At 64.9% G+C, this 40,822-nt stretch carries 44 protein-coding genes and 1 tRNA gene; 24 read left to right on the top strand and 21 right to left on the bottom strand.

Annotation, left to right across the window (positions count from 1 at the left end):
- Nucleotides 1-95: 95 nt before the first annotated feature.
- The 4 genes from MTR72_RS39025 to mnmA all read right to left on the bottom strand — a co-directional run bounded on the left by MTR72_RS39025 (nt 96) and on the right by mnmA (nt 2,689).
- A tRNA-Met gene (locus tag MTR72_RS39025) sits at nt 96-172 on the bottom strand.
- Nucleotides 173-442: 270 nt separating this feature from the next.
- Nucleotides 443-802 (bottom strand): hypothetical protein, encoded by a 360-nt coding sequence (locus MTR72_RS39020; RefSeq protein WP_280971124.1) that lies wholly within the window; start codon nt 800-802, stop codon nt 443-445.
- Between the two features lie 46 nt (nt 803-848).
- Complete coding sequence (locus MTR72_RS39015) at nt 849-1,487, bottom strand: class I SAM-dependent methyltransferase (RefSeq protein WP_280966588.1); 639 nt, start codon at nt 1,485-1,487, stop codon at nt 849-851.
- A 20-nt stretch (nt 1,488-1,507) separates the two neighbouring features.
- Entirely contained in the window at nt 1,508-2,689 is a 1,182-nt protein-coding gene (mnmA, locus tag MTR72_RS39010; protein WP_280966589.1) for a tRNA 2-thiouridine(34) synthase MnmA, read from the bottom strand.
- Nucleotides 2,690-3,046: 357 nt separating this feature from the next.
- Between mnmA and MTR72_RS39005 the strand changes: the two genes are divergently transcribed.
- The 9 genes from MTR72_RS39005 (at nt 3,047) to MTR72_RS38965 (ending at nt 12,809) form a co-directional block, all read left to right on the top strand.
- The gene (locus tag MTR72_RS39005; RefSeq protein WP_280966590.1) at nt 3,047-4,654 is read left to right on the top strand and encodes a flagellar hook-length control protein FliK; all 1,608 of its coding nucleotides are present in this window, start codon (nt 3,047-3,049) and stop codon (nt 4,652-4,654) included.
- Between the two features lie 12 nt (nt 4,655-4,666).
- Entirely contained in the window at nt 4,667-5,374 is a 708-nt protein-coding gene (locus MTR72_RS39000) for a flagellar hook assembly protein FlgD (protein WP_280966591.1), read from the top strand.
- A 387-nt stretch (nt 5,375-5,761) separates the two neighbouring features.
- The gene (sciP, locus tag MTR72_RS38995; RefSeq protein ID WP_002714638.1) at nt 5,762-6,037 is read left to right on the top strand and encodes a CtrA inhibitor SciP; all 276 of its coding nucleotides are present in this window, start codon (nt 5,762-5,764) and stop codon (nt 6,035-6,037) included.
- Nucleotides 6,038-6,218: 181 nt separating this feature from the next.
- The gene (gene fliF / locus MTR72_RS38990; protein ID WP_280966594.1) at nt 6,219-7,838 is read left to right on the top strand and encodes a flagellar basal-body MS-ring/collar protein FliF; all 1,620 of its coding nucleotides are present in this window, start codon (nt 6,219-6,221) and stop codon (nt 7,836-7,838) included.
- A gap of 15 nt (nt 7,839-7,853) precedes the next feature.
- Complete coding sequence (gene fliG, locus MTR72_RS38985) at nt 7,854-8,948, top strand: flagellar motor switch protein FliG (protein ID WP_280966595.1); 1,095 nt, start codon at nt 7,854-7,856, stop codon at nt 8,946-8,948.
- Nucleotides 8,948-9,568: a FliH/SctL family protein gene (locus MTR72_RS38980; protein WP_280966596.1), complete on the top strand. Its 621-nt coding sequence runs from the start codon at nt 8,948-8,950 to the stop codon at nt 9,566-9,568. Before fliG ends, MTR72_RS38980 begins: the two co-directional genes overlap by 1 nt.
- Nucleotides 9,569-9,571: 3 nt before the next feature.
- Nucleotides 9,572-9,922: a flagellar motor switch protein FliN gene (fliN, locus tag MTR72_RS38975; RefSeq protein ID WP_280966597.1), complete on the top strand. Its 351-nt coding sequence runs from the start codon at nt 9,572-9,574 to the stop codon at nt 9,920-9,922.
- A gap of 114 nt (nt 9,923-10,036) precedes the next feature.
- Entirely contained in the window at nt 10,037-11,422 is a 1,386-nt protein-coding gene (flbD, locus tag MTR72_RS38970) for a sigma-54-dependent transcriptional regulator FlbD (RefSeq protein ID WP_280966598.1), read from the top strand.
- Between the two features lie 238 nt (nt 11,423-11,660).
- Complete coding sequence (locus MTR72_RS38965; protein ID WP_280966599.1) at nt 11,661-12,809, top strand: M20 family metallopeptidase; 1,149 nt, start codon at nt 11,661-11,663, stop codon at nt 12,807-12,809.
- A gap of 119 nt (nt 12,810-12,928) precedes the next feature.
- On the opposite strand, the gene MTR72_RS38960 is transcribed toward MTR72_RS38965, so the two are convergent.
- From MTR72_RS38960 to MTR72_RS38905, 12 genes are all read right to left on the bottom strand, one after another.
- A complete protein-coding gene (locus MTR72_RS38960) occupies nt 12,929-13,084 on the bottom strand; it encodes a hypothetical protein (RefSeq protein ID WP_280966600.1) in 156 nt (51 codons plus the stop codon).
- A gap of 87 nt (nt 13,085-13,171) precedes the next feature.
- Nucleotides 13,172-13,753 carry a flavin reductase family protein gene (locus MTR72_RS38955; protein ID WP_280966601.1) on the bottom strand — a complete coding sequence of 194 codons (582 nt, stop codon included), beginning with the start codon at nt 13,751-13,753 and terminating at the stop codon, nt 13,172-13,174.
- 32 nt (nt 13,754-13,785) lie between these two features.
- Nucleotides 13,786-14,622, bottom strand: coding sequence for an ATP-binding cassette domain-containing protein (locus tag MTR72_RS38950; RefSeq protein WP_280966602.1), 837 nt, complete (start codon nt 14,620-14,622; stop codon nt 13,786-13,788).
- Nucleotides 14,623-14,629: 7 nt separating this feature from the next.
- Nucleotides 14,630-15,436, bottom strand: coding sequence for an aliphatic sulfonate ABC transporter permease SsuC (ssuC, locus tag MTR72_RS38945; RefSeq protein ID WP_280966603.1), 807 nt, complete (start codon nt 15,434-15,436; stop codon nt 14,630-14,632).
- A complete protein-coding gene (ssuD, locus tag MTR72_RS38940; RefSeq protein WP_280966604.1) occupies nt 15,433-16,599 on the bottom strand; it encodes an FMNH2-dependent alkanesulfonate monooxygenase in 1,167 nt (388 codons plus the stop codon). The genes ssuC and ssuD overlap by 4 nt, the downstream gene beginning before the upstream one ends.
- Before the next feature lie 8 nt (nt 16,600-16,607).
- Nucleotides 16,608-17,561 carry a sulfonate ABC transporter substrate-binding protein gene (locus MTR72_RS38935; protein ID WP_341512243.1) on the bottom strand — a complete coding sequence of 318 codons (954 nt, stop codon included), beginning with the start codon at nt 17,559-17,561 and terminating at the stop codon, nt 16,608-16,610.
- A 38-nt stretch (nt 17,562-17,599) separates the two neighbouring features.
- A complete protein-coding gene (locus MTR72_RS38930) occupies nt 17,600-18,550 on the bottom strand; it encodes a sulfonate ABC transporter substrate-binding protein (RefSeq protein WP_280966606.1) in 951 nt (316 codons plus the stop codon).
- Between the two features lie 640 nt (nt 18,551-19,190).
- Complete coding sequence (locus MTR72_RS38925) at nt 19,191-20,360, bottom strand: cytochrome P450 (protein WP_280966607.1); 1,170 nt, start codon at nt 20,358-20,360, stop codon at nt 19,191-19,193.
- Between the two features lie 129 nt (nt 20,361-20,489).
- Nucleotides 20,490-21,350 (bottom strand): L,D-transpeptidase, encoded by an 861-nt coding sequence (locus MTR72_RS38920; RefSeq protein ID WP_280966608.1) that lies wholly within the window; start codon nt 21,348-21,350, stop codon nt 20,490-20,492.
- A 395-nt stretch (nt 21,351-21,745) separates the two neighbouring features.
- Nucleotides 21,746-22,366: an NADPH-dependent F420 reductase gene (locus tag MTR72_RS38915; protein WP_280966609.1), complete on the bottom strand. Its 621-nt coding sequence runs from the start codon at nt 22,364-22,366 to the stop codon at nt 21,746-21,748.
- 148 nt (nt 22,367-22,514) lie between these two features.
- Nucleotides 22,515-23,303 (bottom strand): helix-turn-helix transcriptional regulator, encoded by a 789-nt coding sequence (locus tag MTR72_RS38910; protein WP_280966610.1) that lies wholly within the window; start codon nt 23,301-23,303, stop codon nt 22,515-22,517.
- Nucleotides 23,304-23,436: 133 nt separating this feature from the next.
- Complete coding sequence (locus MTR72_RS38905; RefSeq protein WP_280966611.1) at nt 23,437-24,642, bottom strand: LLM class flavin-dependent oxidoreductase; 1,206 nt, start codon at nt 24,640-24,642, stop codon at nt 23,437-23,439.
- 295 nt (nt 24,643-24,937) lie between these two features.
- Here MTR72_RS38905 and napE point away from each other — a divergent pair, with 295 nt between their 5' ends.
- From napE to MTR72_RS38855, 10 genes are all read left to right on the top strand, one after another.
- Nucleotides 24,938-25,123, top strand: coding sequence for a periplasmic nitrate reductase, NapE protein (gene napE / locus MTR72_RS38900; RefSeq protein ID WP_027553314.1), 186 nt, complete (start codon nt 24,938-24,940; stop codon nt 25,121-25,123).
- 25 nt (nt 25,124-25,148) lie between these two features.
- Nucleotides 25,149-25,463 (top strand): chaperone NapD, encoded by a 315-nt coding sequence (locus MTR72_RS38895; RefSeq protein WP_280966612.1) that lies wholly within the window; start codon nt 25,149-25,151, stop codon nt 25,461-25,463.
- 16 nt (nt 25,464-25,479) lie between these two features.
- Nucleotides 25,480-27,984, top strand: a complete 2,505-nt coding sequence (gene napA, locus MTR72_RS38890) for a nitrate reductase catalytic subunit NapA (protein WP_280966613.1) — start codon at nt 25,480-25,482, stop codon at nt 27,982-27,984.
- Nucleotides 27,985-27,986: 2 nt separating this feature from the next.
- Nucleotides 27,987-28,457, top strand: a complete 471-nt coding sequence (locus tag MTR72_RS38885; protein WP_280966614.1) for a nitrate reductase cytochrome c-type subunit — start codon at nt 27,987-27,989, stop codon at nt 28,455-28,457.
- Nucleotides 28,454-29,107 (top strand): NapC/NirT family cytochrome c, encoded by a 654-nt coding sequence (locus MTR72_RS38880; protein WP_280966615.1) that lies wholly within the window; start codon nt 28,454-28,456, stop codon nt 29,105-29,107. Before MTR72_RS38885 ends, MTR72_RS38880 begins: the two co-directional genes overlap by 4 nt.
- 102 nt (nt 29,108-29,209) lie before the next feature.
- A complete protein-coding gene (locus tag MTR72_RS38875; protein ID WP_280966616.1) occupies nt 29,210-30,325 on the top strand; it encodes an ATP-dependent DNA helicase in 1,116 nt (371 codons plus the stop codon).
- A gap of 416 nt (nt 30,326-30,741) precedes the next feature.
- Complete coding sequence (msrA, locus tag MTR72_RS38870; protein WP_280966617.1) at nt 30,742-31,446, top strand: peptide-methionine (S)-S-oxide reductase MsrA; 705 nt, start codon at nt 30,742-30,744, stop codon at nt 31,444-31,446.
- Between the two features lie 30 nt (nt 31,447-31,476).
- Nucleotides 31,477-31,896, top strand: coding sequence for a peptide-methionine (R)-S-oxide reductase MsrB (gene msrB / locus MTR72_RS38865; protein ID WP_280966618.1), 420 nt, complete (start codon nt 31,477-31,479; stop codon nt 31,894-31,896).
- 112 nt (nt 31,897-32,008) lie between these two features.
- A complete protein-coding gene (locus MTR72_RS38860; RefSeq protein ID WP_280966619.1) occupies nt 32,009-32,173 on the top strand; it encodes a DUF3309 family protein in 165 nt (54 codons plus the stop codon).
- A 214-nt stretch (nt 32,174-32,387) separates the two neighbouring features.
- Nucleotides 32,388-32,675 carry a hypothetical protein gene (locus MTR72_RS38855; RefSeq protein ID WP_280966620.1) on the top strand — a complete coding sequence of 96 codons (288 nt, stop codon included), beginning with the start codon at nt 32,388-32,390 and terminating at the stop codon, nt 32,673-32,675.
- Between the two features lie 75 nt (nt 32,676-32,750).
- Here the strand turns inward: MTR72_RS38855 and MTR72_RS38850 are convergent, their stop codons facing one another.
- Nucleotides 32,751-33,293 (bottom strand): DUF4112 domain-containing protein, encoded by a 543-nt coding sequence (locus tag MTR72_RS38850; RefSeq protein WP_280966621.1) that lies wholly within the window; start codon nt 33,291-33,293, stop codon nt 32,751-32,753.
- A gap of 61 nt (nt 33,294-33,354) precedes the next feature.
- Nucleotides 33,355-33,780 carry a DUF5413 family protein gene (locus MTR72_RS38845; RefSeq protein ID WP_280966622.1) on the bottom strand — a complete coding sequence of 142 codons (426 nt, stop codon included), beginning with the start codon at nt 33,778-33,780 and terminating at the stop codon, nt 33,355-33,357.
- Nucleotides 33,781-33,958: 178 nt separating this feature from the next.
- Here MTR72_RS38845 and MTR72_RS38840 point away from each other — a divergent pair, with 178 nt between their 5' ends.
- From MTR72_RS38840 to MTR72_RS38830, 3 genes are all read left to right on the top strand, one after another.
- Nucleotides 33,959-34,201, top strand: coding sequence for a hypothetical protein (locus tag MTR72_RS38840; protein ID WP_280966623.1), 243 nt, complete (start codon nt 33,959-33,961; stop codon nt 34,199-34,201).
- Nucleotides 34,202-34,238: 37 nt separating this feature from the next.
- Nucleotides 34,239-34,469 carry a hypothetical protein gene (locus MTR72_RS38835; protein ID WP_280966624.1) on the top strand — a complete coding sequence of 77 codons (231 nt, stop codon included), beginning with the start codon at nt 34,239-34,241 and terminating at the stop codon, nt 34,467-34,469.
- Between the two features lie 260 nt (nt 34,470-34,729).
- Complete coding sequence (locus MTR72_RS38830) at nt 34,730-35,005, top strand: hypothetical protein (RefSeq protein ID WP_341512242.1); 276 nt, start codon at nt 34,730-34,732, stop codon at nt 35,003-35,005.
- A 274-nt stretch (nt 35,006-35,279) separates the two neighbouring features.
- Here MTR72_RS38830 and MTR72_RS38825 read toward each other — a convergent pair whose 3' ends face one another.
- On the bottom strand, nt 35,280-36,878 hold the full coding sequence (locus MTR72_RS38825) for a hypothetical protein (protein ID WP_280966625.1): 1,599 nt from the start codon (nt 36,876-36,878) through the stop codon (nt 35,280-35,282).
- 37 nt (nt 36,879-36,915) lie between these two features.
- Nucleotides 36,916-38,208: an adenylosuccinate synthase gene (locus MTR72_RS38820; RefSeq protein ID WP_280966626.1), complete on the bottom strand. Its 1,293-nt coding sequence runs from the start codon at nt 38,206-38,208 to the stop codon at nt 36,916-36,918.
- A gap of 373 nt (nt 38,209-38,581) precedes the next feature.
- On the opposite strand from MTR72_RS38820, the gene MTR72_RS38815 reads away from it, so the two are divergent.
- The gene (locus tag MTR72_RS38815) at nt 38,582-39,514 is read left to right on the top strand and encodes a DMT family transporter (RefSeq protein WP_280966627.1); all 933 of its coding nucleotides are present in this window, start codon (nt 38,582-38,584) and stop codon (nt 39,512-39,514) included.
- Between the two features lie 8 nt (nt 39,515-39,522).
- Here the strand turns inward: MTR72_RS38815 and MTR72_RS38810 are convergent, their stop codons facing one another.
- Nucleotides 39,523-39,927 (bottom strand): hypothetical protein, encoded by a 405-nt coding sequence (locus MTR72_RS38810; RefSeq protein WP_280966628.1) that lies wholly within the window; start codon nt 39,925-39,927, stop codon nt 39,523-39,525.
- Between the two features lie 73 nt (nt 39,928-40,000).
- Between MTR72_RS38810 and MTR72_RS38805 the strand changes: the two genes are divergently transcribed.
- Complete coding sequence (locus MTR72_RS38805; protein WP_280966629.1) at nt 40,001-40,639, top strand: TetR/AcrR family transcriptional regulator; 639 nt, start codon at nt 40,001-40,003, stop codon at nt 40,637-40,639.
- Nucleotides 40,640-40,822 lie beyond the last annotated feature (183 nt).

The following is a 40,822-nucleotide window of genomic DNA, read 5'->3' as shown; positions in this document are numbered from 1 at the left end:
GGCCCGGGAGCCGCTACCAATTTGCTACAACCATCACGCATCCGACGCTAACGTCCGCGCTGTCTCTCATATGCGATTGTTTTTGAAAGGCTTTCTGGTAGCGGGGGAGGGACTCGAACCCCCGACCCCAGGATTATGATTCCCGTGCTCTAACCAGCTGAGCTACCCCGCCACAGGGCTCGCGCGGCCGAAACGGCCGATCTCGCGAACGCGCGGCATATAAGGAAGGGGATTGCGGGCTGTCAAGCAATCCGCCTGCGCCAGGGCTTCCGCCTTGGCTAAAGCTTCGGCGGACAAGTCGGGCGGGCCAATTCGGCCTTTTGGGCACTGAATCCGTCATGCCCGGGCTTGTCCCGGCCATCCAGGCCTTCATCCAAGGCCAGAGAACGTCATGCCCGGGACAAGCCCGGGCATGACGAGATTTTCGGATGGGGAACGGGCCCTATTTCGGCCTCACGTTCGGGTCGCCGCCGGGGCTGCCGGGGGGCGGGATCACCGGAGTGTTGCCGCCGTCAGGCGCAGGGGCGTGCATTTCGGGGTCGACGCCGGAGGGCGGGCAGATCACGCCCTCGGATTTGGCCAGCTTGTCGCCGAGCGGTTCCCTGGCCTGACCGGTGGTGGTGCCGTCGGGCTTGGCCGGGCTTTGCAGCCGGTCCTGGGGCGTGCAGTCGGTGACGTGCTGCGGTGACGGCGGCGCGGTCTGCTGCGGCGGCGTCGCCGGTGCTGGCGGTGCCTGCGCGATCGCGGCGCCGGAGGCGGCGATCGCAAGGCTTGCCAGGATGAATGTCGATGTCGTGCGCATAGAATGGAAACGCGCCAAGCTTGGCGCGCGTTCCTCCCTGGCACGATCACGATTTGCGGTAGCGGATCAGCGAAAAGTGCCCCATCGGCGGCATCGGCCGCCGCTCGGCGAGCGTGATGCCGCCGTGCCGTGCGGCCCAGTTGACGAGGCGGGCCCACGGGAATTCCGGACGCCAGCCGAGCCGGCGTGCGACCGGCGCAAAGGCAAGTTCGAACAGTTTTCGCGGCCCCGTCTCGGCGCCGATGTGGTTGACGAGGATCAGCTCGCCGCCGTGCCTGAGAACGCGCACGAACTCGTCAAGCGTGCCTTCGGGATCGGGCACGGCGGTGATGACGTATTGCGCGACCACCGCGTCGAAAAAGCCGTCGGGGAACGCGAGGTTCTTCGCGTCCATCACCGAGAGCACCTCGACATTGGAGAGCCCGAGCGCGCGCACGCGTGCCTGCGCTTTGCGCAGCATCGGCTCGGAGATGTCGACGCCGCAGATTCTCGTCGTGCGCGAGTAATCCGACAGCGACAGGCCGGTGCCGACGCCGACGTCGAGGATGCGGCCGCCGATCCGGTCGGCCTCCGCGATGGTCGACTGCCGCCCGGCGTCGAACACCTTGCCGAACACGAGATCGTAGACGGGCGCCCAGCGGCCATAGGCCTTCTCGACCCCGGCCCGCGAGATATCTGCTGCCATGCCCCCTGCCCTAAGAATATTTAGCCGCGTACCGCTTCCACCAGCGGCCTCACCGCGCTTGTCGCGACCTTCGCGGCGGCGCTTTGAATAAAGCCACCGCCGAGCACGCGCGCCTGCCCCGAAGGCGCGTCATAGAATACGCAGGCCTGGCCCGGCGAAACGCCCTCTTCGCCGGCGACCAGCTCGACCTCGTAATAGCCGTTGCCGCCGCGCAGCCAGGCCGGCTGCGGCGCACGGGTCGAGCGCACGCGCACGAACATCTCGAGGCCGCCGCCGATGGCGCGGTCGATATCGCCGTCGCCGATCCAGTTGACGTCGCGCAGCACGATGCGGTGCATCTTCAAGGCATCGCGCGGGCCGACCACGACGCGCCGGTTGGCCGCATCCAGCCGCACCACGAACAGCGGCGCGCCGGAGGCGATGCCGAGGCCGCGGCGCTGGCCGACGGTGAAGTTGGCGATGCCGTGATGCTGGCCGAGCACGCGGCCGTCGAGATCGACGATGTCGCCGGGATCCATCGCATTCGGCCGCAAGCGGGTGATGATGTCGGTATAGCGGCCCGTCGGCACGAAGCAGATGTCCTGGCTGTCGTGCTTGTCGGCAACCGCCAGCCCAAAGCGGCGCGCAAGCTCGCGCGTCTCGGTCTTGGCCATATTGCCGAGCGGGAAGCGTAAGTAATCGAGCTGCTCGCGTGTGGTCGCGAACAGGAAGTAGCTCTGGTCGCGCTCGGGATCCGCCGCGCAGGTCAGCGCGCGGGAGCCGTCCGCGAGGCGATGCGAGGCGACATAATGGCCTGTGGCGAGCGCGGTCGCCCCTAACTCGCGCGCAGTCCTGAGGAGGTCGCGGAACTTGACCGAACGGTTGCACTCGATGCACGGCACCGGCGTCTCGCCGAGCGCGTAGCTATCGGCGAAATTGTCGATGACGGACTCGCGAAAACGGTCCTCGTAGTCGAGCACGTAATGGGGAATCCCGAGCTTGGCGGCGACGTCGCGGGCGTCGTGGATGTCCTGGCCGGCGCAGCAGGCGCCCTTGCGATGGGTCGCCGCGCCATGGTCGTAGAGCTGCAGCGTGATGCCGACGACGTCGTAGCCTTCCGCCTTCAACAGCGCAGCCGTCGTCGAGGAATCGACGCCGCCCGACATGGCGACGACAACCCTGGTATCCTGCGGACGGCCTTCGAGATCCAGACTGTTGAGCATGGCTTAACGGCTGTTGAATGCGAGTGCGGCGGCTGGTGTTTCCGCGAGATTCTATTGGCTTTGGTCGGGACACCCGCGATCCCGGGGAACTCTGGTTCCCCTGGGAACGGCTTGCCCGGTCGAAAGCGGCTGAGAGCTACCCTTTAATATAGGCCGCATTCCGGTGAAGCAATCGCGCGCGGGAGCTGCTTTAAGGCAATTCTTGCCGGGGAGGCAGAAATGGCGGGGTTATTGGGGACCTGATGGAGCGACCAGAACTCCGACAATATATTGATATTATTGTATAAATCACTATTGCGCCGGACTGGCCCGCTCCTTGCTCACCCCTCATCCGAAGATGTTTGCAAGGGGTCGCCTGTGGTTGGTGTGACGTCAGATGTAGTTGCCAGCGTGCCTGTGCCGAGCGCGCCACAAAGGCCTGCCCGCTCGCAGAGCTCGCAAGACGCGTCCGCGAACGACTCCTTCGGCGCGCTGGTGGACAGCAACACACAGGCGATCAGCAACAACGCGTCGTCGCAGGCGCAGGACGCCGCGCCGCGCCGCTCCGAACAGGCGTCGTCATCCTCCGACAAGGGCTCGCGCGACACCTCCGCGACCGACCAGTCCACGCAGAGCAAGGCGAGCGACAATGCGGATTCATCGCCGCCGACGCACGACGATACCTCCGCCGCCAAGGCCAGCGACAAGCCCAAGGACAAGGCGGATACAACCAAAGCCTCCGGAAAGTCCGAGGCGAGCAAGGGCGACAAGAGCGACGATACCGACACCCTCGCCGCCGCCGTCGATGCCGCAACCGCCACGCAGCCGGACGCGACGCAGGCAGCCACGCCGGATCCGAACGCGATCGTCATTGCCGCGCCCATGGTCCCGACCGACCCGAACGCGGCGGCGAGCCAAGCCGGCAACGCTTCCGATTCGCCGCTGACGATCGCCGCTGCCGGCCTCGCCGCCAGCGCCTCGACCGCGGCGCAGATCGCAGGCCCCAAGACCGATACGGCCACGGCGAGCGACAAGAGCGCCAAGACCGCGGGTGCAACCGTGAGCGCGGACACCTCGGCGACGCTCGCGGATGCTGCCACCGGTGCGACCGACGCGACGGCGAGCGATGCCAAGACGAGCGGTGTACAGTTCGTGGCAATCGAACAGGGCACGCCAAAAACCTCATTCAAGGCCGCTGCGACCGCGCAGGCACAGACCGACGTCTCGAATATCGGTCAGGACGCGGGCAAGACGGGCGCCACCAGCGCACAAAATCCCGCGACGGCGACGAATCCCAACGCGGCCGCGCATCCGCAGGCCGCCAAGCCGCAGGCCGACGCCGGCGTGACCGATGCGAAGGCCGGCGCGTCCGACCGCACCGCCGACGCAACGCCGGGCGTGCCCACCACACACGCCCACGCCAGCGCACAGGCCAACGTCACTCCGACCGACACCAGCGCGCAGGCCGCATCGACCGTGCAGGCGCCGCTGACCACGACGACCTCGTCCGCGACCGCCTCCACCGCAACGCTCACCGCGACTGCAGCAACTGCGACCGCCGTGCCGATCAGCGGCCTGCCGATCGAGATCGCCGCCGCCGCGCGCGCCGGCAAGACGCGCTTTGACATCAGCCTCGATCCGGCCGAGCTCGGCCGCATCGACGTGCGCATCAATGTCGACCGCAACGGTCAGGTCACCTCGCATCTCACCGTCGAGAAGCCGGAGACGCTGTCGATGCTGCGGCAGGACGCGCCGCAATTGCAGCGCGCGCTCGACGATGCGGGCCTGAAGACCGGCAGCAACGGCCTGTCGTTCAGCCTGCGCGACCAGAATGCATCCAGCCAGAACTCCGGCAACAACAACGACAATGGCGGCAATGCCCGCCGGCTGATCATCAGCGACGAGGACGCAGCTCCTGCCGCGCCCGTGGGACGCAGCTATGGCCGCATGCTCGGTTCGAGCAGCGGCGTCGACATCAGAGTGTGAGGAGTATTCGACATGACCACCACGAATGCCGCCACCGCCCCTTCGGTCGTTTCCGGTACGACCCAGACGTCATCGTCGTCGTCCTCGTCGAACTCCCTGAGCTCGACGACGGGATCGACGCTGGCCGGCAACTTCCAGACCTTCCTGACGCTGCTGACCACGCAGCTCCAGAACCAGAACCCACTCGATCCGCTCGACACCAACCAGTTCACCCAGCAGCTCGTGCAGTTCGCCGGCGTCGAGCAGCAGCTCAAGACCAACGACTCGCTCGCCACCCTCGTCAGCCTGCAGCAGACCACGCAGGCAACCCAGGCACTCGGCTTCGTCGGCAAGACCGCGGTGGTCGACGGCACGACCGCGACGATGAAGAGCTCGTCCGCGACATGGCACCTCAACGTGCCGACCAGCGCGACAGTCGACATCTCGATCGCCAATTCCAGCGGCCAGACCGTCTTCACCGGCAAATACACCGCCGGCGCCGGCAGCGACATTCCGTTCACCTGGAACGGCCAGGGCAATGACGGCACGCAGTGGCCCGACGGCAAGTACACGATTACGGCGACCGGCAAGGACATCGCGAACAACAATGTCGGCATCGCCGCGCAGGTCCAGGGCACGGTCTCATCCGTCGACCTGACCCAATCGCCGCCGCTGCTGACCATCGACGGCAACAGCTACACGGTCAGCCAGGTCAAGAGCATCGTCGGCAGCAGCAACTGAGGCGACGCGCCGCTGCCGCACATTCAATGTCGTCCTGGCGAAGGCCAGGACCCATAACCCCAGGGAGTGGTTGTGGCGCGAAGCAGTAGCCCCGAGTCTTCGTAAGAACTACTCCCTGTGTGGTTATGAGTCCCGGGCGCGTGCTGCGCACGCCCCGGGACGACGATTGAGAGCCTCGCGACATCACGCGCGGGCCTTGTTTGTTAGTAAAGTATTTACCTTCTGCCCGCCCGGCCGGCCCGAACCATGCGCTCCGCCTGCCGGGCCGGCCGCGTTCCCGTCCGTTTCAACGAGAATTGTATTGAAGCCTTAGGCTTAGCCAATTTTTAAGCCGGGCGGCGTAGGGTTACGGCGTGAGTTCAGTGGTTGAGAGTTTGTGAGTACGCCATGACAGAACCCCATCGCCCGAGGGTAAAATACGTCATCGGGCCGGACGGCAGTCCGCTGACGATCGCGGATCTGCCCGCACCCGGCACCAAACGCTGGGTCATCCGCCGCAAGGCCGAAGTCGTCGCCGCTGTGCGTGGCGGACTTCTGTCCCTTGAGGAGGCCTGCAGCCGTTACACCTTGACGGTCGACGAATTCCTCTCCTGGCAGTTTTCCATTGACCAGCATGGTCTGGCGGGCCTTCGCACCACCCGCATCCAGCAATATCGCCAGTAAGCGATCCGGAAATTTGCGGCTTTTGACAAAAATCGGCCTCGCCCCGCGAGGTCGATTTTTTTCATGTCGCCACTTTTGTCCGACCTCTTAATCTTCGTTAACCATATCGAAACCATCACCTAGGCAATAATTGCCCAGTCGACCGCTCGGGAATGCGGATCGAATCTGTCGGGGCGGTTGCTTGCAAGGTCTGGTTGACTTCCTGAAGGGTCTGGGCGCGGCGCGATTCGCGGCGATGATTGCAGTCACCGCCGCGCTCATTGGCTTTTTCGCCTTCGTCATCATGCGCGTCACCACGCCGCAGATGACGACGCTGTTCACCGATCTCAGCGTCGAGGATTCCTCGAGCATTATCAAGGATCTGGAACGCCAGGGCATCCAGTTCGAGCTGCGCAATGAAGGCAGCATCATCATGGTGCCCAAGGACAAGGTCACCCGGCTGCGGATGAAGCTCGCCGAAGGCGGCCTGCCCAAGGGTGGCGGCGTCGGCTACGAGGTGTTCGACAAGTCGGATGCGCTCGGCACCACCAGCTTCGTCCAGAACATCAATCACCTGCGCGCGCTGGAAGGCGAGCTCGCCCGTACCATCCGCGCCATCGATCGCATCCAGGCGGCCCGCGTCCATCTCGTGCTGCCCGAGCGTCCGCTGTTCTCGCGCGAGGCGCCGGAGCCGTCCGCCTCGATCGTGCTGCGGGTGCGCGGCGCGCTCGAAGCGCAGCAGATCCGCGCCATCCGCCACCTCGTCGCCTCCGCGGTGAACGGGCTGAAGCCGCAGCGGGTCTCGATCGTCGACGAATCCGGCCAACTCCTGGCCGACGGCGCCGCCACCGATGCGGATCAGACCGTCGGCGACGAGCGCCGCGCCGCCTTCGAGAAGCGGATGCGCAAGCAGGTCGAGGACATCGTGTCCTCCGTGGTCGGTTCGGGGCGCGCCCGTGTGCAGCTCTCCGCCGATTTCGACTTCAACAAGATCACCCAGACCTCGGACAAGTTCGATCCGGAAGGGCGCGTGCTGCGCTCGAGCCAGACCCGCGAGGAATCGAGCCTCACCGCCGACAATAACGGCCAGGTCACCGTCAACAACGAGCTGCCGGGCAACCAGCAGAACAGCGGCGCTACGGCGAAGGACCAGAGCAAGAAGACCGAAGAGACCAACAATTACGAGATCTCCCGCACCACCAAGACCGAGGTGACGGAAGCCGGCCGCGTCAACCGCATCTCGGTCGCGGTGCTGGTCGACGGCATCTACTCCAAGAACGAGAAGGGCGAGCTCGTCTACCAGGACCGCACCAAGGAGCAGCTCGACCGCATCGCCACTTTGGTCCGCTCGGCGATCGGCTTCGACCAGAGGCGCGGCGACCAGGTCGAGGTCGTCAACCTGCGCTTTGCCGATGCGCCCTCCACCGCCCCGATCGGCGAACCCGGCGGCTTCCTCGGCATGCTGCAGTTCACCAAGGACGACGTGATGTACTTCGTCGAGCTCGGCGTGATGATGCTGCTCGGCCTCGTCGTGATGTTCATGGTGATCCGTCCGCTGGTCAAACGCATCCTGGCCTCCGACGAAGTCGCTGCCGCCATCAGCGGCGTGCTCGCCGGCCCCGCCGGTGACGAGGCAGCGCCGACCGCGGGCGGCCAGGCGCTGCTGCCGGGCGGCAGCGCCACCGCGAGCGCGATCGATGTCGCCACGATCCAGGGCCAGGTCCACGCCCAGTCCGTTCATCGCGTCGGCGAGCTCGCCGAGCGCAATCCCAACGAAACCGTCGCCATCATCCGCCAGTGGCTGACCGAACCCGCGAAATGATCCGAGTGAATTGACATGGCCGCCTCCTTGCAAAACGCCAACTCGCAAGACATCACCAGCGTGATCTCGACGCTGGGTGCCCGCGCCGGCAGCCGTGCGGGCGGCCCTGCGACTGCGCAATTGCCGGGACCGCGGCGCGCCGCGATCCTGATGCTGGCGCTGGGCGAGCAGTATGGCGGCAAGATCTGGTCGCTGCTCGACGACGAGGAGGTGCGCCAGCTCTCGCTGGAGATGTCGACGCTCGGCACCGTCGAGGTCGACACGGTCGAGGACATGCTGCTCGAATTCGTCTCGCGCATGTCGGCATCGGGCGCGCTAATGGGCAATTTCGACGCCACCGAGCGGCTGCTGCAGCAGTACCTGCCGCCGGAGCGCGTCAACGGCATCATGGACGAGATCCGCGGCCCTGCGGGGCGCAACATGTGGGAGAAGCTCTCCAACGTGCAGGAAGAGGTTCTCGCCAACTACCTGAAGAACGAATATCCGCAGACCATTGCGGTCGTGCTGTCGAAGCTGAAGCCGGAGCACGCCGCGCGCGTGCTCGGCATCCTGCCCGAGGAGCTCGCGCTCGACGTCGTCGGTCGCATGCTGAAGATGGAGGCGGTGCAGAAGGAGGTGATTGAGAGTGTCGAGAAGACGCTGCGCACCGAATTCATGTCCAACCTGTCGCAGACCCGCCGCCGCGACGCCCACGAGGTGATGGCCGAGATCTTCAACAATTTCGACCGCCAGACCGAAACCCGCTTCATCACCTCGCTGGAAGAGGAAAACCGGGAATCGGCCGAGCGCATCAAGGCGCTGATGTTCACCTTCGACGATCTCGTGAAGCTCGATTCCGGCTCGGCCCAGACATTGATGCGCAACGTCGACAAGGACAAGCTCGGCGTCGCGCTCAAGAGCGCCAACGAGGATGTCCGCAACTTCTTCTTCGGTAACATGTCCTCCCGCGCAGCCAAGATGCTCCAGGACGACATGGCGGCGATGGGCCCGGTCCGGCTGCGCGACGTCGACGAGGCGCAGGCGCTGCTGGTCAACCTCGCCAAAGACCTCGCCGCCAAGGGCGAGATCATGCTGACCAAGAACCGCGCCGACGACGAGCTGGTGTACTGATGGCGGCACCCGCGAAATTCCTGTTCGACACCGACTTCGCCGCGCCCGACCGGACGCGGGAGAAGGCCGCGTCGGCCGCCGAGATCGCCCAGAAGGTCGCGGAAGCCGAGGCGCGCGCCTACCAGGACGGCTTCGCCGCCGGTCAGCGCGAGGCCAAGGCGGAGAGCGACCGCCGCGTCGCGCTCGCGATGGAAGAGATCAACATCGCGATCAGGAACATCGCCTCCGGCATCGGCAGCATCGAGGCCAGGATGGAGACCGAGGCGGTCGACGTCGCGGTGGCCGTGGCGCGCAAGCTGTGCGCCGAGCTGGTCGCGGCCGAGCCGCTCGGCGAGATCATGGCGGTGGTGCGCGACTGCTTCTCGCACCTGGTCGCGACGCCGCATCTCGTCGTCCGCATTAACGACGCGCTCTACGACAGCGCACGCGAGAAGATCGAACGGCTCGCCAAGCAGAGCGGTTTCGAAGGGCGGCTGGTGATACTGGCCGAGCCCGAGATTGCGACCGGCGACTGCCGGATCGAATGGGCCGATGGCGGCGTCGTGCTGGACCGCGGTGCCATCGCGGCCAAGGTCGACGAACTGGCCGGACGCTATATCGCGTCCCGCAGGGGGAATTAAACCATGAGCGACACCGACGGACAGGTCCCGCTGCCCGATCTCAACGGCCCGATGGCGCCGGCCGGCGCCGATGTCGGCTACAACGAGGACGAATACGCGGCCCGCGTCGCCGCCGACCTCGAGGCGGTGTTCGACGTGCCGGTGCAGGTTTCGGCCGTGCTCGGCCGCTCCAAGATGGATGTCGGCGAGCTGCTGAAGCTCGGGCCCGGCACCGTGCTCGAGCTCGACCGCCGCGTCGGCGAGGCCATCGATATCTACGTCAACAACCGCCTAGTCGCCCGCGGCGAGGTGGTGCTGGTCGAAGATAAGCTCGGCGTGACTATGACCGAAATCATCAAGACCGAACGAGGTTGATTGTTTTGAGCATGATCCCTTCGGAACACGGACACGCCCTTTTCCGGATCATGCTGCAGCGAAAATCGCAGGGAATAGCGCGCGGCAGCGCGGACAGACGGACAGGAGACTGACATGCGGCTTCTCATCGTTGGCACACTGAAGGGCCAGCTCACCACCGCAACCAAGATCGCGATGGAGAACGGCGCCACCGTGACCCACGCCGAGGATCACGAGCAGGCCATGCGCGTCCTGCGCGGCGGCAAGGGCGCCGACCTGCTGCTGGTCGATGTGGCCCTCGACATCCGCGACCTCGTGATGCGGCTCGAGGCCGAGCACATCCACGCTCCGATCGTCGCTTGCGGCATCACCAACGACGCCCGCGCCGCGGTCGCCGCGATCCATGCCGGGGCCAAGGAATACATTCCGCTGCCGCCGGAGCCCGAGCTGATCGCCGCGGTGCTTGCAGCGGTCGCCAACGATTCCCGCGAACTCGTCTACCGCGACGACGCCATGGCGCGTGTGATCAAGCTCGCCCAGCAGATCGCCGGCTCCGACGCCTCGGTGATGATCACCGGCGAATCCGGCACCGGCAAGGAAGTACTGGCCCGTTACGTCCACATGCGCTCGGCGCGCGCCAAGCGTCCGTTCATCTCGATCAACTGCGCCGCGATCCCCGAGCATCTCCTGGAGTCCGAACTGTTCGGACACGAGAAGGGCGCCTTCACCGGCGCGGTCGCGCGCCGCATCGGCAAGTTCGAGGAGGCGACAGGCGGCACGCTGCTGCTCGACGAAATCTCCGAGATGGACGTCCGCCTGCAGTCGAAGCTGCTGCGCGCCATTCAGGAGCGCGTGATCGACCGCGTCGGCGGCACCCGGCCGGTGCCGGTCGACATCCGCATCATCGCGACCTCGAACCGCAATCTGGCGGAGGCGGTGCGCGAAGGCACCTTCCGCGAGGATCTCCTGTTCCGCCTCAACGTCGTCAACCTGAAGATCCCGCCGCTGCGGGAGCGTCCGGCCGACATTCTCGAACTCGCCCAGCATTTCGTGAAGAAATATGCGGACGCCAACGGCGTGCCGCTGCGCCCGATCTCGGCGGACGCGCGCCGCGTGCTCTCCACCAACCGCTGGCAGGGCAACGTCCGCGAGCTCGAAAACACCATGCACCGCGCGGTGCTGATGGCGCAGGGCGACGAGATCGGGGCTGATGCCATCATTACGCCGGACGGCGACCGCCTCGACATCGCCAGGACCGCGCCCGCCGTGGCCCATGCGACGATGGCGGCCGAGCAGGTGACGCGGGCGCTGGTGGGACGCACGGTGGCCGACGTCGAGCGCGACCTGATCCTGGAGACGCTGAAGCACTGCCTCGGCAACCGGACCCATGCCGCCAACATCCTCGGCATCTCCATCCGCACGCTGCGCAACAAGCTCAACGAATACGCCGACGGCGGCATCCCGATCCCGCCCGCCGGCACGCCCGGCGAATATCCGCGCATGCCCATGGTGGGGGCGTGAGGCGGCTACAGCGAATATTCTAAGCTGCGAATGCCCGGGCCCAAGTCCCGGGCATTCTTATTGTGGGCGACCACATCGGCCACACCCACGGTGTCGTCCTGACGAAAGCCAGGACAACGTTGGAGGAGCATTGTGCGTCCAAACCCGCGGATCGACAGCATAGCCGAGCCGCATTCGGCGACTAGGTCGGGCGCGAGGGACACCCTATAAGCGCAGGCGAGAACCACGCGAGGTGACAATGTCTGAGGCTCGAATCACGGAATGGCTGGCGTCGCAGCGGCAGGCGATGATCGATCTGTTGCGCGACGTCGTGAACATCGATTCCGGATCCTACGACAAGGAAGGTGTCGATGCGGTCGGCGCGCGGTTCGAGCGGCATTTTTCCGAGCACGGCATTTCCACCTGGCGGGAAAGCCACGGCACGTTCGGCGATGCGATCCATGCAGAGGTCGCCAAACCCGGCAGCAACGAGAAGCCGGTGCTGTTGATGGGCCATCGCGACACGGTCTTCTCCAAGGGCGAGGCCACACGGCGCCCGTTCACGATTCGGGACAAGCGCGCCTACGGTCCCGGCGTCGCCGACATGAAAGCCGGCCTCGTCATGAATGTGTTCGTGGCCGCGGCCTTCCAGAAATTCGGCGGCAGCCCGCATCCGATCAAGGTGCTGATCACCTCTGACGAGGAGATCGCCTCGCCCTCGTCGCGCCCGGTGATCGAGCGCGAGGGACGCGCCGCGCGCGCGGTCTACAATTCCGAGCCGGGCCGTCCGACCGGCAATATCGTCACCAGCCGCAAGGGCGGCATCTTCATGCATTTCGGCATCACCGGCAAAGCCGCGCACTCCGGCGCCAACTTCGCCGCCGGCGTCAGCGCGATCGGCGAGCTCGCGCACAAGATCGTCCAGATCCACGCGCTGACCGATCTCACCAAGGGCATCACGCTGAATGTCGGCCTGGTCGCTGGCGGCCAGTCCGTCAACACCACGGCGCCTTATGCGGAAGGCCAGATCGACCTGCGCTACATCGATCCTGCCGATCGTGCCAAGGTGATGGCCGAGATCGAACGGATCATGGCCACGCCTTACGTGCCCGGCACCAGCGCCGTGCTGACGGTCAAGGGCGAATTCCTGCCGGCGGTTCAGAGCGAGGACTCCAAGGCGCTGTTCGAAGGCTACCAGGCGGCGGCGAGAGAGGTCGGCCTCACCACGCTGCAGGGCGAGTTCTCCGGCGGCTGCGCCGATTCCGGTTTTACGGCGGCGGTCGGCACGCCGACCATCTGCGGCCTCGGGCCGGTGGGCGGCCTTGCGCATACGCCGGAGGAATATCTCGAGCTGGACAGCATCGTCCCGCGCGCGCAGGCGCTGGCGCTGGCGATTTTGCGGAGTTGAGTTCGTAGGGTGGTAACCCACCTCTTTGGTTTCCGCCGAAATAGACAGTGGTGGGTTACGCCTTCCGCCTTCGCTCGTGGAGCTACGGCGGACGTGGTCGGCTAACCCACCCTACGAGATCACGAATAACTCGGCGCGTCCGGCTTGCGGAAGATGTGGATAGGGTCGCCGGGAATGATGGGCTGGCCGCGGAAGGTCGCATAGGCATAGAGCGCGAGATAGGCGATCGCCAGCGCGCCGATGGCGTAGAAGGCCCAGGTCGCCACGCGCTTCATCGTTCCGCTCCCATGCCTTCCAGCGGGAAGGCTTAAGGCAGCGCTTCTAGAGCGATGACGGGGAAAAGGCCAGCCTTGCTCCGGTGATCAAATGCCGCGCCGGCCGCGCGCGGGAACGCTGACGTCAGCAAGCTTTGCCGCGTCCTCGTCGTGATCGACCGCCACATATTGGCCGTGCCAATAGGCCAGCGCGGCGCTGCGGGTGGAGCTCCTGATGTGCCTGACACGGCCGATGACGATGCCGTGCGAGTGCCGTTCGAGGATCTCCTCGACTTCGCAATCAAATGCCGACAATGCGCCGGCCAGCAGCGGAACCCCCGAGACGCCCGTCACCCACTGGGCGCCGGCGAAGCGATCGGCGCCCTTCAGCCCGCCCTTGCCGGCGAAGCGTTCGGCGATGTCGAGCTGGTCGGCATTGAGAATGTTTACACCGAAGGCACCGTGACGCCGGATCAGCGGGAACGAGGACGCGTCGCGATTGATGCTGACGAGCAGCGTCGGCGGATCGACCGTGAGCGAGGTCACCGAGGTCACCGTCATGCCGGTGACGTCCTTCCCGCGTCCGGCGGTGATGACGCTGACGCCGCCGGTGAGGTGGCGCATGGCGCCGCGGAAATCGGCGAACGAGACGGGAGTTTCGGTCATGAGATCGCGGGGAACTACATTCATGGCATGCTCCCCGAAGCGGGGTCTCCGTACATTTAGGTACGATCGTCCGCCGACAAAAGGTGGTTCAGGATCGAGCCTTCGAGGCCCGCAAGCTCGACCGAGCCACGCTGGCGCGGCCGGGCTGCGTTAACCAAGACGTCATGGGCAATGCGGCCCTCCTCGATCACCAGCACCCGATCGGCCAGCGCGACCGCTTCCGAGACGTCATGGGTGACCAGGATCGCGGTAAAGCCCTGATCGCGCCAGACGCGCTCCAAAAGCCGCTGCATCGAGATGCGGGTCAGCGCATCGAGTGCGCCGAGCGGCTCGTCGAAGGCGAGTACGCGCGGACGCGAGACGAGCGCGCGCGCCAGCGCGACGCGCTGCTTCTGTCCACCCGACAGCACCGAGGGCCACTGGCCACGCTTATCGGCAAGCCCGACCTCGCCCAGTGCCTTCTCGGCCCGCGGCTGCGCGTCGATGGAGGCGCGGTCGCGGCCGAGGCCGACCTCGACATTGGCGAGCACGCGCGCCCACGGCAGCAGCCGCGGCTCCTGGAACATCACGCGGATGTCTTCGGGCCGAATTTCATCGCCGAAGCTGATGCTGCCGGCGTCGATTGTCTCCAGGCCGGCAATCAGGCGCAGCAGCGTGCTCTTGCCGCAGCCGCTCTTTCCCACGATCGCGACGAACTGGCCGGCGGGAATATGCAGGTCGATGTCGCGCAACACTTCATTTTCGCCGAAGGATTTGCGCAAACCGCGGATGCTGAGCGGCAGGCCGCTCGCATGCGCCGGCCGCTCCTCGCGTGCGACGCGGGCCGTTGGTGCGAAATTGGCGCGGCTTGCGAGTTCGGTTTCGGGAAGGGAGGTACGAAGGGCTGTCTGCATGTCACTCTCAACGTTTCTGGGAGGCAGGGTGCCAGGCGAGCGTCAGACGCTCCAGCACGCGGGAGGCGCTGTCGGCGAGCTTGCCGAGCAGGGCGTAGATCAGGATCGACAGCACGACGACATCGATCAGCATGAACTCGCGCGCCTGCATCGCCATGTAGCCGAGGCCCGAGGAGGCTGCGATCGTCTCGGCAACGATCAGGGTCAGCCACATGATGCCGAGCGCGAAGCGGATGCCGACGAAGATCGAGGGCAGTGCGCCCGGGAAGATCACCCGGCGGAACAACTCGCCGTCGGTCATGCCGTAGATGCGGCCCATCTCGATGAGCTGGGGGTCGACGGTGCGGATCCCGTGCAACGTGTTGAGGTAGACCGGGAAGAACACCCCCAACGCCACGAGGAACAGCTTTGCGCTCTCGTCGATGCCGAACCAGAGGATGACGAGCGGGATCAGCGCCAGATGAGGCACGTTGCGCACCATCTGCAGCGTGGTGTCGGTGAGCTTTGCCGAGAGCTGCGACAGGCCGTTGGCAAGGCCAAAGGCGAAGCCGATGCTGCCGCCGATCAGAAAGCCGATCGAGGCGCGCCAGAACGAGACCCAGATGTTGCGGACGAGCTCGCCGGAGAGCAGCAGCTTCCACCCCGCCAGCACGACGTCGCTCGGCGCCGGCAACACCCGCGTCGGCACGAAGCCGGTGACGCTGGCCGCCTGCCAGATCGCGATGATGCCGAGCGGCGCGATCCATTGGATCAGGCCGCCCGCGCGCGGCAGGCGAACGCCACGCGGAAGCGAGATACTGTCGATGAGGCTCATGATTGCGATGCCTGTTTGTGCGGCCGGTAATCGTTGCCGATGGTCTCGCCGAACGGACCGTTGTTGGGATGCAGCCGCGTCACATTGCTGCCGTGCTCGAGCGAAAGCAGCGGGAAGACCAGCTCGGCGAAGCGATAGGCCTCTTCGAGATGCGGGTAGCCCGACATGATGAAGGTATCGATGCCGATCTCCTGATACTCCTTGATGCGCGCAGCCACCGTCTGGGCGTCACCGACCAGGGCCGTGCCGGCGCCGCCGCGCACCAGGCCGACGCCGGCCCACAGGTTCGGGCCGATCTCGAGCTTGTCGCGCTTGCCGCCGTGGAGCTGCGCCATGCGTTGCTGGCCGACGGAATCCATGCGCGCAAAGTTCTTCTGCGCCGCCGCGATGGTCTCGTCGCTGACATGCTTGATCAGCTCGTTGGCCGCCCGCCATGCAGCCTCGTTGGTCTCGCGGACGACAACGTGAAGGCGGATGCCGAAGGAGAGCTTGCGGCCGCGGGGGGCTGCAACTTCCCTCACCTTCGCGATCTTCTCGGCGACCTGCGCTGGCGGCTCGCCCCAGGTGAGGTACTTGTCGACAGTGTCGACGGCAACGTCGATGCCGGCATCCGATGAGCCGCCGAAATAGAGCGGCGGCCGCGGCGACTGCACGGGGTGAAACAGCAGCCGCCCATCCTCGATCCGGATGTGCTTGCCTTCGACATTCACCGTCTTGCCCGCGAGCAGGTCGCTATAGACGTTCAGGAATTCCCGGGTGACCTCGTAGCGCTCGTCATGGGGCAGGAAGATGCCGTCGCCCTTGTTCTCGACGGGATCGCCGCCGGTGACGACGTTGATCAGCAGCCGGCCGTTTGTGATGCGGTCGAGCGTCGACGTCATGCGCGCGGCGACGCTCGGCGATTGCAGCCCGGGCCTGACCGCCACGAGATAGCGCAGACGCTCGGTGAACGGCGCGACGCTGGAGGCGACGATCCAGGAATCCTCGCAGCTTCGCCCCGTCGGCAGCAGCACGCCGAAATAGCCGAGCTGGTCGGCGGCCTGCGCGATCTGGCGAAGGTAGTTGAAGTTGACCTCGCGTCCGCCGGTCGCAGTGCCGAGATAACGGCCGTCGCCGTGGGTCGGCAGGAACCAGAGGATGTCAGCGTCAGCTTGCTTGCTCATGCTCTTGCTCATGATCCTGGCCTCCGCGCCACGTCGGAAATCTTGATTGCTTTCGGGATCAGGTTGAGCGCGAGGAATGCGTCGGCAACCTGCTGTTGATCGGCGACGACCGTATCCGTGATCGGCCTGATGCCGTAGGACTGGCGCTTGAGCGCCACCTCGACCACGGGCACCGACAGTCCGATGGACGGGGCGAGCTGCTCGGCGACGGCATGGATGTCGCCTTTGGCCCAGTCGTCGACCGCGCTCAGCTCGGCGAGCACGGCGTCGACGATCTTCGGGCCCGCCTCGAGGAATTTCTTCGAGGAGAAATAGAACTGGTAGTTCGAGACGATGTTGCTGCCGTCGGTGAGCGTGCGCGCACCAGTTGCGGCTTCCGCCGCCGCCTGGAACGGATCCCAAATCACCCAGGCATCGACCGCGCCGCGCTCGAAGGCGGCGCGCGCATCGGCCGGCGCCAGAAACACCGGCTCGATTTCCGAATATTTGACGCCCGCCTGCTCCAGCGCCTTGACCAGGAGATAGTGGACGTTCGAACCCTTGTTCAGCGCCACCTTCTTGCCCCTGAGATCGGCGACCGATTTCAGCGGACTGTCCTTCGGCACCAGGATCGCCTCACCCTTCGGCGCCGGCGGCTCATAGGCGACATACTGAATCGGCGCGCCGGCGGCCTGCGCGAAGATCGGCGGCGCTTCGCCGGTGTTGCCGAAATCGATCGCGCCGACATTGAGCGCTTCAAGCAGCGGCGGGCCCGACGGAAATTCGGTCCACACCACCTTGTAGCCTTCGGCCGCGAGCTTCGGCTCCAGCGTGCCTTTGCTCTTCAACAGCACCAGCTTGCCGTATTTCTGATAACCGATGCGAACGACCTTGTCCTGGCCGAAGGACGTGCCGACCGCGGCGGCGACGATGCCGATCGACAGGACGATAGCCGCGATCAGACGCTGGATGATACGCCTCATGTTCAAACCCTTGTGCGTGGGAAGGCTGGTCGGCACGATCAGGTCGCCGTGCTGCGCCAGACGATGTCACGGATCGCGATCGGCTTCGGGATCAGGCCGAGCTTGTAGAAGCGATCGGCAACGCCCTGCTGGGTCGCAACGATGTCGTCGGTGACGGGGCCGACCACGAAGGCCGAGCGGTTGGCGGCGATGGTCTGGATGTCCAAGGGGATGCCGGTCACAGCGGCCAGCGATTTCGCGACCTCGTCACGGTGCTGTTCGGCCCATTTTGCGGTCGCGGTCGTCACGTCGACGATTTGTTGCAGGATGGGCCCGTGATTCTTCGCGAAATCGCGGTTGGCGATGTAGAAGGAATTGGTCTTGGTGACCTCGCGCGCATTGATCAGGATGCGGCCGTTCTGCTTGGTCTCGCCGATCGCGAAGTAGGGATCCCAGATCGCCCAGGCGTCGATGCTGCCATTGGCAAAGGCGGGGCCGGCGTCCGGCGGCGCCAGATACACCGGCGTGATGTCGGCATAGGTGAGACCAGCCTTCTCCAGCGTCTGCACGACGATGTTGTGGGCGCTGGAGCCCTTGGTGAAGCCGATGCGCTTGCCTTTCAGCTCAGCGATCGAGCGGATCGGCGAATCCCTCGGCACCAGGATGCCCTGGCCGTTGGTGATGGGCTGGCCTGCGGCATAAACCATCGCGGCGCCCGCAGCCTGGGCGAACACCGGTGGGGAATCGCCGACCGCGCCATAATCGACGCCGCCGACATTCATCGCCTCCATCATCGGCGGACCCGAGGAGAACTCGACCCATTTCACCTCAACGCCTTGCGGGGCGAAATGTCTTTCCAATGCGGCCTGCTGGCGCGTGATGACCAGCACGCCGTTCTTCTGGTAGCCGATACGAATTTCCTTCACGGCGCCTTGCGCCTTCGTGCGCGAGGCGAACGCAGCGATAGCTGCTGTTCCGACAGATAGCTTGAGAAAGTCCCGACGTTGCATTCAACACTCCCGGCCGCGCGCGGCCGTCATTCATTCGCATTGCGAGAATGATGGTGTGGCTTGGCGAAGGTGTCGAGACGCGCGGAAAAATAGCGATGCGCGCACTGCGCACGCGGCTGCGCGCATGACTAATGTTTCAAGCGGCGGAGCGAATGCAGAGAGAAATTTTCTGCACGCGAATGTGACGGTCGCGCGCATTGCACGAGCGCGTGATGGGAGCGCTTGGAATCACGAAGAAACCAGTTCGGCCCGAGGGTCCGGGCGACCGGATTACAAAAATATCGAAAACAACCCCATGCAAAGTAGCCGATGGGCCGTCTGCTCATGGCATACGCATTTTCCGAAGCCGTTTGACACGTCGGGCAAAACACCAGCATGATGTCATCATGCCGCGTGGAGTGGGGTCCGCTCTCGCCGCGCCTCGTGATGGTCGGCATAGTACTGCCTCATCAACCGTCGTCATTCCCCGCGAAAGCGGGGAATCCAGTATTCCAGAGACGTTAAACGTTCCACACGACTGCCGCGGCGTACTGGATCGCCCGCCCCAGTGCGCAAGTGCGCACTAGGCGGGCGATGACAGCAAGACTGTGGCGAGCGCGTGCCTCAGTCCCGTTGTTGCGAGCGCAGATCCCTTTGCGACCTACTGCAGCCATCTCACCGGCAGATTGAGCAGGCCGCGGAAGGCCCAGCCGCCGATGCGCACGGGTTCGTCGCCTGAGATCTCGATCCAGCTGGCGCGTGCGAACACGGTCGGCAGCGCGACGTCCGCGATCATGGCACGCGAGGCCCAGGCGCCGGCGCAGAAGTGAGGGCCGGCGCCGAAGGCCACGCTCTTGGAGACGTCTCGTCGCACGTCGAACTGGTCGGCGCGCTCGAAATGCTTCTCGTCGCGGTTGGCCGAACCGAACATCAGGAACACGCGCTCATCTAGCTCGAACGACACGTCGCGGATGGTCCACGGCTTCGCGATGCGCCGCGGCGACATGCCGATCGGCGAGATCCAGCGGGCATATTCCTCGAAGGCCTGGAGCCAAGACACCTCGCCCTTGCGCACGAGATCGAGCTGCTCGGGATGGGTCAGCAGCGCCCAGACCGTGCCGGCGATCGCCTTGCGCGGTTCGTTCTGGCCGCCGGAGATCGCGAGCTTGACGTTGGCGCGCACGCTCTCCATCGGCATGCCCGATGCGAGGAGGAAGCCGAGCAGACTCTGGTCGGGATGCTTGCGCATCACAGGCAGCATGTCGTCGATCGCGGCATCGATGCCGGCGGTCGCCGCATGGCAGCGCGCCTCGACCGCGGGATCGCCGGTGTAGTTGGCGATGCCCTCGATCATGCCTTGCGACCAGGCATCCATCTCGGCAAAGCCGATATTGGTAAGGCCGGTGATCGACTTCAGGCATTCGCCGGAGAACGGCAGCGCGAAGTCGGCCATGAAGTCGATCCGTGCGCCCGGCTCGATCCTATCCATGATGCGGTCGGCATGAGCCTGGAACTGCGCGGTCCAGTGCGCCTTCACCGTCCTCGGCGACACCGCGGGAAAGAACGCGCGCCGCTCGACCTGATGCGCCTCGCCGTCCTTGCGCATCATGTTGTGGCCCATCAGCCTGTTCATGAGCCCCTGCGGCTGATGCGAGGAGAACACGTCGATCTGCTTCTCGGAAATCGAGATGTCGTCGCGGCTCACCAGCAGCGTCGAGCCGAGCTGCGGCACGAAGGCGATCGGCGCCTCCTGTCGCATCCTCGCGAGCATCGGATAGGGATCGGCCCAGAACGAGGCCGGGTCGATGTCGATGCGCGGCGCGGTGCTCAAGGCGGTCTCCCCTGGATCGTTGTATCCTTAAGGCCAGACTATCGCACTGCGGCGCCGCAGTCTGTCCCTAGCGATAGGGACAGGCGGAATTGGGACGTGTGTTCATAAGTCCGAGGACGGAGGGCTGAGTTACTGGGCCTCGGCGATCTTCGGTCCGGATGACAGCATCTGCGCGTTAGCCGCCAAGGGCCGCTTCGACGGCGATGCAGGGTCCGGCAACCGGAAAGCGGCGTCGGGCGGCGCTCCCTGGGACGGTCGACGGGCAGCGGCTGCCGGAAGCACGATCACTTTCGCTCCGACTTTCACCCGCTCATAAAGGTCTGTGACGTCCTCATTGGTCAGCCGGATACAGCCGGACGAAACCCGCTTCCCGATCGTATCGGGGTTGTTGGTGCCGTGAATTCGATATTCGGTCTCGCCGAGATACATCGCCCGAGCGCCGAGCGGGTTGGTGGGACCGCCTGCCATAAACCGCGGCAGATAAGGCTGACGCGAGACCATCTCCACAGGCGGATGCCAATCCGGCCATTCTGCTTTACGGGCCACAGTCTGCTCACCGGACCATGTGAAACCTTCGCGGCCAACACCGATGCCGTAACGCATCGCTTGCCTGTCGTTCAAAACGAAATAAAGGAATGTGTTTCCGGTATCGATGATCACGGTGCCCGGCGCCTGGTGGCTGGCGTAGTCAACCACCTGCCGGACAAATGCGCCGGGAACGCCAGCACCGGCTTTTGGCGGTTCGACCAGAGGCGCCGGGGCCGGAATGGGAGCCGGAACTGGCGCTGATGCACGAACTGGAGTTGACACGTAAACCGGAGTTGACGACGCCTGGGCTTGTAGCGCGGACGGTTTTCGGTTCGGTTGCACGCTCGGGCGAGCCAGCAAACTGTACCCCACGATGGCGACGGCCACGGCGCCAATTGCAACTCTCGCGGCCATTGGTATTGCGAGCGTCTCTGCCTTTCGACGTTTGGCCCGCTTACTCATGTCTTTCCCCAAGATCACTATGCCCGGAAGAGGTACCCAGCAAAATTTAAGAAACTTCGAAGCGATTTCGCTCAGACGGGAACCGTTAGCGGTGGTTAACGCCGAACTCTTGTTCGGCAACATAAAAATTGCGAGTACCGCTTGATATTGAGGTAGCGACGTGGACGACGCGCTTCTCCTCGCGGAACGCGTCGAGGTCCGAATCGCCCGGCGGAGCGAACACGCTCCGACCTTGACCCGCTCTCAGTCCGACAGCCGACATTCTGGGGCCTGAGACGGAAGACTGCTAAGGGCCAGAAGGGGACCTACCGATCAGTCCTGGCCGATCGTTTCCTCGCGATCGATTTGCCGAAATGACAGCTCGGGTCGCCATTTCGTCAGACCAGATCGGTTCTTCATCTTCGCAGCAGCGCGAACCCGATATTCGGTCCGAGCTGCTGCGTGTAAGCGAGGTTGATCCACAGCATTGCCAACGGCTCAAGGTAGCGACTCATGGCCAGTGGGCCGGTGTCGATCGGGTCGAAACCGAGGTCTGCGACAAGCGCCATGACGATCTGCTTGGCGGGCGTATCGTCGCCGGCGAGTGCCATCATCAGCTTTCCACCGGGATAGTTGCTGTCTGCCATGTTGCGGGAGCCCGTGGTGCTGAATGCTTTGACGACGCGCGCGCTCGGCGCAAGCCGCGCTACGGTCTCGCCGCCTGAATCGCCAAATCCGATCGCAAGCTCCCTTCCGGATTTGAGAGGATCGGTCGTGTCGATCAACACTTTGCCGGCGACGTCACCCAGCGATCTTATCGTCGCCTCGACGGCGGCCCAGGGGACCGCGAGCACAATCACATCGGTACTGGTTGCAGCATCGTTCAGGAGGACAACGCCAAAACCCTGCTCTCTTAGCTCTGCGGCTTTGTCGCCGGCCACGTCGCGCGTCGCGAACGTCACGCGATGGCCGGTCTTGAGCCATCCGCCCGCCAGCGCACGGCCTACATTGCCCGAACCGGCAATCGTGATGTGCATGGTGTGCTCCCGTGCGATTCTGCCGAACATATACTGTCGTGTGCGGGCAAGAGCTACATCGGCTTAGGGTCAAAAGGCGACGATCCTGGCCGGCGGGCTGCCTATCCGCTGTGCTTTCGGAAGGAGGTATCGCGGACTTAGAATCCCCTCAGTTCAGGCCATGAGGCCCAGCGAGCAGGCTCAGCACGATCGAGAATAGTTCGTTCTGCGAGGAGATGCCGAGCCGCTCATAGGCACGCTTGCGGTAGGTCAGGGTCGAGTGCAGGCTGATGCCCAGTCCTTGCGAGATCGCCTCGGAGCTGAAGCCGAGGAGGATGCGGCGGCAGACCTCCCGCTCCCGCGGCGTGAGGCTGGCGAGCGGCGCGCACGTCGCAAACAACGTGGCAAGGGCCTGGTCCGGCGTTGCCGTCGTGCCGTGCTGGAAATGGCGCGCCACGCTCGCGCCGATCGCCGGTGAGATGGTCTCAAGACGCGCGAGCTGCGCCGCGCTGAAGCGGCCCTGGGACGCGATGCGATAGAAATTGACATAGAAGCAGGTGTCGTCGACCCAGATCGCGGTCGCACATTTGTCGACGATCCCGGAATCGTTGAAAAAGATCTTGCGGTAACGCGCGCCATACATGCGCGGCGCAAAGGACGGCAGCACGATCGGCGCGCTTTCCTCGCCTTCGAACAGCGCATCGCGATTGGGATCGGATTCGTGGAACTGGCCGGCATAGGCCGCGCCGAGGTCGCCGCCGATCGGGATGTTGCCGGCATCGAGCAGGCAGCGCGCCGCGCCCGTGCGCGTCAGCGCAAACACCATGCAATGGCCGACCCCGGCCTGCCGGCGCAGCGTGTCGATGAGGATCCTTGGAAAATCGGGGCGGCCGATGGCGAGCACCGCCGGCGTAACATCGCCAGCCGCCGGATTTGCGGGCACCGCCTGAGACCGCATTGCTTTCCTCCGCCAAACATTCTTTTGGCTGAAGATACCAGCAAGGGCGGCGCATCGGAAGGCGTCGCCCTCACCTGCCGCGTGGGTCCCGGCGCTGCGCTGCTGAGCCGGGGCCCATGCCGCTAGACGCGCCCTACCCAGCCGCCACTTTCGCCGGCGCGACGTTGATGGCGAGCTTGCCGTAGCGGTCGGTGAAGGCCTCTGTGTCGATTTCCTCGAGCTTGATCGCGCCGCTCATCACGCCCTGCTTCCAAGTGGCTTGCTCCGGGTCGTTCTGGAACTCCGGCATCACCTCGCGGGCGAACAACTCGAGCGATTCGCAGATGTGCTCGTGGCTGTTCTTGCCGGCCTGGTTGAGCAGGATCACCTGGTCGATATGCGAGGTCTGGAAACGCTTGAGCTTCTTGCGGATCGTCTCGGGCGAGCCGATCAGGCCGCCGCGCAGCGCGGCCTCCTGCGCCTCCGGATTGTCGCGCTTCCACTTGTTGTACTCGTCCCACATGTTGACGGTGCCGGGCGCGGGACGTTGGCGGTTCTGTGAGGCACCATAGAAGCGCAGCGCGAACTGGAAGAAGGTGGCGCCATCGGCGCGGGCACGTGCCTCCTCGTCCGTCTTGGCGCACATGAAGAACGACACCAGCGCCATGTTCGGGTTGATCTCGTAGTCGGCAAGCTTGTGCAGCCGCTTGGTCATGGCGTTGTAATAGGCATGCACCCAGGCATGCGCGGCATCGGCGCTGACGAACTGGAAGCCCAGGGCGCCGAAGCCATGGCGGCCGGCGCGCTCGATGGTCGGCAGTTGCGAGCACGCCATCCACAGCGGCGGATGCGGCTTCTGCACCGGTTTGGGCACGACGTTGCGCAAGGGGATGTCGAAATACTTGCCGTGATGCTCGCTGCCGCCGTCCTTGAACATTGGGAAGATCGCGCGCACGGCCTCCTCGAACACCTCCTTCTTGGACTCCATGTCGCGGGCGAACGGCTCGAGCTCGGTGATGGATGCGCTCTCGCCCATGCCGAATTCGCAGCGGCCGTTCGAGAGCAGATCGAGCACCGCGACTCGCTCGGCGACGCGCGCGGGATGGTTGGTGGTGAGCTGGAGGATGCCATGACCGAGCCTGATCCTCTGCGTGCGCTGGCTGGCGGCGGCGAGGAAGGACTCCGGCGAGGGCGAGTGCGAATATTCCTCGAGGAAGTGATGTTCGACGACCCAGGCGTGGTCGTAGCCGAGGCTGTCGGCGAGTTCCATCTGCGAGAGTGCGTTCTGGTAGAGCCTGAGCTCGTCGCCCGCCACCCACGGCCGTGGCAGTTGCAGCTCGTAGAAGATGCCGAACTTCATGACGCAGCTCTCCCAAGATTATTTTTGTTGCCGGCATTCTAGAGAACGAGCGAGCGCTGTCCATGCCGGTGCAATTCCGCCGCACGGGACGCTCGCACTTGCTCAATTTGGTCTGACAACGTTCAATCCAGCCCAACAACTTTAAGTAAACGATTGGAACCGGCAACCACTTAGGTGGTGCAATCAGCCTTGATCCATGTCAAGGTTGGCAACGCTCGGCTTGCCTAATCTGAGACTCTGCAAGGTAACGGCCCGGATGCCGTCCAGATTCTCATCACTGCAAGAGAGACCGAATATGTCGGCCCCTGGCGACGACACGACTGGGCGTTTGCGCCGCCGGCGCATGGAAATCTTTGCGTTCCTGTTCCTGACCGCGGTCGTGATGCCCGTCCTCGCAGTGGGAACGGTCGGCTCCTACGGCCTCGCCGTCTGGATCTACCAGATGTTCGCAGGGCCTCCCGGCCCGCCGCCCCCGCATTGAATTCCCCAAGCGAAAGACAGGCATCATGGCCCACATGACCCTCAACCGCCGCGCATTGATCACCGGCCGGGTGCTCACTGCCGAGCGCATCGTGCCGCCGCCGGGCGGCGAGATTGCCAGCATTTTGGTGCAGGCGCGCCCCGACCACCTCGCCGAGCTCGAGGCCGAAATCACTGCGCTCCCCGGCTGCGAGATCCACGGCCGCGATGCGCGCGGCAAGCTTGTCGTGGTGACCGAAGCACCCGACGCCGGCAGCCTCGGCACAATCCTCAACACCATCCAATCGCTGCCGCACGTCTACTCCGCGGCACTCGTCTTTCACGCCATCGAAACGGTTTAAGGCCGGGAGAGCCATCATGACGTCGCCCAAGCTCGACCGCCGCCAGATGCTGAAGCTCGAGGCCGCCGCAATCGCGGCCGCCGCCGCAGGAATGCCGGCGCCAGCTCTCGCCGCCAATCTCGTCTCCGAGCGCGACGCATCCGAATTGAAATGGGATAAGGCCGCCTGCCGCTTCTGCGGCACCGGCTGCTCGGTGATGGTCGCGACCAAGGACAACCGCGTCGTCGCCACCCATGGCGACATCAAGGCCGAGGTCAGTCGCGGCCTCAACTGCGTCAAGGGCTACTTCCTCTCCAAGATCATGTACGGCCACGACCGGCTGACGCAGCCGATGCTGCGCAAGACGAACGGCAAGTACGACAAGAACGGCGACTTCACGCCCGTCTCGTGGGACGAAGCCTTCGACATCATGGCCGAGAAGTGGAAGGACACGCTGAAAAAGCGCGGCCCGAGCGGCGTCGGCATGTTCGGCTCCGGCCAGTGGACGATCTGGGAAGGCTACGCTGCCTCGAAACTCTACAAGGCCGGCTTCCGCAGCAACAACATCGATCCCAATGCGCGCCACTGCATGGCCTCGGCGGTCGCCGGCATGATGCGCACCTTCGGCATCGACGAGCCGGCCGGCTGCTATGACGACATCGAAGCCACCGACGCCTTCGTGCTGTGGGGCTCCAACATGGCGGAGATGCACCCGATCCTGTGGACGCGCGTGGCCGACCGCCGGCTGTCCGCGCCGCATGTCCGTGTCGCCGTGCTCTCGACCTTCGAGCACCGCTCGTTCGACCTCGCCGATATCGGCATGGTGTTCGTGCCGCAGACCGATCTCTACATCCTCAACGCGATCGCCAACCACATCATCAAGACCGGCCGCGTCAACAAGGACTTCGTCGCCGCGCATACCGTGTTCAGGCGTGGCCAGACCGACATCGGTTATGGCCTGCGGCCCGACCATCCGCTGCAGAAGAAGGCGACCGGTGCGGCCAAGGCCAACGACTCCACCGAGATGAGCTACGAGGAGTTCGCAAAATTCGTGTCGGACTACACGCTGGAGAAAGCGGCAAAGATGTCCGGCGTGCCGCTCAATCGCCTCGAGGCGCTCGCCGAGCTCTATGCCGATCCCAAGACCAAGGTGGTCTCGTTCTGGACGATGGGGTTCAACCAGCACACCCGCGGCGTCTGGTGCAACAACCTCGTCTACAACATCCATCTGTTGACCGGAAAGATCTCGTCGGCCGGCAACAGCCCGTTCTCGCTGACGGGCCAGCCCTCGGCCTGCGGCACCGCGCGCGAGGTCGGCACCTTCTCGCACCGCCTGCCGGCCGACATGGTCGTCACCAACAAGGAGCACCGCGACAAGGCGGAGCACATCTGGAAGCTGCCCGAGGGCACCATTCCCGACAAGCCCGGCTATCACGCCGTGCTGCAAAGCCGGATGCTGCGCGACGGTCTGCTCAACGCCTATTGGGTACAGGTCAACAACAACCTGCAGGCAGGTCCCAACATCAACGAGGAGACCTATCCTGGCTTCCGCAACCCCGACAACTTCATCGTGGTCTCGGATGCCTATCCGACGGTGACGGCGCTCGCCGCCGACCTCATCCTGCCGACCGCGATGTGGGTGGAGAAGGAAGGCGCCTATGGCAATGCCGAGCGACGCACCCAGTTCTGGCACCAGCTCGTCACGGCACCGGGCGAATCCAAATCCGATCTCTGGCAGCTCATGGAGTTCTCCAAGCGCTTCAAGATCGAGGAGGTGTGGCCCGAGGAGCTGATCGTCAAGAAGCCGGACTATCGCGGCAAGACGCTGTTCGACGTGCTGTACAGGAACGGGCAAGTCGACAAATTTCCGACCTCCGAGATCGAGGAAGGCTACGCCAACGACGAATCCAAAGCGTTCGGCTTCTACGTGCAGAAAGGCCTGTTCGAGGAATACGCCTCCTTCGGCCGCGGCCACGGCCACGACCTCGCGCCGTTCGAGAGCTATCACCGCGAGCGCGGCCTGCGCTGGCCGGTGGTCAACGGCCAGGAGACGAAGTGGCGCTTCCGCGAGGGCAGCGATCCCTACGTCAAGCAGGGCACCGACGTGCAGTTCTACGGCTACCCGGACGGCAAGGCGCGCATCTTCGCGCTTCCTTTCGAGCCCGCGGCGGAATCGCCTGATAACGACTATCCCTACTGGCTCTCGACCGGCCGCGTGCTGGAGCACTGGCACTCCGGCACCATGACGCGCCGCGTGCCCGAGCTCTACAAGGCGTTCCCCGAAGCCGTGTGCTTCATGCATCCCGACGACGCCCAGGACGCAAAACTCCGCCGCGGCGACGAGGTGAAGGTGGTCTCGCGCCGCGGCTATATCCGAGCCCGCGTCGAGACCCGGGGCCGCGACCGGCCGCCGCGCGGATTGGTGTTCGTGCCGTGGTTCGACGAGTCCAAGCTGATCAACAAGGTGACGCTGGACGCCACTGATCCGATCTCGCTGCAAACCGATTTCAAGAAATGCGCCGTGCGCATCGAGCGGGTGTGACCATGCTGAAGCGAAGTGGAATTGTCCTGCTGGCGCTCGCGATTGCCGCGGGCGCAAGCGCGCTGACCGCGCAGACGGTGACCTCCGGCCTGCGCGGCCCTGCACCGCTCAACGACGAGGGTCCGGCGCCGCCGATGCTGCCGAACCGCAACACGTCCGAGAAGGAGGCGCGCAACTATCCGGAGCAGCCGCCGGTGATCCCGCACTCGATCGACGGCTACCAGATCGACCTCAACAGCAATAAATGCCTGTCCTGCCATGCACGCTCGCGCACGTCGGAGTCGCAGGCGCCGATGGTCTCCATCACGCACTTCATGGATCGCGACGGCCAGTTCCTCGCCTCGATCTCGCCGCGGCGCTTCTTCTGCACGGAGTGTCATGTGCCGCAGAACACTGCCACTCCGCCCGTCAGCAACGACTTCGTCGACATCGACACGCTGCTGTCGCGCGCAAGCCCCGGTGGCCGTCGATGACAACGGCCGCCGACGAACCCAATGCAAAGCCGGAGGCAAAGCGGAGCTTCCTCGCGCGGAGCTGGGATTTTGCGCTCGAACTCTGGCAGGTGCTGATCCGGCCGAGCTCGGTGTTCGGGCTCGGCGTGCTCGTGCTCGCCGGCTTCGCGGCGGGCGTGATCTTCTGGGGCGGCTTCAACACCGCGCTCGAATTGACCAACACCGAAAAATTCTGCACGAGCTGCCATGAGATGCGCGACAACGTCTTCGCCGAGCTGAAGTCGACCATCCACTTCACCAACCGCTCCGGCGTGCGCGCGACCTGCCCGGACTGCCACGTCCCGCATAACTGGACCGACAAGATCGCGCGCAAGATGCAGGCCTCCAAGGAGGTCTGGGGCAAGATTTTCGGTACGATCGACACCCGTGAGAAGTTCCTGGACCACCGGCTCGAGCTCGCGGCGCATGAATGGGCGCGCTTCAAGGCCAACGACTCCCTGGAGTGCCGCAACTGCCACAGCGCCGATTCCATGGACATCACGAAGCAATCGCCGCGGGCTTCGGTCGCGCACCAGCGCTTCCTGTTCACGGGCGAGAAGACCTGCATCGACTGCCACAAGGGCATCGCCCATCACCTGCCGGACATGCGCGGCGTTCCCGGCTGGCAGTAAGGTCCGCCGGAAGCAGGATTTGCGCCGCTTGAACCGGCGGTGCGAATGGTTAGTTTTGAGGGATCGCGAATCGCTTCGATTTCGCCCTCCTTCAAGACAAAAATGGCGACTTTCACCCCGCATCAGGATGCCGCGCTAAAAGCCGTTGGCGATTGGCTCAAGGCCAAGCCCGGCCGAGGCGGCACGCCGCCGATCTTCCGCCTGTTCGGCTTTGCCGGCACCGGCAAGACCACGCTGGCGCGGCACATTGCCGACGGCGTCGACGGCGAGGTGAAGTTCGCCGCCTTCACCGGCAAGGCCGCGCTGGTCATGCGCAACAAGGGCTGCGACAACGCCTCGACCATTCACTCGCTGATCTACCGCGCCCGCGAATCCGGCGAAGAGCAGCCGAGCTTCGAACTCTGGGACGACGCGCCCGCATCCAAGGCCAAGCTGATCGTGATCGACGAATGCTCGATGGTCGATGCCGAGCTCGGGCGCGACCTGATGTCGTTCGACTGCCCGCTGCTGGTGTTAGGTGATCCCGCGCAGCTTCCACCGATCCAGGGCGGCGGCTTCTTCACCAACACCGAGCCCGACGCAATGCTGACCGAGGTGCACCGCCAGGCTCAGGACGATCCGATCGTGCGGATGTCAATGGACGTTCGCGAGGGCCGCGAGCTCGAAATCGGCCGCCATGGCGAGAGCGAGGTGGTGTCGCGGAAAGAACTCGATCCCGACCGCGTCATGAGCGCCGACCAGATCCTGGTCGGCCGCAACAACACCCGCCGCGCCTACAACATGCGGGTGCGGCAGCGGCAGAACATCGAGGACCAGTTTCCCGTTGCCGGCGACAAGCTGGTGTGCCTGCGCAACAACCGCAAGAAGGGCTTGTTCAACGGCGGCCTGTGGCGCGTAAAGTCGCGCAATACCTCGCGCTCCAAATCGCGCATCCTCAGCATGCGGTTGTCGCCGGACGAAGACTTTGGACACAAGGTGACGAAGGTCTCCGTACGCGCCGACTGCTTCGAAGGCGGCATCGAGCAGATCGCCTGGGAGCAGCGCAAGCCCTATGACGAGTTCGACTACGGCTACGTGCTGACCGTGCACAAGTCGCAGGGCTCGCAATGGGACGACGTCGTGCTGTTCGACGAGAGCTTTGCGTTTCAAGACAGCCGGGCGCGATGGCTGTACACGGGCATCACGCGCGCGGCGAAGCGGTTGAGCGTGGTGGTGTGACGCTGCCGTAGGGTGGGCAAAGGCGCGAAGCGCCGTGCCCACCGTCCATCCAATGTGCCAACACATGGCGGGCACGCTTCGCTTTGCCCACCCTCCGGCTGCGGCGCTTGCGGCAAGGTCGCAGTCTCAAACTGGACAAGCGAAGCGCAGATCCAGGAACCATAACCAGGAGATTAGGTTTGGCGAAGACTCGGGGTTATCAGCTCGCGCCGCAACTTCTCCTGGGGTTATGGGCCTTCGCCGGGACGACACCGGATGTGGGCTCCTATCCGGCCGATTTCACGGACTCGTGTCCGCACTGATGTAACAAGCGTCCGGCCTGCCCGTATCTTCGGTGATTGAAAACGCCGCCGGGCCGGCTGTTCGCCCGACGTCAACGGTCCTAGACTGTCAGACCTTCCGCAAGAGGATATGCCATGCGCCGACCCGCACTCCTGTCCCTGCTCGCCGCCACCACCGCATTGACGCTGGCCTTTGCCATGCCGTCGAGGGCCGCGGAAGACGCGGTCGTGATCCCCGCCCCCACCGTGGATGCAACATCCGCGAGCGGCATCCAGACCGCCGTTGTCGCCGGCGGCTGCTTCTGGGGCGTGCAGGGCGTGTTCCAGCACACCGCGGGTGTCGTCAACGCCGTCTCCGGCTATGCCGGCGGCACCAAGGCGACCGCCGACTACCAGACCGTCTCGACCGGCACGACTGGGCACGCCGAGTCAGTCGAGATCAAGTACGACCCGAAGAAGATCTCCTATGGCAAGATCCTCCAGATCTACTTCTCGGTGGTGCACGACCCGACCCAGCTCAACCGCCAGGGCCCCGATGTCGGCACGCAGTATCGCTCGGCGATCTTCACGACCTCCGACGAGCAGAAGAAGGTCGCGGAGGCCTATATCGCCCAGCTCAACGACGCCAAGGTGTTCAGGAAACCGATCGTCACCAAGGTCGGCGCGCTGGAGGCGTTCTATCCGGCGGAAGCCTATCACCAGGACTATCTGACCCTGCACCCGCACCAGCCCTACATCGCCTATAACGACATCCCGAAGGTCGAGAACCTGAAAAAGCTGTTCGCGGATAACTATATCGAGAAGCCGACGCTGGTGAATTCCAGCAAGGCCACCAACTGATCGTCACTCACGTAAGTCAACGGGAGAGCCATGCCCGACGCCAAGACGAAAGCCACAGAAGACAAGGTCATCAAGAGCGAGGAGCAGTGGCGGCGCGAATTGTCGCCGATGCAGTACGCCGTACTGCGCGAAAAGGCGACCGAGCGTCCCTTCTCGGGCGAATATGAGCACGAGCATCGTCCCGGCACCTACGTCTGCGCCGGCTGCGGCAACGTGCTGTTCGAATCCGATGCCAAGTTCGATTCCGGCTGCGGCTGGCCGAGCTTCACCCAGCCCGCGGTCGAGAGCCATATCGACGAGGAGCGGGATACGAGCCACGGGATGATCCGCACCGAAGTGCTGTGCTCCAAGTGCGCCGGCCATCTCGGCCACGTCTTCCCCGACGGTCCGGGACCGACGGGGCTGCGCTACTGCATCAACTCCGCGGCGCTGAAGCTCAAGCCGCGATGAGGTCTCGCCCCGCCATTGGCGGTTCCGCGATGGAACCCGATGGCGGGATGTGCTTTTCTCTCCTGGCGGTGCGGCCGATTAGCGCAGCCCGGCGGCCGCCAGGGAGGATGCCATGACGCTTGGGACCATCCTGATCATCCTTGTGATCATCTATCTCGTCGGCGGCCTGTGGGGCCGGATCGGCGGCTATGGCTATGGCATGGGCCATTCCGGCATGGGGATTGGCGGCCTCGTGCTGGTGGTGCTGGTCGTGCTGCTGCTTCTTGGCAAAATTTAATCCAAGCAAGCCATTGATATTGTTATATTTATTTTGGATGCGGAGCTGGCATGCGCAGATTCATCATCTCCGTTCGCAGGGGTCGCAATTCTGTCAAATCGGCCTATATTAGAGAACGAGAATGACATGCACGGCGGGCTCGCCCGATTGCGGCCTTCGCCCTCTCAAACCCCACGCGCTTAAAGCCCCAGAGAAGATCACGAGGTCTTTGACCATGCGTCCAATGCGTCCGTTCAACTTCAACACCTCCGCCGAGCTGTTTCCTGCCGCGATCCGCAAGAAGAAGCGTGCAGGCTTCACCTATCGGCGCTTCGGCACCGCGGCGGAAGCCGTGCGCTTTGCGATCGAGGAGTTGCCGACGGATTCGTTGAACGGCGCCTATCTCCAGGTCGAGGAAGCCCGGTTCGACCAGAATGGCATCCGCTCGCTCTATGAGAGCGAGGCCTTCCCTCTGCCGCGCCGTCGCAAGTCGGCAGCAAACGCCGACGCCGACGCGGCGTAAGTTTCTTCGCAAGCCTCCGATGTGCGCTCAAAGCGCGATGGCCGAAAGGTCGTCGCGCTTTTTGTGTTTTGAGCCTCACATCCGAGGCTGCTTGTCGAGCCAGCGGCGCAACAGGCGCACGTTGCGCATGTTGGCGCGGAACATGACGTCGAAGGCGTCGCCCGCGAACGGGACCATGCCGACCACGCCGTCGACCGCGACATTGCCGAGCATGCGCGCGGTGATGTACCAGGGCGCGCCCAGCGCACGCGCCTCGCGCACCAGCCACAGCGAGATCGCGGTGGTGATGATATCGCCGACAACGGGGATCAGCCCGATCAGGCCGTCGATGCCATAGCGGATGTTGGTGCCGGGCAGAATGAAGGCGATGTCGAGCAGCTTTGCGATCGCCTCGAGCCGCGCCAGCCGCTGCTCCCGCGTCAGATTGCCGAACGGGTTGGCTTGACCGAATTCGAAGCGAAACTCGCGAAAGCCCTGCTCCAGAGTTTCGGGCCGGATCTCATGCCCCTCCTCGTCGATGATCGGCCCGCGCGCCTCGGCGCCTGAGAAAGTCGCGCGCGAGGTGCGCCCCGGCCGGGGACCGCGCCTTACAAGACTATCATCGTCGGACATGGTCATCGCCTGATGGAAACGCGCTCGTGCGGCCAGGGTTGCGGCGGCGCGTCCAAGGGCCGCGCGCTCAGGTTGGCGCCGCCGCCGGCTGCGGCTCTTCGACGAATCTGTGCACGAGCCAGGACGACACCGCCGCCGGCACGAAGCCGACCAGGCCGTACAGGACGAACTGCACGGCGCCCGAGTCCGGTCCGCGCGAGCTGTAAGTCAGCGAGGCCAGGATGAAGGCGAACAGGCCGACCAGCAGAATGCGCAGCACCGGACCGATCCGCCTGACGTGGATCAGGATGTCGTCCACCGCGCCGATCATCAGCGACGGCAGGAAGCCGAACAGGTAGCTGTATTGCAGGGTCTTGAAGAACACCACGAACAGCTTGCCGATCTCGCCGAGACTGGTCTGCGCCCAGTAGCCGGACTGATAGGTCGTCGTCAGCAAGAGCAGGAACCCGCCCAGGAACGGACCGACGAGCGCAAAGATCACATAGCGTTTCATCAAATACCCCTCACTCTGCGCACTTTATAACAGCGGGGCGGCGAACTTGGATAGCGGGGGTTGCAAGATGCGCCTCGCGCCCGCCGGCCCCGCACTCCGGCAAGGGGGAACAACTGGCAAGCGGACGAGTTCTGACAGGACCTGAAATTCGCGCCTCCTGGCAGATTGGGACCCGCCGATGCCCCGGAAACTCCTCCTGACGATGATTGCGATGATGGCCTCGAGCGGCTTGTCGAGCGCGCCGGCGCTCGCGCAAGGTCATGCCGGGACGCCGCAGGAGCAAAACGCCTGCTCGCGTGATGCCTCGCGTCTCTGCCGCAAGGACCTCGGCAATGACAATGCGGTGCAGAGCTGCCTGCAGGCCAACCGGAGCAGGCTGTCGAGGTCTTGCCGCAAGGTGTTCGAGAGCCACGGCATGTGAGGATACGGCCCTCCCCCGAAGATCGGAGACTTCAGCCATGCTGCGCGACGAAGAGCTTTCGATCCTGCGGGACATTAGTCAGTCCGTCGCCTTTGCCGACGATAGGCACGGCAAGATCGGACAATTGATCGCCGACGGCTATGTGATGAAGGACGGCGATCTGTTCGAGCTTACCGCGAAGGGCGTTACTGCGATCGAAGAACACGCCGCGGCGCTCGCGGAGAACGAAGCGGAGCAAGCATCCGCGCCATCCTATCGCCTCGTCTGACGCCGCACGCCGCGTTCTGCGTGACGAACGCGCAACAATTGCGAATTCCTTTTCATCCGCCATTGCAGCTTCGTGACAATCGCGCATACTTCGCTCGGGCGGCGCAGCACTTTCGATTCGAACACCAGAAGTAATCGAGCGACCACATGCCAGGACAGGTTTCCCGGCGTGACGGCTGTGACGTGCGGCAGAGCAAACCGCGTGCGGCGCCCCAAAAACAAAGCAATCAACGCCTTGCGGAACTTGGGGACGCATCAGCCATGACACGCTACCAATCGATTGCCACGCTCGTGGCCTTCGCCACCACTGCCATCGCATTCCAGACCTCACCCGGTCTCGCCTTCTCACCCGAAGCGCAACAGATGTGTTCGGGCGATGCCATGCGGCTTTGTTCCAGCGAGATTCCCGACATCCCGCGGATCACCGCCTGCATGGTGAGGAACAAGGCGCATGTCAGCCCAGGCTGCCGCGCCGTGATGGACCGCGAGCACGCCGCCGCCGCGGCCGCACGCAAGCGGGAAGCCGCGGCGCAATAAGACCCGATCGATTTCGATTGGATCGCCGCTAACGAGGGTGGCTCGCCTTACCCTTACCTCTCCCGTCGGGAGAGGTCGGATCGCATCGAAAGATGCGATCCGGGTGAGAGGTTGAGGTCTCACTGAGCGCTGCGGCCCCTCGCCCGGATTGCACTGGACGATGCTTCGCATCGCCATGCGCGATCCGACCTCTCCCCCGCTGGGGAGAGGTGAAGACCGACCTACGCTGCGGCTGAGATTTAATCCAACCACGCCTTGATTCAGGCGCGACTTGCTACTCGCCCCATTGCGCGAACGCGTCGTTGAAGGCGCGCTCGCCCGGGGCGCCCTTCTCGATCGCGATGATGGCGCGGCGCTGGTTGGCATAGACCAGCGGCACGTCGAACCAGGAGCGTTCCTTCAGGAGCTGGATGTTGCGCGTGCGGTCGGCATCGACATTGGAGAGGCCGACTAGGAAGAAGCCGTCGGTGACCTTGACCGCCAGCCCTGCGAGCGGGGTGCCGCGCGCCTGCTCGTTCGACTTCATCAGGATGCCGGGAACGTTGGAGACGCTGCCACCGGGGAAATCCTGCGGCAGGATGAAGGTCAGTTCCGCGGTGTGGCTCGCCGGCAGCGACGAATCGGTGTTGCGGCGGAACGACATCGTCATCTTGAACTTGCGATCGGGAATTTCGATGTCGGCGCGCACGGCGACATCGGCCTTCTGGTTGCCGGACGCCTTGATCGGCTCGAGCCGCCACACCACCGAGCCGACATATTGCTTACCCTTGGGATCGGACGGATCCTCGTCATAGAGCACAACCTTCTGCGCCACCGGCGCGACCGGCTGGTCGCTCGCCGACGGCTGGCCGACGCGATCCGGGATCTTCGGCTTGCTCTGCGGCTGGGAGGTATCCTTCGGCGCCTCCACGACCTGGGTGGGCGACGACTTGAACAGCCCGCTCGCGATCTGGACCAGCGGCTTGCCCCAGAGGATGCCGGCGCCGACCAGGATCAGCACGATGCCGACGGCGATCGCGCTCTTGAACGGGAAGGCCGAGCGGGAGCGGACGCGCTTCTTGACGTCGCGATCGGGCGCGACGCGCGAGCGCGACGACGGCGGCTGCGGCGCGTAGCGCTCGGCCTCCTCGAGCGATTCATCGTAGGAATAAGGCGCGTCCTGCTCGCCGGCGCGGTTCTCCAGGCTCGGTTCGAGCCGGTCGAATTCCGGCGAGGGCGAGGGCACGTTGGCGTAGGTGCGGCGCGCGGCACGGTTGGCCTGCGCGGCGGCGCCGCCGAGATCGTTGACATCAGCGGTGATGTCGCGGAAGCCGCGCACGCCCGGCGACTGCGGCGGCGGCGGCCCGGCTTCCGGCCCGCGGCGTGCGGCACGGTCACGCGGAGCCTCCGGCATTGGCGACGGCGGACCCGGCTGGCGCGGCGCGTCGAAACGCGGGGCGCGCGCGTGACGCTGGGTGTCGCGGTCGTCCTGATCATCGCCGCCGAGTGGCGGGCGATCGTTGCGCGGCGGCGGCACCGCCGGACGGGCGCGCGGCGGGCCAGCCGGTGAAGCCGCGGGCGGATTGCCCTCGGCGGTGCGGGCACTGGCCCGGCGGAAGGCATCGCCGCTGCCGCCACGCCCACCGCTGGCGCCGCCAGGGCGGGACGCTTCGCGCGCGCGCTGGGCAGCCTCTGATTCGACCTTGCGCACGGCCTCTTCGAGCGACAGCCGTTCGCGGGTGATCTCCGATTCGGACAGCGGCGGCTGCACGCTGCGGAGCTGGGCGATCAAGGCCGTGCGCGCCCGCTCATAGAGCGCACGACGGCTTTCGCCGGGAGCGTTGGGGTCCAGGGCGGCAATAGCGCGGGCGATCAGCGGATAGTAATCAGCCATTTCAACTCAACTATACGCACGTCCCGGTAAGATATCGTTAAGCCTCAAACGGATTTTGCACCAGGATAGTATCTTCGCGTTCGGGGCTCGTGGAAAGCAGCGCGACCGGGCATCCCACCAATTCCTCGATCCGGCGGACATATTTAATGGCCTGGGCCGGCAGGTCCGCCCACGACCGTGCATTGGCGGTCGGCTCTTTCCAGCCTTCGATCGTCTCGTAGATCGGCTCGACCCGGGCCTGGGCGCCCTCGCCGGCCGGGAAATGGTCGATCTCCTTGCCGTCGAGGCGATAGCCGGTGCAGACCTCGATCGTGTCGAAGCCGTCCAGAATGTCGAGCTTGGTCAGCGCCAAACCGTTGATGCCGCAGGTGCGGACGGCCTGGCGGACCAGCACGGCGTCGAACCAGCCGCAACGGCGCGGACGGCCGGTATTGGTGCCGAACTCGCGGCCGCGCTCGCCGATCCTGCGGCCGGTCTCGTTGTCCTGCTCGGTCGGGAACGGGCCCTGGCCGACCCGGGTGGTGTAGGCCTTGCACAGACCCAGGACATAGCCGACCGCGCCGGGCCCGAGGCCGGCGCCGGTCGCGGCCTGCGCCGCCACCGTGTTGGACGAGGTCACGTAAGGATAGGTGCCGTGATCGACGTCGAGCAGGGCTCCCTGCGCCCCCTCGAACAGCATGCGCTTGCCCTCGCGCCGCTTGATGTCGAGCAGCCGCCACACCGTCTCGGCATAGGGCAGAAGCTGCGGCGCCAGCGCGCTGAGCTCGCGCAGGATCTCCTTGCCGTCGAACTCCGGCAGATTGAGGCCGCGGCGCAGCGCATTATGGTGCGCCAGCAGGCGGTCGATCTTGTGCGGGAGCGTGTCGAGGTCGGCGAGGTCCATCAGGCGGATGGCGCGGCGGCCGACCTTGTCCTCATAGGCGGGGCCGATGCCGCGGCGGGTGGTGCCGATCGCGGTGGCCACGTTGGCGGATTCGCGATGCGCGTCGAGCTCGCGGTGCAGCGGCAGGATCAGGGTCACGTTCTCGGCGATGCGCAGATTGTCCGGAGAGACCGCGACACCCTGGGCCCGGAGCTTGGTCACCTCGTCGAGGAAGGCCTGCGCGTCGAACACGACGCCGTTGCCGATCACCGACAGCTTGTGCTCGCGCAGCACGCCCGAGGGCAGCAGCGCGAGCTTGTAGGTCACGCCGTTGATGACCAGCGTATGGCCGGCGTTATGGCCGCCCTGGAAGCGGACGACGATGTCGGCCTGCTCAGACAACCAATCGACGATCTTGCCTTTTCCTTCGTCGCCCCACTGGGCGCCGACGACGACAACATTGGCCATTCGCGGGTAATCCCTTTGAAGATTTTAGATGCGCCCAGCCCAATCCACGGCCGGGGCCGCTCGCACGCGAGGCAGCCAACCGGATAAAGGAAGCAGCCTCTCTAAGCAAGCAAGAAGGCGGCTTTTTCGAGATCCTAAACGCTATTTAAGCCTTTGATATCCCCGGAAAATCCGGAGGCCCTCCGGAGCCTCCCGCCGACCCCGACCAAAGCGCTAGATGCAGCATCTACCGCTGCATGGTCGCGATGCATCCCGCCCCCATTGATGCAACCTCGATTTCCGTGTCTTTGGACGGAGCCGGGGTTGCGAACCGGCCCGGACAGCGCCGGGCCGGCGGCCCCGGCGCCATCCACGCGGGGCCATAACAATCGCAATGTCCGCCACCGGCCAGACCACGGGCACTGAGGCGTCCGGTCACAACTGGATCGCCAACCAGCCTTATCTCCTCCTCAGCATCACCGCGCTGTGCTGGGCCGGCAATGCCATCGTCGGGCGGCTCGCGGCCGGCCATATCCCGCCGGTGACGCTGTCGTTCCTGCGCTGGTCTTTCGCCTTCCTGCTGGTGCTGCCGTTCGCCTGGAAGCATCTCGTTCAGGACTGGCCCGCGATCCGGAGCAAGCTCGGGCTGATGATCGTGCTGTCGATCACCGGCATCGGCGCCTTCAACACGCTGCAATATTGGGCGCTGGAGCACACCCAGGCGCTCAACACGCTGCTGTTGCAATCGGCCGCACCGCTGGTCGTGGCGCTGTGGTCGCTGATCATCCTCGGCATCCGCCTCACCGCCGCACAGGCCTTCGGCGTGCTGCTCTCGATGTGCGGCGTGCTGATGATCCTGCTGCACGGCGACTTCACCACGCTGTCGAACGTCGAGTTCAACAAGGGCGATCTGATCTTCATCGTCGCGCTGATCTTCTTCGCGCTCTATTCGGTGCTGACGCTGAAGCGGCCGGCGATGCACGGACTGTCGTTCCTCGCCTTCACCTTCGGCGCCGGTGCCGCCTGCCTGGTGCCGCTGGAGATCTGGGAGCTGTTCGCACGTCCCGTGATGAAGCTCGACGGACCGAACCTGCTGACGCTGTTCTACGTCGCCGTCTTTCCCTCGACGCTCGCTTATCTCTGCTTCAACCGCGGGGTACGCCTGATCGGGGCCAACCGCGCTGCCCCGTTCTTCCACGTGGTGCCGGTGTTCGGCTCGATCATGGCGATGGCGTTCCTCGGCGAACGCCCGCAGACCTTCCACTTCATCGGCTTCGCGCTGGTGCTGTCCGGCGTGTTCGTAGCTTCGCGCAAGCAGGCCACTTAAGACCGCTTTCAGATATAGCGCGCGGCGCCCATGCAGAGCGCGGTGATGCCGAGCAGCCCCGCCGCCACGCGCTGTGCGGTCGCGATGCGCGCACGCATAGCCGCTGGATCGCCGGCGCCGCGGCGCAAGGTTAGGACCGCGCGGGGGCCGATCGCCGCCTGCACGCCGACCGCGATCAGCGCACAAGCCGAGCCAAGCGCGAGCACCTGCTCGGTCGTGCCGAAGTTGCCGGCGTGAACGAGGTGGCCAAGATAGCCGCCGGTCAAAATCGCAATCATCGCCGCACCGAGTTGCGGAAAGACGAGCTGCTCGCCGGCGGCGCCGCCGATGCGCGCCAGCGCAAAGCTTGATCCGGCCCAGAACACGGACGACAAGACATGAAGCGACAGAGCGATCACGAGGGCAGTCTGCATGGCAAGCTCCAAACCGGCTTCTAAATTGGATTTACAATATGTATAGTCAATGCGTCAAGATGAAGGCAGGGCAATGCCGAAACGCAGCTATGTGAGCCCGGCACGAGCGTCGGCGGCGGCGGAGACGCGCGAGCGCATCATCGCGGCCGGCGCACGGCTGTTGCGGAAGGATGCCAGCATCGCGAACTTCTCGCTCGACGTGGTCGCGAAGGAGGCCGGTGTCACGCGGCTGACCGTCTACAACCAGTTCGGGTCGCGTCGCGGACTGCTAGAGGCCGTGTTCGACGACATCGCACGCCAGGGCGGGCTGTTCGAGCTCGCTGAGGTGATGACGATGGCGGACCCGCGGAACGCGCTCGACCGCATCGTCACGATCTTCTGCACCTTCTGGGCTCACGACCCCGCCATCGGCGGGCTGAATCAAGCGATCGCGACCGATCCCGAGTTCGGCGCGGCCCTGGTCGCGCGCAACGAGCGCCGGCGGGAGCTGCTGACCGGGCTTGTCACGCGCATCACGGAGAAACGCGCGGTCAAGCGAGCCGTGCAGGACGCGGTCGACCTGATCTTCGTGCTGACGAGCTATCCAACTTTTGCGGCGCTGAGCCCGCAGCGCTCGACCGCGGAGGTCTGCCGCTTGTTGCAGACGGCGTGCCACGCGGCCATCGACGCGTTGACGCCGGAGGCGCGTGGAGGTGCGGAGCGGAGGAAGTAAGAGTCACCACGACGGCGCCTTCCTCTTCCTTCTCCCTTCTTTAAGGTGGCGCGAACGAAGTTCGCGCGGGGAAGCGATGGCAGCGATCAACAAACGATTTCCTTGTTAAATCAATTACTTGCCAGACATGATCGCGCAGGACGTCGGATAGCGACCTAAGCCGCTTTGCGACGTTTCTGTTAA

This window comes from Bradyrhizobium sp. ISRA442 (assembly GCF_038085055.1).
GTDB lineage: Bacteria > Pseudomonadota > Alphaproteobacteria > Rhizobiales > Xanthobacteraceae > Bradyrhizobium.
This window is presented reverse-complemented; position numbering and strand designations above follow the sequence as displayed.

Bases quoted from the DNA above. Each gene is read 5' to 3' on its own strand.
- MTR72_RS38825 (WP_280966625.1), bottom strand. From the start codon at position 36,878: ATGGCTGATTACTATCCGCTGATCGCCCGCGCTATTGCCGCCCTGGAC.
- msrA (WP_280966617.1), top strand. From the start codon at position 30,742: ATGCGCCGACCCGCACTCCTGTCCCTGCTCGCCGCCACCACCGCATTG.
- MTR72_RS38950 (WP_280966602.1), bottom strand. From the start codon at position 14,622: ATGCAGACAGCCCTTCGTACCTCCCTTCCCGAAACCGAACTCGCAAGC.
- MTR72_RS38935 (WP_341512243.1), bottom strand. From the start codon at position 17,561: ATGAGGCGTATCATCCAGCGTCTGATCGCGGCTATCGTCCTGTCGATC.
- MTR72_RS38875 (WP_280966616.1), top strand. From the start codon at position 29,210: ATGGCGACTTTCACCCCGCATCAGGATGCCGCGCTAAAAGCCGTTGGC.
- napE (WP_027553314.1), top strand. From the start codon at position 24,938: ATGTCGGCCCCTGGCGACGACACGACTGGGCGTTTGCGCCGCCGGCGC.
- ssuD (WP_280966604.1), bottom strand. From the start codon at position 16,599: ATGAGCAAGCAAGCTGACGCTGACATCCTCTGGTTCCTGCCGACCCAC.
- MTR72_RS38885 (WP_280966614.1), top strand. From the start codon at position 27,987: ATGCTGAAGCGAAGTGGAATTGTCCTGCTGGCGCTCGCGATTGCCGCG.
- MTR72_RS38915 (WP_280966609.1), bottom strand. From the start codon at position 22,366: ATGCACATCACGATTGCCGGTTCGGGCAATGTAGGCCGTGCGCTGGCG.
- MTR72_RS38820 (WP_280966626.1), bottom strand. From the start codon at position 38,208: ATGGCCAATGTTGTCGTCGTCGGCGCCCAGTGGGGCGACGAAGGAAAA.
- mnmA (WP_280966589.1), bottom strand. From the start codon at position 2,689: ATGCTCAACAGTCTGGATCTCGAAGGCCGTCCGCAGGATACCAGGGTT.
- MTR72_RS38815 (WP_280966627.1), top strand. From the start codon at position 38,582: ATGTCCGCCACCGGCCAGACCACGGGCACTGAGGCGTCCGGTCACAAC.
- MTR72_RS38895 (WP_280966612.1), top strand. From the start codon at position 25,149: ATGGCCCACATGACCCTCAACCGCCGCGCATTGATCACCGGCCGGGTG.
- MTR72_RS39015 (WP_280966588.1), bottom strand. From the start codon at position 1,487: ATGGCAGCAGATATCTCGCGGGCCGGGGTCGAGAAGGCCTATGGCCGC.
- MTR72_RS39020 (WP_280971124.1), bottom strand. From the start codon at position 802: ATGCGCACGACATCGACATTCATCCTGGCAAGCCTTGCGATCGCCGCC.
- MTR72_RS39000 (WP_280966591.1), top strand. From the start codon at position 4,667: ATGACCACCACGAATGCCGCCACCGCCCCTTCGGTCGTTTCCGGTACG.
- MTR72_RS38850 (WP_280966621.1), bottom strand. From the start codon at position 33,293: ATGACCATGTCCGACGATGATAGTCTTGTAAGGCGCGGTCCCCGGCCG.
- MTR72_RS38810 (WP_280966628.1), bottom strand. From the start codon at position 39,927: ATGCAGACTGCCCTCGTGATCGCTCTGTCGCTTCATGTCTTGTCGTCC.
- msrB (WP_280966618.1), top strand. From the start codon at position 31,477: ATGCCCGACGCCAAGACGAAAGCCACAGAAGACAAGGTCATCAAGAGC.
- MTR72_RS38965 (WP_280966599.1), top strand. From the start codon at position 11,661: ATGTCTGAGGCTCGAATCACGGAATGGCTGGCGTCGCAGCGGCAGGCG.
- MTR72_RS38830 (WP_341512242.1), top strand. From the start codon at position 34,730: ATGACACGCTACCAATCGATTGCCACGCTCGTGGCCTTCGCCACCACT.
- MTR72_RS38860 (WP_280966619.1), top strand. From the start codon at position 32,009: ATGACGCTTGGGACCATCCTGATCATCCTTGTGATCATCTATCTCGTC.
- MTR72_RS38905 (WP_280966611.1), bottom strand. From the start codon at position 24,642: ATGAAGTTCGGCATCTTCTACGAGCTGCAACTGCCACGGCCGTGGGTG.
- fliN (WP_280966597.1), top strand. From the start codon at position 9,572: ATGAGCGACACCGACGGACAGGTCCCGCTGCCCGATCTCAACGGCCCG.
- sciP (WP_002714638.1), top strand. From the start codon at position 5,762: ATGACAGAACCCCATCGCCCGAGGGTAAAATACGTCATCGGGCCGGAC.
- fliG (WP_280966595.1), top strand. From the start codon at position 7,854: ATGGCCGCCTCCTTGCAAAACGCCAACTCGCAAGACATCACCAGCGTG.
- MTR72_RS38805 (WP_280966629.1), top strand. From the start codon at position 40,001: ATGCCGAAACGCAGCTATGTGAGCCCGGCACGAGCGTCGGCGGCGGCG.
- MTR72_RS38840 (WP_280966623.1), top strand. From the start codon at position 33,959: ATGCCCCGGAAACTCCTCCTGACGATGATTGCGATGATGGCCTCGAGC.
- MTR72_RS38880 (WP_280966615.1), top strand. From the start codon at position 28,454: ATGACAACGGCCGCCGACGAACCCAATGCAAAGCCGGAGGCAAAGCGG.
- MTR72_RS38910 (WP_280966610.1), bottom strand. From the start codon at position 23,303: ATGCGGTCTCAGGCGGTGCCCGCAAATCCGGCGGCTGGCGATGTTACG.
- MTR72_RS38955 (WP_280966601.1), bottom strand. From the start codon at position 13,753: ATGAATGTAGTTCCCCGCGATCTCATGACCGAAACTCCCGTCTCGTTC.
- napA (WP_280966613.1), top strand. From the start codon at position 25,480: ATGACGTCGCCCAAGCTCGACCGCCGCCAGATGCTGAAGCTCGAGGCC.
- flbD (WP_280966598.1), top strand. From the start codon at position 10,037: ATGCGGCTTCTCATCGTTGGCACACTGAAGGGCCAGCTCACCACCGCA.
- MTR72_RS38920 (WP_280966608.1), bottom strand. From the start codon at position 21,350: ATGAGTAAGCGGGCCAAACGTCGAAAGGCAGAGACGCTCGCAATACCA.
- MTR72_RS38855 (WP_280966620.1), top strand. From the start codon at position 32,388: ATGCGTCCAATGCGTCCGTTCAACTTCAACACCTCCGCCGAGCTGTTT.
- MTR72_RS38845 (WP_280966622.1), bottom strand. From the start codon at position 33,780: ATGAAACGCTATGTGATCTTTGCGCTCGTCGGTCCGTTCCTGGGCGGG.
- MTR72_RS38960 (WP_280966600.1), bottom strand. From the start codon at position 13,084: ATGAAGCGCGTGGCGACCTGGGCCTTCTACGCCATCGGCGCGCTGGCG.
- MTR72_RS38980 (WP_280966596.1), top strand. From the start codon at position 8,948: ATGGCGGCACCCGCGAAATTCCTGTTCGACACCGACTTCGCCGCGCCC.
- MTR72_RS38930 (WP_280966606.1), bottom strand. From the start codon at position 18,550: ATGCAACGTCGGGACTTTCTCAAGCTATCTGTCGGAACAGCAGCTATC.
- MTR72_RS38835 (WP_280966624.1), top strand. From the start codon at position 34,239: ATGCTGCGCGACGAAGAGCTTTCGATCCTGCGGGACATTAGTCAGTCC.
- ssuC (WP_280966603.1), bottom strand. From the start codon at position 15,436: ATGAGCCTCATCGACAGTATCTCGCTTCCGCGTGGCGTTCGCCTGCCG.